This is a genomic window from Microbacterium sp. NIBRBAC000506063, from assembly GCF_017968845.1.
In the GTDB taxonomy this organism is placed as follows: Bacteria; Actinomycetota; Actinomycetes; order Actinomycetales; family Microbacteriaceae; genus Microbacterium.
On record NZ_CP072876.1, the window covers coordinates 451,371 to 508,493 of the forward strand.

The following is a 57,123-nucleotide window of genomic DNA, read 5'->3' on the forward strand; positions in this document are numbered from 1 at the left end:
GCCACCGGCGATCCCGCCGCCGACGCCATCATGGCTCTGGCCGGTCAGGAAGCCGCCCGCAGCGCCGTCGCCGCGCTCAGTGCCTCCCCGGAGCCGATCATCGCCGCCACCGGCGGTGTCTTCCGCGCCGGCGGCACCCTGGAGGCGCAGTTCCGGAGCACCGTGGCCATGCTGCGCCCGGATGCGGAGGTCCGCTCCCCTGCGGGCACTCCGCTGGACGGCGCCCTGCTCCTCGCCCGGCGCGTCGCCGCCGGCGAGGGACACACGCATGTGCCCTTCATCTGGGTGAATCGGTGAACCCCGACATCGCCGAGGAGCTCGCCCGTGTCCTCGGCCCCGATCACGTGCACGCCTCCGCGCTCGAGCGCCACGCACGCGCCCACGACGCCTCGCACTACCTGCTCGTCCCGCAGCTCGCCGTGGATGCGGACGACAGGGATGCCGTGGCGCAGACCCTCGCGCTGGCCACCGCCCACGGGGCGCCGGTCACCTTCCGATCCGGCGGCACGAGCCTCTCCGGTCAGGCAACAGGTGCCGGCATCCTCTTGGACACACGCCGCGGGTTCCGCGGCATCCACGTGCTCGACGACGGCGAACGCCTGCGGGTGGAGCCGGGAGTGACCCTGCGCGCGGCCAACGCGCACCTCGCCCGCCACGGTCGCGCCCTGGGCCCGGATCCTGCGAGCGAGGTCGCCTGCACGGTCGGTGGGGTGATCGCGAACAACTCCTCCGGCATGGCCGCGGGACAGAGCGTAACAGCTACCGGACGCTGGAGTCGCTCGTGGCGGTGCTGCCGTCCGGCACGGTCATCGACAGCGCGGATCCCGATGCCCCTCCCGGCTGGCATGCGAAGAGCCGCAGCTCGTCGCCGAGCTCGAGCGCCTCCGCGACCTCATACGGGCGGATCCGGCGTCCGTGTCCGAGATCCGCGAGCGTTTCGCCATGAAGAACACGATGGGATACTCCCTCAACGCCTTCCTGGACTTCGACGAGCCCGTCGACATCCTCGTGCGGCTGCTCGTGGGCAGCGAGGGCACACTCGGCTTCGTCGCCGAGGCGACCTTCCGCACGGTGCCGGTGGATCCGCATGTCGCGACGGGACTGCTGGTCTTCTCCTCGGTCGCGGATGCCACGGCCGCGCTCCCTGCGCTCGTCGCGACGGATGCGGCGACGCTGGAACTCATGGACTCCACATCGCTGCGTGTCGCACGCAGGGCCCCGGACGCTCCGGCGGAGATCTCCGGCTTCCCTCTCCTCGAGCATGCGGCCCTGCTGATCGAGTACCGCGGTGCGGATGCCGTGGAGCTGCAGCGCCGCATCGACGCGGCGGCACCGGTCCTGGAAGAGCTGGAGCTGACCCGCGCGGCGGCGCTGAGCACCGACCCGCAGGCCCGCGCCGCGCTCTGGAAGGTGCGCAAAGGGCTCTATGCGACCGTCGCCGGAGCCCGCCCGAGCGGCACGACCGCGCTGCTGGAGGACATCGTCGTGCCGGTGGCCGCCCTGGCCGACACCTGCAAGGCCCTCTCGGCGCTGCTCGCCGAGTTCGCGTACGCCGACAGCGTGATCTTCGGTCACGCCAAGGACGGCAACCTCCACTTCATGCTCACCGACGACTTCTCGAGGCCGGAGGCGGTCGCACGGCTCGAGGCCTTCACCGAAGGGCTCGTGGATCTCGTCCTCGCCCGCGGAGGCAACCTCAAGGCCGAGCACGGCACGGGCAGGGCGATGGCGCCCTTCGTCGCCCGGCAGTACAGCGCCGGGCTCGTCACGGTCATGCAGCGCGTCAAGGCGGCCTTCGACCCGGCAGGCGTCCTCAACCCGGGGTCGTGCTCACCGAGGATGCGACAGCGCATCTGCGCGATCTCAAGCCCGTCGTCACCGTCGAGGAGGAGGTCGACCGCTGCGTGGAGTGCGGCTACTGCGAGCCGGTCTGTCCCAGCCGGGATCTCACGCTCACACCGCGGCAGCGCATCGTCGTGCGTCGGGCCAGAGCGGCCGCCGAGGCATCCGGTGATCATGCTCTCGCCCGGGAGCTCGACGAGGCCTACGAGTACGACGGGGTTCAGACCTGCGCCGTCGACGGCATGTGTCAGAGCGCCTGCCCTGTGGGCATCAACACGGGCGATCTCATCAAGCGCCTGCGCCGTGAGGGGCGCGGTCGCCTCGAGCAGGCGGGCTGGAAGGCGGCCGCCGGTCACTGGGATGCCGTCACCGGCGTCGCCCGTACCGCGCTGGATGTCGTCGGCGCCCTTCCGGAGCCGCTCGTGTCGCTGCCCAACCGCGCGGCGCGCGCGGTTCTGGGCGAGGACGATATTCCTCTGTACACGAGTGATCTCCCGCCGGCGGACGACGGCGCAGCCGCGTCACACCCCCGGATGCCGGGGCACCCGCCGAGGCCGTCCTGCTGCCCAGCTGCCAGGGCGCGATGTTCGCACCCGGAGAACCGGAGGGCCCGGCGTCCAGGCCTCCTTCGCCGCCCTCTGCGATGCGGCGGGGATCGGCTTGCGGGTGCCCGCAGACGTCGACGGGCTCTGCTGCGGCACCCCGTGGTCGTCGAAAGGATACGGCGAGGGCTTCGCCGCGATGGGCGAGCGCGTGCTGACCTCGCTCTGGGCGGCGACGGACGAGGGCGCCTCCCCGTGGTGGTCGATGCCGCCTCGTGCACGGAGGGCGTGCTGCGCATCCTGCATGCGGCGGCCGAGACCGGGGATCCGCGCCGCTTCGAGGTGGTCGACGCGGTCGCCTTCACCGCCGAGAGGGTGCTGCCCGCGCTGGCACCGCTCGATGCGGGGTCTCGTCTGCCCTCCCTCACGCTGCATCCGACGTGCTCATCCGCGGCGCTCGGCATCGACCGGCATCTGCTGACCCTCGGCGAGGCCATCGCGCACGAGGTCACCGTGCCCGTGGACTGGGGCTGCTGCGGTTTCGCCGGCGATCGCGGGATGCTGCATCCGGAGCTCACCGCATCGGCGACCGCCGCAGAGGCTGCGGAGGTGAGGCGGCTGGACGCTGCCGAGCATGCCTCGTGCAACCGCGCCTGCGAGATCGGCATGACGCGCGCGACGGGCAGGACCTACCGCCATGTCCTCGAGCTCCTCGCGGAGCGCCACCGCGCCCTCGGCGCCGGCCGGTGAGCGGCCGGCGCCGGTCTCCCGGGAGATCTCGGCCCGCTGCGGCCACCGTTGTGCGCAGAGACCGACAACCGAGCATTCCGAAGGATAATCAGCCAAGACAACGCTTCAGTCACCATAATGGGGCATGACTGATGCGCGCATCCTGGTCGTCGACGACGAGCCGAACATCCGTGACCTGCTGTCGACGGGGCTGAGCTTCGCCGGATTCCAGGTCAAGACGGTCGCCAACGGCGCCGCCACCATCTCGGCGGTGCTCGAGGAGGAGCCCGACCTCATCATCCTCGATGTGATGCTGCCCGACATGAACGGCTTCAGCGTCACTAAGAGGCTGCGATCGGCGGGCTTCACCGCCCCGATCCTCTTCCTCACCGCCAAAGACGACACCGCCGACAAGATCGAGGGTCTCAACGCCGGCGGCGACGACTATGTGACCAAGCCCTTCGCGCTCGACGAGATCGTGGCGCGTGTGCAGGCGATCCTGCGCCGTACGATGCAGGCCGACGAGGAGTCGGTGATCCGCGCGGGCGAACTGTCGATGGATCAGGACACGCACGACGTCCAGGTCGGCGACGTGTCGATCGAGCTCAGCCCCACCGAGTTCAAGCTGCTGCGCTACCTCATGCTCAACCCCAATCGTGTGCTCTCGAAGGCGCAGATCCTCGATCACGTGTGGGAGTACGACTTCAACGGCGACGCGGGCATCGTCGAGAGCTACATCTCCTACCTCCGCCGCAAGATCGACCCGCACACCGAGGACTCGCTCATCCAGACCAAGCGCGGCTTCGGCTACATGCTCAAGGTCGGCAAATCGGTCTGACCGGTCTGCACGCCGACGAGAGAACTGACGGGGGCCGCATGGTGCACGAGCCCGACGCGGTCACCACCTGGTGGCGCAGGATCAGCCTGCGCGCCAAGGTCACCGGCGTCACGGTCGCCGTGCTCGCCCTCGGTCTCGTGGCGGCGGCCTGGGCACGGTGCCGATCCTGCGCAACGCGCTCATCGGGAACATCGAGGCCCAGCTGCCGTCGCTGGTGACAACCGACCTCGCCGACCGCTTCTTCACGCTCGAGTCCGACGGCGAGGGCGGGATCACCTTCACCGAGCGATCGTCAACGACCCGGCCGAGCGACTACTTTGTCGCGTTCTACGACGCCGACGGGCACCAGCAGGCACAGGCCGGCGGACCTGCCGGAATGCCGGCGCCGCACTTCCCGGAGACGTTCACCTTCAGTCAGGCGACCGCCGCCGAAGGCAGAGTCCTCACCCTCGAGGGCGAAGACGGGGCACTCTTCCGCGGCGCCGCCTCCGTGCGCGAGGCTCCCGGGCCCAGTACGTGCAGTACGTGCAGTACGTCGCCGTGCCGCTGGACGAGGCCGACCGGATCATCGCCCTCTACTTCGGCGTCTTCACGACCGTCGCGCTCATCACCATCCTCATCGCGGCGCTGCTGACCCGAGGACTCGTGACCCTGACCTTCCGCAGACTCACCCACGTCGAGACGACGGCCATGGCGATCGCCTCGGGCGACCTCAGCCAGCGCATGACCGACCTCGAGCCCAGCACCGAGGTGGGACGCCTGAACCTTGCGATCAACACGATGCTCGATCGGATCGACGACGCGATCGGCCAGCGGGATCGCACCGTGTCGCACATGCGCCGTTTCATCGGCGACGCGAGCCACGAGCTGCGTACTCCCTGGTGAGCGTGCGCGGCTACGCGGAGCTGTACCGCATGGGCGCGATCCGCGGCGACGAGGACACCGCCCGGGCGATGGAGCGCATCGAGAAGGAGGCGATCCGCATGGGCGTGCTGGTCGAGGACCTGCTCGCCCTGGCACGCCTCGACGAGCAGCGGGAGCTCAAGATCTCCCCGTCGACCTCCGACCGATCGCCCGCGATGCGGCGCTCGACGTGCGGGCGGCGGCGCCGGGGCGCGTGGTGACCGTCGTGGACACGACGTCGGATGCCGCGACATCCCTCCGCTCGCCCACACCGCCGATCTTCCATCCGCCCGCACCGCCGGCCAGGCCGCCGCGCACCGGCTGGCTGCGTCGCCGCTCGCGCGCCGCCTCTGCCGAGTCGGTCCCCGAGGCCCCGACCATCGACTTCTCCCGGGCCCGGAGGCGCCGGCGACGACACCCCGGTCGTGCTCGGCGAGGAGAACAAGGTGCGGCAGGTCGTGACCAATCTGCTCGGCAACGCCCGCCGCTTCTCCCCGAGAGCAGTCCGATCGAGATCATCATCGGCACGGACCGCGCCCAGGCCGTCGGCACCATCGCCATCGTCGACCATGGGGAGGGAATCCCTCCGCAGGTGCGCGATCAGATCTTCGAACGTTTCTGGCGTGCCGACACCTCGCGGGCGCGCGAGACGGGCGGCTCCGGCCTGGGACTGGCGATCGTGGCGTCGATCGTGGCGGCGCTGGAGGGCTCGGTCAGCGTCGAGGAGACCCCGGCGGCGGCGCGACGTTCATCGTCTCGCTTCCGCTCGCGACGGTTCCCGGCACGCCCGAGCACCTCATGGCCGAGACGCAGCCGCTCGATCGGCTCGATCTCTGAGCACGACGTCCTCTTCTGCACATCCGGACGGATGCCGAGAGTTGTCCGCCCGGCGCTCTGCGGCCTCCGGTGACGATGATCGGACCATAGCCTCGGAACTCCATCGAGAGGAGCTCCCATGACCGTCTTCACCGTCGACACCGATGCCGTCCTGGTCGCCACACAGGCCACCCGGGCCACCGCCGATCGCCTTCAGGTCGAGTCGGCCGCCATGATGTCGCAACTGCTCCAACTGCAGTCCGCCTGGACGGGGTCGGCCTCGGCCTCGTTCCAGGCCTGCGCCGAGCAGTGGCGCACCGCGCAGGCACAGGTCGAGCAGGCGCTGTCGTCGATCAGCCTGGCCCTGGGCAATGCCGCCGCGCAGTACGCCGAGGCCGAGCAGTTCTCGGCGAATCTGTTCCGCTGAGCATGCCTTACAGCGCTCGTGCCGCGCACGAGCGCAACCCGGTCGTTGAGCGAGAGCGGCGCTGCCGATCGAGCGTCGTACTGAGCAAGTGAAGCGCGTCGAAGTGACGAAACGCCCTGGCGCGAATGCGATCGACATCCTGCCTCGCTCAGCGGCCCGAGAACGAAGAGCGAGGACGCGGAAGGGCCCCGGCACGAATTGCCGGGGCCCTTCTCCATGCAGGCGTAGGTTTCGACTCGCTCCGCTACGCGGTGCTCGCTCAACCTTGATACGCCCAGGGCTCAACGCCGCGCTGCGGCATTGAGCCCTGCCGTATCAAAAGTCCATGCCGCCCGTCGGGTCGGCCGGAACGGCCGGAGCCTTCTCGGGCTTGTCGGCGACGACGGCCTCGGTGGTGAGGAAGAGGCCGGCGATCGATGCCGCGTTCTGCAGCGCCGAGCGGGTCACCTTCACCGGGTCGTTGATGCCGGCGGCCAGCATGTCGACGTACTCGCCCGTAGCAGCGTTGAGGCCCTGGCCCGCGGGAGCTCGGCGACCTTGTTCGCCACGACGCCCGGCTCGAGGCCGGCGTTGTTGGCGATCTGCTTCAGCGGCGCCTCGATGGCGACGCGGACGATGTTCGCACCGGTGGCCTCGTCACCCTCGAGCGCGAGCGACTCGAAGGCCTTGGCGCCGGCCTGGATGAGAGCGACACCACCACCGGGGACGATGCCCTCCTCGACGGCGGCCTTCGCGTTGCGGACGGCGTCCTCGATGCGGTGCTTGCGCTCCTTGAGCTCGACCTCGGTGGCCGCCCCGCCTTGATGACGGCGACGCCGCCGGCGAGCTTGGCGAGGCGCTCCTGGAGCTTCTCGCGGTCGTAGTCGCTGTCGGTGTTCTCGATCTCGCGGCGGATCTGGGTCACGCGGCCCTCGATCTGCGCAGCCTCACCGGCACCCTCGACGATGGTCGTCTCGTCCTTGGTGATGATGACCTTGCGGGCGCGGCCCAGAAGGTCGAGCGTGGCGTTCTCGAGCTTGAGCCCGACCTCTTCGGTGATGACCTGGCCGCCGGTGAGGATCGCGATGTCCTGCAGCTGGGCCTTGCGACGGTCGCCGAAGCCGGGAGCCTTGACGGCGACCGACTTGAAGATGCCGCGGATCTTGTTCAGCACGAGGGTCGCGAGAGCCTCGCCCTCGACGTCCTCGGCGATGATCAGCAGCTCCTTGCCGTCCTGGATCACCTTGTCGACGATGGGCAGAAGGTCCTTGATGTTCGAGATCTTCTGGTTCGCGATGAGGATGTACGGGTCTTCGAACACGGCCTCCTGGCGGTCGGGGTCCGTGACGAAGTAGGGGTTGATGTAGCCCTTGTCGAAGCGCATGCCCTCGGTGAGCTCGAGCTCGGTGCCGAAGGTCTGCGACTCCTCGACGGTGACGACGCCCTCCTTGCCCACCTTGTCGATCGCCTCGGCGATCAGCGCGCCGATCTCGAGGTCGCCGGCCGAGATGGACGCGGTGGCGGCGATCTCCTCCTTGGTCTCGACCTCCTTGGCGTCCGACAGCAGCTGCTCGGTGATGGCCGCGACGGCCTTCTCGATGCCGCGCTTGAGCGAGATGGGGTCGGCGCCGGCTGCGACGTTGCGCAGGCCCTCGCGAACGAGCGCCTGAGCGAGGACGGTCGCGGTGGTGGTTCCGTCACCGGCGACGTCGTCGGTCTTCTTGGCGACCTCCTTGACGAGCTCCGCACCGATCTTCTCGTACGGATCTTCGAGCTCGATCTCCTTGGCGATCGACACACCGTCGTTCGTGATCGTGGGGGCGCCCCACTTCTTCTCCAGAACAACGTTGCGACCACGCGGGCCGAGGGTCACCTTGACGGCGTCGGCGAGGATGTTGAGGCCGCGCTCGAGGCCGCGGCGGGCCTCCTCATCGAAAGCGATGATCTTTGCCATGAGTTTTGTCGTCCCTCCTGGACGTAGACGTTGGGGTTTAGCACTCAGTGACACCGAGTGCTAATAGCATTCTGGCACTCGACCCTGCCGAGTGCAAGCCGTCGACCTCCGCCGAAACGTCGCTACCCTCGGACGTCTCCTCCGGCTCCGGCTGCTCGCCCGATCGGTCGAGCCCGATCACGATCGTGAGCTGGCGGCCTTCCGGATCGTCGGGGTTCGCGTAGTGGTCGCTCTGGGCGAGCTCGGCGCCGCCGATGACGCCCGCGAGGCCGAGCGCGGCCTCTTCGTCGTCATCGTTCACGTAGTAGATCGTGGTCGTCGAGAAGTCGGTCGTGCCGCTCGGCCCGGCGAAGACGTCCGCGCCGCTCCAGCCCGCGTTGACGATGTCGTCGCGCATCCGCGCATCGATGCCCTCCTCGGGCGTCCCATTGAGGATGAGCACCGTGAAGCTCGTGTCGACGACACCGAGGTCGTCCGGCTCGGGAACGGTGGTCTGCACGGCATCCGGGAACGGCGTGATGCGTCCGGTGACCACGAAGACCGCGAACGTACCGACGACGACGAGGATCGCCGCGGCGACGGCGGCCCAGAGCAGGGCCACCCATCCGCTCAAGCGCGGCTCCTCGGCGCGGTGCGCGCCGACGCGGCCCGTCGTTCGCGGGACGTCGTCGAAGCGATCACGAGGAGATGTTGACACCCCTCGATGCTACAAGCCCTATCTTGCGGTTCGCTCCGCGCGTTCAGCCCCGCGCGCATCGCGGATGCGACGGAGTCGCTGTACCAGGAGCGGATCGTGCACGAGCGCGGCCTCGGTGTCGACCAGGCGCCCCAGCAGCTGGTAGTAGCGGGCCGGGGCGAGTCCGAGATCGGTGCGGATCGCCTCCTCTTTGGCGCCGCCGTGGCGGGGCCACCCCGCCTCGAGCGCGAGGATCGCGCGATCACGGTCGGAGAGCGGTGCGGGCATGCATCCAGCGTAGGCGGCTCTGCGGCATCCGATCGAAGGGCGCGCCAGAGGCTCCGGAAGAGGGGAGAATGGAGGAGAACACAGGAGGCGACATGGCATACGAGGTCGACAAGAGCGACGACGAGTGGCGCACGGAGCTCGGCGAGGAGAAGTACGCGGTGCTGCGGGAGGCCGCCACGGAGCGGCCGTGGACCGGCGAGCTGCTCGACGAGGAGCGCGCGGGTCTGTACACCTGCGGCGGATGCGGGGCGGAGCTGTTCCGCAGCGGAACGAAGTTCGACTCCGGATGCGGGTGGCCGAGCTTCTACGAATCGGTCCGCCCCGAAGCGGTGGAGCTGCTCGAGGACACCTCGCTCGGCATGGTCCGCACCGAGGTGCGATGCGCGTCCTGCGGGTCTCACCTGGGGCACGTGTTCCCCGACGGCTTCGGCACCCCCACCGGTGACCGCTACTGCATGAACTCGGTCGCGCTGTCGTTCACGCCCGACGAATGAGCGCACTCGAGGCCGCACGGGGCGGCGCTCCTGGTCGAAGGTGACCGCGGACGCCCCCACACACGAGGAACTGGCCGAGCTCGTCGCCGCAGCCGGCCGGGTCGCCGACCACTCCTCCCTGCGCCCGTGGCGACTCATCGAGATGCGCGGCGCCGACCGCGAGCGCCTCGGCAAGGCGATCGCGAAGGCGCAGGGCGACCGGCGTCCGTCCACCAAGCCTCTGCGTGCACCTCTTCTGGTCGCCGTCGTCGTCAGCTACCGCAAGAGCGGGAAGGTCCCGCACTGGGAGCAGGAGGCCGTCGCCTCCGGCGTCGCCCACACGCTGAGCCTCCTCCTGGACGAAGCCGGCTGGGGCGTCATCTGGCGCACCGGCGGCTATACGCGTGCGAAGAAGGTCGCCAAGGCCCACGGCCTGCAGAAGAACGAAGCGCTCCTGGGCTGGCTGTACGTGGGCGGGAAGCCCGCGGGAAAGAGCGCCGGGCGGCGCAAGCCGATCGACGTCGATGCGGTGCTGACGCGCATGCCACAGAAGAAGAGGCGTTGAGCCTCAGCGCCGACGCCATAGGAGCGCGACGAGGACGGATGCCGTCGCCAGTGCGACCATCACGGCGATCTGCCACGGCGCGGGCCCTGCCGCCCTGGCCAGAGCAGATCGATCGCCACCGAGGTGACAAGCTGTCCGAGCACCACGCCCAGCCCCATCAGCAGCACCCCCGTGCGCGCGACGACGATCACGCTGAGCAGGATGTATCCGGCACCGAGCGGGCCGCCGAGGTAGAGCCACCAGTCGTCCGGAAGGGGCGCGGGCGGACCCTGCACCGCCGCGCTGACGAGGGCGGCGACGACGAGCACCGCCGTGCCGATGAGGAAGCTCACGAAGGTCGCGGTCAACGGTGCCTCGATGCGCTGGCCCAGCCTTCCGTTCACGGCCTGCTGCAGCGCGATGCCCGCGCCCACAAGGAAGGGCAGCACGAGCATCCACAGCGGCGCGGAGGCGAGGACCTCCCCCGAGAGCGAGACGGCGACCGCGGCGAGCGCGAGGACGCCCCCGGCGATGCGTCCGCGGGTCACGGCGACGACGCCGGCGGGTCCGACGCCGAGGCGATCGAGCACGAGCCCGTGCACCGCCTGCCCGGCGACGACACCGACCGTGAACAGCGAGACACCCAGAAGCGCGACCGTCAGCCCCTGGGTGGAGACGGTGAAGGCGCCGCACGCGCCGCCGATGAGCATCCACCAGGGGATGCTGCGCGATCGGATGCCGCGCCACACCCGCCCGAACGCGGCGCGCTCCTGCCGCAGGAGGAGGACGACGACCGCCAGCAGGACGAGCCCGACCGTGAAGGAGATCAGGCCGGCGTAGATGCCGTCGTCGACGGCGACGCCGAGGAGCCCGTTGATCCGCGCCTGGATCGCGGTCATCATGCCGATCGATCCGGCCCCGAGGAGCGCGACCCACAGCGGCATCGTGTGCGGGTGACTCCGGGGCATTCCTCAGACGCTACCCGACCTTCCGGTGATCGGATGCCGCGGCATCCGACACCCGCCGTGCGCGCGGATCCATGGAGCCGACTGCGGGATTCGAACCCGCGACCGCCTGTTTACAAGACAGGTGCTCTACCAGCTGAGCTAAGTCGGCGAACGCCCCCAGTGTATCCGGGAAGCGGGCTCTCTCCTGACGACTCAGTCGTCGGACGAGGGCGATGCAGAGGGCGAGGGCGACGGCGACGAGGTCGGCGTGGGCGACTCCGTCGGCGCCGGGGTGGCGTAGTAGGCGTCGCTGGCGACCGTCAGCACGAACTGCGAGAACTCGGCCGGGCTGTTGGGCGCTCCGACGTACACCTGGCCGTTGACGACGACCATGGGCGCGGCGGCCAGGACGAGGTCATCGGTACCCGGCAGCGGACCCTCCAGGGCGCGCTGCGTGGCCTCTCTGGCCCAGGTCACGAAGTGGCTGTCCTCGATGCACGTGCGCACGATCTTGGGGCTGTCGACGCCGACGGCGACGGCGAGGTCGGCGAGTTCGGTGTTGTCGAGCCCGTCGGAGTCCATGTCGGGCTGGTTCACGAGGAGCTCGTGGTTGTAGGCGTAGAACTGGGCCGGCGAGTGCGTGGCCACGCAGGCGGATGCTCCGGCGGCGCGCTGCGAGTACTTGGTGCCGTTCGAGCTCGCCGTCAGCAGCGCGACCGGGTGGTAGGTGACCGAGACCGCGCCCTCGGAGATCCAACCGGAGAGCTGACGGGCGTTGGCACGCTCGAACTCGCCCGCCCGGGCGAGAGGTAGTCGACGTAGATGTGGATGTCGACGGCGCCCTCTGCGAGGGTGAGCTCCGCCGCCTCTGCGTCTTCGCCGGCGGTCGTCGGTGTCGGGCTCGGAGTGGGCGACGGGCTCGCCTCGACGAGCTCGGGTTCGGCCTCGGTTGCCAGACCGGTCACGGACGTGACCATGATGCCGTCCGCCGACAGACCCGTCGGATAGCGCGTGGTCTCCTCGGTCGTCGTGTCGATGGCGGCGTAGACCCCGTAACCGATCGCACCGAGGACGGCGACGACGACCAGACCGAGGAGCGTGCGCCTGAGCACACGCGCTCTGGCCTGCTTGGCCTGCACCTGCTGCGCCTTCTCACGCACCGCCTCGCGAGTGCTGGAGGCGGTGGGGACGTCCGGCGTTTCCTCGCTCGACATCGTTCCTCTTGAAAGTCCTGTGGGGTCGGGTTCCCCTCGGTCGCCGGGCAGCGACCCAAGATTCGATATTAACCGTGCAGCCTGAGAAATACCCCGGTGCAGTCGAGCATGGCATACTGAACCTGACCCAATGACGGGTCGCGGTGGGTCGCCCCACCGTTTCCATCACTACGGATCGTCCGGCACGTACCTGCCGGTGAAGGAGAAGAACATGGCATCTGTCACGTTTGATGACGCCACCCGCCTCTACCCCGGCGGCACCCGCCCCGCGGTCGACAAGCTGAATCTCGAGGTCGCCGACGGCGAGTTCCTCGTTCTTGTCGGTCCTTCCGGCTGCGGAAAGTCCACCTCGCTGCGCATGCTCGCCGGCCTCGAAGAGGTCAACGACGGCCGCATCCTCATCGGCGACCGCGACGTCACCGACGTCCCGCCGAAGGACCGCGACATCGCGATGGTGTTCCAGAACTACGCCCTCTACCCGCACATGACGGTGGCGGAGAACATGGGCTTCGCCCTGAAGATCGCCGGTGTCGGCAAGGAGGAGCGCGCGGCGCGCGTCCTCGAGGCCGCCAAGCTCCTCGATCTCGAGGAGTACCTCACCCGCAAGCCGAAGGCCCTCTCCGGCGGTCAGCGCCAGCGTGTCGCAATGGGCCGCGCGATCGTCCGCCAGCCGCAGGTGTTCCTCATGGACGAGCCGCTGTCGAACCTCGACGCGAAGCTGCGCGTGCAGACGCGTACGCAGATCGCCTCGCTGCAGCGTCGTCTGGGCGTCACGACCGTGTACGTCACCCACGACCAGACCGAGGCCCTCACGATGGGCGACCGCATCGCGGTCCTCAAGGACGGCCTCCTGCAGCAGGTCGGCACGCCGCGCGACCTGTACGAGCGGCCGAACAACGTCTTCGTGGCCGGCTTCATCGGCTCGCCCGCGATGAACCTGTTCCCGTCCGACCTCGCCGAGGGCGGCGTGATGTTCGGCAGCGAGGTCGTGCCGCTGGATCGCGACACCGTCGGGCGTGCGCACGGCAGCCAGGTCACCGTTGGTGTCCGCCCCGAGGACATCGAGGTCGGGCCCGCCGATGGCAAGGGGCTCCGCGTCACCGTCGACCTCGTCGAGGAGCTCGGCGCCGACGGTTACCTGTACGGTCACACTGAGATCGGCGGCAAGCGCGCCGACATCGTCGCGCGCGTCGACGGCCGCAGCCACCCGAACGCCGGCGAGACCGTCACCCTCGCCGCGAAGCCGGGCCACGTGCACGCCTTCGACCTCGAGACGGGCGACCGCCTCAACGACGCCCCCGTCATCTCGGGCTGAATCACGACGAAGCGGCGCGGCTGATCCTCACGATCGTCCGCGCCGCTTCGGCGTTTCCCCTGCCTTTCCCCCCGTTCATCTCGAGGAGTGACCATGGCCGACGCGCTGCGCATCACGGCGAGTGCCGTCGATCCCGGGCTCCTCGCCCTGCCGTGGTCGACGCCGCTGGCGAAGTGGCCCTCGGAGAACATCGTCTCCCTACCGAAGGGCCTCTCCCGTCATCTCGTGCGCTTCGCCGATCTGTCGGGGAAGGTCGTCGCCGTCAAGGAGACCACTGCCGAGATGGCTCAACGCGAGTACGACATGCTCGGCAATCTCGCGCGCCTCGATGTCCCCTGCGTCGATCGTGTGGCGGTGATCGCCGGGAGGTCGGATGCCGACGGCACACCCCTCCCGGCCGCATTGGTGACCTCGCATCTGCGCTTCTCCATGCCCTACCGCGCCCTGTTCACCCGGGTGCTGCGACCCGACACCGCCACGCGTCTGGTCGATGCTCTCGCCGTGCTGCTGGTGCGGCTGCACAACGTCGGCTTCTACTGGGGCGACGTCTCGCTGTCGAACACGCTGTTCCGACGTGACGCGGGCGCCTTCGCCGCATACCTCGTCGACGCCGAGACCGGCGAGTTGCACGAGCAGGGCCTGACGCCCGGGCAGCGGGCCTACGATCTGGATCTGGCGCGCACCAACATCGCCGGCGAGATCATGGACCTCGCCGCCGGCGGGCGCCTGGAGCACGGCGTCGACGCGATCGCGATCGCCGACGGCATCGTCTCCTCCTATCGTTCCCTGTGGGCGGCGCTGACCGCCGAAGAGTCGTTCGAGGCATCCGAGGCCTGGCGCATCACCGAGCGGGTCGAGCGTCTGAACGCCCTGGGCTTCGACATCGGCGAGATGTCGATGGAGGCGACGACCGACGGCACGCACGTGCGGATCCAGCCGAAGGTCGTGGACGCCGGGCACCACCAGCGCCGACTCATCCGCCTGACGGGTCTCGACGTCGAGGAGAACCAGGCACGGCGTCTGCTGAACGACCTGGACGAGTTCCGCGCCCGATCGACGAAGCCCTGGACCGACGAGGAGATGTTCGCGCACGAGTGGCTCACGCGCGTGTTCGAGCCGGTCGTCCGAGCCATCCCCTACGAGCTGCGGGCGAAGCTCGAGCCCGCGGAGGTGTACCACCAGGTGCTCGAGCACCGCTGGTACCTCTCGCAGTCCGAAGGGCGCGCGGTGCCCCTCGCCGAGGTGCTGACCAGCTACATCAACGACGTGCTGCGCCATCGCCGCGACGAGGCGACCATCATGGGTCCGCCGACCGAGACGATGAGCCTGCCGGTGATCACCGGTGCCGTGCCGACCGCCTCCCCCGAGACGGCCGCGATCGACTGGCGCGATCTGGTCTAGTCCCTCCGCCCAGCTGAAGATCGCAGCGATAGGCGGTCGCTGAGCTTGTCGAAGGGCCCGCCGGCACCATCCCCGGGCGCTTCGACAGGCTCAGCGACCGGGGACCTATCGGCCGAACCTCCTAGTACCCGACAGTGAAGCGCTGCCGGGAGTGCTGCGGGTTCTCGATCTCGTCGAGGAAGGCGACGCCGAGATCGGCGCCGGAGATGAACGACTCCCCGCGGCATCCGTCACGATGACGTCGCCGCCGACCCGGTAGGAGCCGGTGCGCTCGCCCGGGTTCCAGACGCCGAAGCCGCCGGCCGGGTGCACGAAGAACCAGTCCTTGCCGCTCGTGTCGGCCCGGAGATCCTCCAGGATGCCGATGGCCTCCAGCGCCTCGGCCTTGAACTCCTCGGGGAACCCCGCATCCACGACACGCGGACCGCCCGGGGCGACGAGGCTGCCGCCGGCTCCGCCGACGACGCCGAGACGCACACCCTCCGGAAGCGTGCGGAACAGTTCGGCGGTGGCCGAGCGCACCTTCCCGGCCATGTCGTCACGCGGCGAGATCGCCTGGATCACGACATCGACCTCGCCGATCTGCGACAGCAGCGTCGGGACGTCGAGGATCGTGCCCTCTGCGTAGACGACGCCCTCCTTCCGCTCGGCGGGCGCCTTGCGGGCGACCGAGACAACCTGGTGACCGCGGCGGACGGCCTCCGCGGCGATGTGCGAGCCGGCGTAGCCGGTTCCTCCGATGACGGCGATGCGTGACATTCTGGTCCTTTCGTGACGTTCTCCGGTACCAGCGCGGCCACGCGCGATTTCATTCCCGCGGCAACTGCTCGGCGCGCAGCGTCGCCACCTGATACAGGGCGACGGATGTCGCGATGCCGGCGTTCAGCGATTCGGTCGCCGCGGAGATCGGGATCGACACGATCTGGTCGCAGGTCTCGGTGACCAGACGCGAGAGCCCCTTGCCCTCGGAACCCACGACGATCACGAGCGGGCGATCGGCCAGCTCCAGCGCCGGCAGATCGACATCGCCGCCACCGTCGAGGCCGAGCACGAAGACGCCCTGCTTCTTGAACTCCTTCAGCTGCGTGGTGAGGTTCGACGCGAGGGCGACCGGGATGCGCGCAGCGGCTCCGGCGCTCGTCTTCCACGCGGCGGAGTTGACGCCCGCCGAGCGGCGCTGCGGCAGGATGACGCCGTGCCCGCCGAAGGCGGCGGTCGAACGGATGATCGCGCCGAGGTTGCGGGGTCGGTGACGCCGTCGAGCGCGACGAACAGCGGCAGCTCGCCGCGATCGATCACCTTCTCGAGCAGATCCTGCGGGTGCGCGTACTCGTAGGGCGGAACCTTGAGCGCGACGCCCTGGTGCACGCCGTCGAACCCGGCCATGCGGTCCAACTCGGGGCGGGTGACCTCCATCACCGGGATCTCGCGGTGAGTCGCGATCGACAGCATCTCCTTGACGCGATCGTCCATCTCCACGCGCTGGGCGATGTAGAGGGCGGTCGCGGGATCTTCGCGCGCAGCGCCTCGAGCACGCTGTTGCGACCGGTCACGTTCTCGGTGTCGTCGCCGGACTTCGCCTTGGGCGCACGCCCGGAACCTCCGCCCCGCGACGAGCCGCTGGACTTGCCCTTGCCGCCCGCGGCGGCATACCGCTCCTGGGCGGCCTTGCGCTTGCCCGCGGGGTGCCAGGCGCGGTCCTCCGCTTTCGGCGTGGGGCCGCGCCCCTCGAGAGAACGCTTGTTCTTGCCGCCCGTGCCCTTGGTGGGGCCCTTCTTGTTGCCCTTGCTCGCGCCGGGCGCCCTGGCTTAGCCATCACTCAAACTCCAATGTGTTCCGTCTGCGGAATCTTCCAGCACGATCCCGCGGCGGCGATCGCGTCGCGGATGCGATCGGCACCCGCCCAATCCTTGTCTGCCCGCGCCTGTGCGCGCTGGGCGATCATCTCCTGCACCAGTGCGTCGAGCGCGGATGCCGCCGCCCGCCGCCTCCGGCACTCCACTGCGCCGACATCGGGTTGATCCCCAGCAGCTCCGTCATCGACACCACCGCGCGCAGTGCTTCCGCCACCGCATCCGCGTCTCCACGATCGAGCGCCGCGTTACCGGCCCGCACGGTCTCATGCAGAACGGCCAACGCCTGCGGCACGCCGAGGTCGTCGTCCAGCGCCGTCGCGAACGCCTCGGGAAGGTCCTGTCCGGCAAGGCCGTCGCCCACCGCGCGCATCGCACGCTCCTGGAAGGAACGGATGCGGTCCAGCGCCGCCTCCGCCTCATCGAAGCTCGCGGGCGACAGGTCGAGGCTGGAGCGGTAATGCGCCGCGGCGAGCGCGTAGCGGACGACGAGCGGCTCGCGGTCCGCCAGCACGTCGGCGGCGAGGAGGTAGTTGCCCAGCGACTTCGACATCTTCTGGCCCTCGACGTTCACGAGGCCGTTGTGCACCCAGTACTGCGCGAAGCCGTCGCCGGCTGCGGTGGACTGCGCCAGTTCGTTCTCGTGGTGCGGGAAGCGCAGGTCGAGGCCGCCTCCGTGGATGTCGAAGGCAGCGCCCAGATAGCGCTTCGCCATCGCCGAGCACTCGATGTGCCAGCCGGGACGCCCGGGCCCCCAGGGCGAGTTCCACACGGCATCCGCCGGCTCGTCGGCCTTGGCGCCCTTCCAGAGCGCGAAGTCCTGCGGGTTGCGCTTGCCGCGCGGATCGGCGTCGGTGGCCGGCTCCATCGCGCCGACGCTCTGCCGGGTGAGCGTGCCGTACTCGGGCCACGAGCGCACGTTGAAGTACACGTCACCGGAGTCGTCGTCCGCCACGTAGGCGTGCCCACGCTCGACGAGCGTCTCGATCAGCTCGTGCATCTGCGGGACGGAGGCGGTCGCCCGCGGCTCATACGTCGGCGGAAGGATGCCGACAGCGGAATACGCCGCGGTGAACTCCTGCTCCGTGCGGTACGCGAGCGCCCACCAGGGCTCCTTGTCCGTGGCGTTCAGGAGCACCTTGTCGTCGATGTCGGTGACGTTGCGCACGAAGGTGACGCGTCCGAAACGATGCTCGAGCCAGCGCCGCAGCAGGTCGAAGCTGAGCGCCGCGCGGACGTGACCGATGTGCGGCCCCGACTGCACGGTGGGTCCGCACACGTACATCGTCACGTTCGAGGGGTCGAGCGGAACGAAGTCGCGCAGCGCCTGTGCGCGGGTGTCATGGAGCCGGATCGTCACTGCACCAGCCTACTCCGGGCTCCCTGCCCGAATCATGTGCCGGATCGCGGATGAGTCGTACCACCAGCAGGTGCTGCACCGCGACACACGGCGGCGGGCGCTGCCCCTCCGTCGCCGGGTGCAGGAGATGAGCGCATCGACGCCAGAATGGAGGGCGTGCGCTATGTGATCGCGGTCCTCCTCGCCGCCGTGCTGTTCGGGACCACCGGGACGAGTCAGGCTCTCGGCCCCGAAGGCACAACGCCCTTCTCGGTGGGCGCCGTGCGCCTGGCCATCGGCGGCACGGTGCTGGGCGTGCTCGCGTTCCTCCTCGCCGGGCGACGCCGACGGCGAACGGATGCCGCGCCACCCCGTCGCCGGCTCGATGCCCGCTCCGCGCTGCTCATGGCAGCCACGGGAGCGAGTCTGTGGGCCTACCAGCCGCTGTTCTTCTTCGGCACCGAGCGCAACGGCGTCGCGGTGGGCACGGTCGTCGCCCTCGGCTCCGCACCGATCATGGCGGGACTGCTGGAGTGGGCCGTGCGACGCCGCCGGCCCACGCTGGTCTGGATGGGGGCCACGGCTCTGGCCACCGCCGGCGTCGCGCTCCTCGCGCTCGGCGGCGGCGAGGCGACCGGGGCCGACCCGCTGGGGCTGCTCGGCTCCCTGGGCGCCGGCGGGACCTTCGCGATCATCGCGAACGCGCAGCGACGTCTTCTCGACGACGGCTGGGATCCGTTCACGGTCGTCGGCGCCATGGGCATCACCTCCGCGGTGCCCGCGCTCGTCTCCCTGCCGTTCCTGCACCTGGGCTGGGCGGCCTCCCCGCTCGGCGTGACCGTCGTCCTCTGGCTCGGCCTGGCCACGATCACCGCCGCCTACGCGATGTTCACCTGGGGGCTGAGCGGGCTCACCGCCGCGACGGCGGCGACGCTGACCCTGGCCGAACCCCTCACCGCGGCACTGCTGGGGTTCTCGTCCTCGGCGAGCAGCTCTCGGCGCTGGCGGTCGCGGGCCTCCTCGTGCTCGCGGGCGGCCTGACCCTGCTGGCCTGGGGTTCGCGGTCGGGCCGCGACCCGCGACCCTTCGCCGTGGAGGCGTGATGACATCTCCGCGACACATGGCCTGGCTAGCATCGTGACCATGACCACGGGTACGACGGCTCTCGAGTTCCGCGAAGACGATCTGAGCAGCGACGCGACCCGCGCGCTCATCGACGCCCACGTGCGGGGAATGCGCGAGGGCTCCCCGAGGAGAGCTGCCATGTGCTGGATCTCGACGGGCTCCGCGACGACAGCATCACCTTCTGGTCGGCGTGGCACGGGGACGAGCTCGCCGGGATCGGCGCCCTCAGGGATCTCGGCGACGGGCGCGGCGAGCTCAAGTCCATGCGCGTCGACGATCGCTTCCGCGGCACGGGCGTCGGACGCGCGCTGCTGCGCCACCTCATCGCGCAGGCGCAGGCGTGGGGTCTCACCTCGGTCTGGCTGGAGACGGGAGCGCAGGACGCCTTCCTCCCCGCCCGGCGCCTCTACGCGAGCGAAGGCTTCACGGACTGTCCCGCGTTCCCGCCGTACCGACCCGACCCGGCATCCGTCTTCATGACGCGCGCGCTCTGACACGCGCCGCCGGTCAGCCGCGGGCTGCAGCAGGGCCACCGCCGTCGCCGAGATCCCCTCGCCGCGACCGGCGAGCCCCAGACCATCGGTCGTCGTGGCCGACACCGACACGGGTGCGCCGCCCAGCGCCCGCGAGAGCACGCTCTGCGCCTCGACCCGACGCGGCGCGAAGCGCGGCCGGTTGCCCTGGAACTGCACCGAGACGTTCCCGATCGTGAAGCCGGCGGCGTCGACCAGGCTGCGCGTGTGGGCGAGGAAGACATCGGCGTGGGCCCCGGCGAACTCGGGTCGGTCCACGCCGAAGTGCTCGCCGATGTCGCCCAGCCCGGCCGCCGCCAGCAGCGCGTCGACGATCGCGTGGGCGACCGCGTCGCCGTCGGAGTGGCCGGACAGCGCCGGCTCCCCGGCCAGTCGAGGCCAGCGAGCCACAGGTGGCCCTCACCCCGAAGGCGTGCACGTCGGTCCCCAGGCCGACCCGCGGTGCGGGAGGAGCCGGATGCAGCAGACGCTGCGCGCGCTCCAGGTCGGCGGGCATGGTGATCTTGAAGGCCGAGGCAGATCCCGGGATGTGCCGCACCCGGAACCCCGCGGCGGCGAACAGCGCGGCATCGTCGGTGTACTCCGCACCGGATGCCGCAGCCTGCGCATAGGCGCGTTCGAGCAGCCCTCGGGGGAAGCCCTGCGGGGTCTGCGCCGCGACGAGCTCCGACCGGTCGACGGCCTCGGTGACGTCCGACCCGGCCACACGCTTGAGGGTGTCGACCACCGCGAGCGCGGGGATGACGCCCTCTGCGGCGGTCACGGCATCCGATACGGCATCGATCTGAGCCGACGGCGTGAGAGCGCGCGCCGCATCGTGCACGAGCACGGTCGTCACATCCGCCCAGAGCGCGGCGAGCCCGGCGGCGACGGACTGCTGACGGGTGGCGCCGCCAGTGACGACGCGCCCCAGTGCGGCGCGGTCCCCCGCGGCTTCGCGCAGCTCGGTCTCGGCCTCGCCCTCATATCCCGGAGGCGCGACGACGACGACCTGTGCCGGCGCCGCGGCGAACACCGCATCCAGCGCATGGCGCAGGACGGAGTGCTCGTCGATGCCGACGAAGGCTTTGGGCGCGCCCGCGGCCAGGCGCGTGCCGGAACCGGCGGCGACGACGATGATCGCCGTGCGGGGCAGAGGAAGGAGAGTCACGGACTCACGTTATCGCGCACGAGGGACGTTGCCGCGCTGGGAGAGAGGTTTCGACTCGGGTGCGCTACGCGCATCCTCGCTCAACCTTGAGCCGGCGCGCATCAACGCTGCTGCGCAGCGAGGGAGGAGGTTTCGACTCGCGCGCCCTGCGGGCGTGCTCGCTCAACCTTGACCCTCGCCGCATCAACGCTGCTGCGCAGCATTGATCCGTCGCGCGTCAAGAAGCGAGAACCTCATCGAGGAGGGCGGCGGCCTTCTCCTCGTCGACCTTCTCGGCCAGAGCCAGCTCCGACGTGAGGATCTGGCGGGCCTTGGCGAGCATCCGCTTCTCCCCGGCCGACAGGCCGCGGTCCTGATCGCGACGCCACAGGTCGCGGACGACCTCGCTGACCTTGATCACATCGCCCGAGGCGAGCTTCTCGAGGTTCGCCTTGTAGCGGCGGGACCAGTTCGTGGGCTCTTCGGTGAACGGTGCGCGCAGCACCTCGAAGACCTGGTCGAGACCCTCCTTGCCGATGACGTCACGCACGCCGACGAGGTCGACGTTCTCGGCGGGGACCTCGATGACGAGATCTCCCTGGGTGACGTTCAGCTTGAGGTATTTCTTGGTCTCGCCCTTGATGACTCGATCCTTGACCTCGATGATCGTCGCGGCTCCGTGGTGGGGGTAAACGACCGTCTCGCCAACCTCAAAAAGCATAAAATCGTGTCCTTTCGGCAACCTCTAGGATACCACAGGCGAACTTGCGCTAAGGTTCGCGCCCGCGCTCCCGCACCCGGGATTCGGATGCCGCCGCGTACCCGTAGAATGGAGGCGGACATCCCGTCGGCACCCAGGAGGATCCGTGAAATCGCGCCTTGTCGCATCCGTTGCCCTCAGCGCTCTCGTTCTCGTCGGCGCTACGGGATGCACGTTCATCACGCCGCAGTCGACCACGCTCGTGTACTCGGCCTCCGACGGCGTGAACGTCCATGACGACGGCCCTGTCGACGTGCGCAACGCGATGATCATCACCAACGAAGACGGAACCGCCGGCAACTTCGTCGCGGTCCTCGTCAACAACGGCGACTCCGCGGAGCTCCTCTCGATCGAGGTCGACGGGCTCGCCCCTCTGCGCGTGAACGTGCCGGCGGGTGAGCGCATCAGCTTCGGCGGCAACACCGACCCGCTGCCGATCGACGGCTTCTCCGCGGTCCCGGGCAGCACCGTGACGGTGTACTTCCAGTCCGGCGCCGAGTCGGCCTTCCCGACCGAGATCCCCGTGCTCGACGGCACGCTCGAGTACTACAGCGACCTCGCTCCCTGATCTTCTGCTCCTCCATGACGAACGCCCCCGCTTCCTGCGGGGGCGTTCGTCGTCTGCGGTTCAGTTCTCGTCGAAGCGATACCCCAGCCCACGCACGGTGATGAGCACCTTGGGCTCGCTGGGGTTCTCCTCGATGCGGGAGCGGATGCGCTTGATGTGCACATCGAGGGTCTTGGTGTCGCCGAAGTAGTCGCTCCCCCACACGCGGTCGATGAGCTGTCCGCGTGTGAGCACGCGTCCGGCGTTGCGCATGAGCATCTCCAGGAGCTCGAACTCCTTCAGCGGCATGTTGATGGGCGTGCCCGCGACCGTGACCGTATGCCGGTCGATGTCCAGGACGACCCGCCCGCCGTCGAGCACCCGGTCGTCGAGGTCCTCGTCCTCGGGCACCGCACGGCGCAGCACGGCCCGCATCCGGGCGAGCAGCTCGCGCGAGGAGTAGGGCTTGGTGATGTAGTCGTCGGCGCCGAGCTCGAGCCCCACGACGATGTCCACCTCGGAGTCCTTGGCCGTGAGCATGATGATCGGCACCGTCGAGCTCGACCGGATCTGCCGGCAGACCTCGGTCCCGCTCATTCCGGGAAGCATGAGGTCCAGCAGCACGACGTCCGCGCCGCGGTCGCGGAAGGCGGCGAGGGCGGTCGGGCCGTCCTCGGCGATCTCGACGTCGTAGCCCTCCCGCCGCAGCAGATAGGCGAGCGGATCGGCGAGGTCGGGTTCATCCTCGACGAGAAGGATGCGGGTCATTCGTGTACTCCCTTGCGCGCACGGACGCCGGCGGTGTTCTTGGCCGCCTTGGCAGTCTTTTCGGTGCGCCTCTTCTTCTTTTTCTTCTTCTTGCCCGGTTCGTCCAGGACAGGGGCGTCGATCCGCGGGAGGCGGATCGTGAATGTCGAGCCGTGCCCGGGCCTCGACCACAGCCGCACCTCCCCGCCGTGACGCTGAGTCGCGTGCTTGACGATCGAGAGGCCAAGGCCGGTGCCGCCGGTGCGCCGCGAACGCGCTTCGTCGGCACGATAGAAGCGCTCGAAGATGCGCTCCCGATCCGCCTCGGCGATGCCGATCCCCTGGTCGGAGACAGAGATCTCCACGACGTCGTCGACGACCTTCGCGGCCACGGCGACGCGCGCTCCGCGCGGGGAGTAGGCGATCGCGTTCGCGATGAGGTTGCTGACCGCCTCCACGAGGATCTGCGTCTCGCCGGTGACCCAGACCGCGCGATCCCCGCCGCGGACGAGATCGACGCCCGCCGAGTCCGCCTCGACCTGATGCGCCTCGACGGATGCCGCGACGACCTCGTCGATCGCGACCGCCTCGAACTCGGCGACGCCGACCGCCGCCTGCAGGCGCGAAAGGCTGAGGATCCGTCCGGTCAGACGCCCGAGTCGCCCGGCCTCAGCCGACAGCCGCGCGGCGAACTTGCGCACCTGCTCGGGATCGTCGGCGGCGGACTCGATCGCCTCGGCCAGCAGACTGACCGCTCCGACGGGGGTCTTGAGCTCGTGGCTGGTGTTGGCCACGAAATCGGTGCGCATCTGCTCGAGCCTCTCCTGCTCGGTGACATCGCGGATCACCAGCAGCATGAGTCGCGCGCTCAGCGCGCTCGCCCGGGCAGTGACCAGACGCGGGTCCAGGCTCAACCCTCCGCGAGTGATCCTGAGCGTATCGGTCCGCGGGGTCTCGCTGAGACGAGCTGAGCGGATGAGCTGGCGAAGCTCGGGGTTGTCGAGGACGGCATCCGGGGACACTCCGTATCGTTCAGCGGCGGCCGAGGTCGCCAGTACGAGATTGGATGCGTCGACGACGCAGGCCGCATCCTCCATGCTCCCGAGGACGGCGGTGATGCCGGGCGGGATCGCGGCGGACTGCTCCTCCTCGGCCTGTGCACGCATGCGGTAGGACCAATAGGTGATCAGTGACATCCCGGCGCCGACGAGCACTCCTAGCGCGAGCGAGAGGAGCGCGATCTGCGTCGTGTCCATGCCTACAGCGTAGGGCGAGTTCGCCGGACTCCAGACCCGTTTCCCGCGGTTGCCAAAGCACGAGGTCTACTATTCACGTACCGGGCACCAGCCGTTAACCTTCGGCGATGACAATCTCCGAAGAGCCCGGCGCGGACCATCCGGGCCCCCGCGCGCGGACACCCGCCTGACACGCAGAAAGGTTGCGCTCGCACATGCGCGAAGTCTTCCACCAGTCCCTCGAGCAGCTCCAGAGCCAGCTCGTCGAGATCGCCGACCTCGTCACCATCGCCATCGACAAGGCGACCCGCGCCTTCGCGGAGAGCGACGTCTCGCTCGCCGAGGAAGTCATCAGCGACGACACCAAGATCGATGAGCTCGCCGTGCTCCTGGACGAGCAGGCCATCGAGATCCTCGCCCGGCAGCAGCCGGTCGCCCGCGACCTGCGCATCGTCGTCTTCGCCCTTCGGGTGAGCGCTTCCCTCGAGCGCATGGGCGACATGGCCGAACACATCGCCCAGCTCGCCCGGCTGCGTTTTCCGGAGCGCGCGATTCCCAAGGGGCTCAAGGGCACCTTCGTGCGGATGGGTGAGCTGGACGTCGAGATCGCCCGCCGACTCAGCGACCTGCTGCGCACCCAGGATCTGCGCATCGCCGACGAGATCCGCAACGCGGACGACGATGTCGACGAGCTGCACGCGAAGGTCTTCGAGAAGCTCCTCAGCGACAAGTGGCGCGGCGAGGCCGAGCAGACGGTCGATGCGACGCTCGCGAGCCGCTATCACGAGCGCTTCGCCGACCACGCCGTGGCCGTCGCGAAGAAGGTCGTCTACCTCGCCACGGGCGACTGGACGGCCGACACCGACACGATCGACCTGGCGATCGGGCTGACCGAAGAGAGCTGACTCACACGCAACGACGAAAGGACGGCGGATGCCAGCTGCATCCGCCGTCCTTTTCGCGTGTCGGCTCTCAGTGCTTGCCCTGCGCGGCGACCGCGGCGGCACCGGCGGCGGCGGCCTCGGGGTCGAGGTAGCGGCCGGGACCGGTGGGGGCGTTGTTCTCGTCGAGCTCGTAGACCAGCGGGATGCCGGTGGGGATGTTCAACTCGGCGATCGCCTCGTCGCTGATGCCCTCGAGGTGCTTGACGAGCCCGCGCAGCGAGTTGCCGTGCGCGGTGACGAGCACCGTCTTGCCCGCGACGAGATCGGGGACGATCGCCTCCTCCCAGTAGGGCAGCAGGCGGTCGATGACGAGCTTGAGCGACTCGGTGCGGGGCACCTCGCCGTCGATGCCGTCGTAGCGAGGGTCGCCGACCTGGCTGAACTCGCTGTCGTCGTCGAGCGGAGGCGGCGGCACGTCGAAGGAGCGGCGCCACAGCTGGAACTGCTCGGGGCCGAACTCCTCCAGGGTCTGGGCCTTGTCCTTGCCCTGCAGCGCGCCGTAGTGGCGCTCGTTGAGCCGCCAGGAGCGCACCACGGGGATCCACAGGCGGTCGGCGGCGGACAGGGCGATGTTCGCCGTCTGTATCGCACGGCTCAGAAGCGAGGTGTGCAGCACATCGGGCAGGAGCTCGGCCTCGGCGAGCAGCTCGCCGCCGCGACGGGCCTCGGCCTTGCCCTGCTCGGTCAGCCGGACATCGACCCAGCCGGTGAAGAGGTTGAGCTCGTTCCACTCGCTCTGGCCGTGGCGGAGGAGGATGAGGGTGCGGGTTGTCATGGCTTCAGCTTAGCGAGAGCCGTCGGATGCCAGCGGGCGACGTGACAGCCGGGTCAGGCGCGGGACGTTCGCGGTGGCACCGGCATCCGAGGGCACGATGACCTGCTGCGCCGCGGCGATGCGGGTCTCCCCCGCGTGCACGACGAGGTCGCCCTCGGGCGCACGACGCGACAGGATCGCCAGCGCGATCGGCCCGTCCTCGTAGTGGCGCGCCGCGGTCGTGATGTGCCCGACCTCGCTGTCGCCGGCGAAGACCGGCGCCCCCCGCTCGGGGAGGATGTCGACGCTGCCGTCCAGATGCAGCGCGACCAGGCGCCGCGGGGGATGCCCGAGGTTGTGCACCTTGGCGACGGTCTCCTGCCCGCGGTAGCAGCCCTTGCTCAGGTGCACGGCACTGCGGATCCAGTCGCTCTCGTGCGGCAGGGAACGCTCGTCGACCTCGCCGGCCCAGCGCGGCCGCCAGGCGACGACGCGCAGCGCTTCGGCGGCCAGAGTGCCCGCCGCATCGATCGCGGCGAGTCCCTGGAGGCCTGCCGCATCCACCAGAGCCACCCGCCAGGTGTAGTCGTCGGCCGGATGCTCCGCGACGACCGAGTACTGATGCCCGCCCGGCTGCACGCGCTGCCAGGGATCGGCCCACACCACCGGAACTCCGGCGGGAGAGATGGCGGATGCCGACCCCGCCTGTTCGGCCTCGCCTCCGGCGAAGAAGCCTACCGCGGTGAGGTCGGGGCGCACCGTCACGGTCACACGCGAGCGGAACACCATGCGCGAGAGCCACGCGGCGAGCGCCTCGGCATCCGCGGCATCCGTGATCAGCCAGGTCGATGCGCCGTCCTCGAAGACCCCCGCGGCATGCTCGACGCGCCCCTGCGGGTCGAGGATCAGCAGCTCGGTGCTGTCGCCGGGTATGAGGGAGGCCACGGCCTGCGAGGTGATCGAGTCGAGCCAGCCCCGTCGATCCTCCCCCGCCACCTCGATCACGGCACGGTCTCCCAGCGGCGCGACAGCGGTGCCCGCGACGAGGCCGCGCTGCTCGCGCATCGGGTCGCCGAAGTGCGAGACGACTCCGGCGTCGCTGACGGCGCCGGGACGATCGGCGAATGCGGTCATGCGTGCTCCTGTGTCTAGACGCGTGCGAGCCGCGCCGAGGCGTGAGAGCGCAGCTCCGCTCCGAGTGCGGCGATGTCCCACGCCCAGAGCAGGTGGCCGTCGACGAGGCCGTACATCCGGGTCGCCGCGCCGTAGTGCTTGGCGCCGGCGGCGCGCACGATCGCATCGGTGGCGATATCGATCCGAGGGCCCTTCGCCTCGCCCAGATACAGCTCGAGCATCCCGTCGGAGTGGGCCAGGGCGACCTCGATCGGGAAACCGCCGCTGTCGGAGCGCAGCTCCTCGACATCGGATGCGGTGCGCTCGGGCTCCTGCGCCATCGGCGGCAGGAGGGCGGGACCGGGCTGGGCGGGCGTGGCCGGACGCGCCACGCGCCAGTACCCGGTCTCGGCGACGAGCGGAACGGATGCCGCCCCCTCGCCGTCTGCGATCCATGCCGTCGCCTGGTAATTGAGCGAGGGGCCGCCGTCATGGCTGAAGCTGACCCGATGGGTGAACTCGCCCTCGAAGTTGTGGTCGCCGGCCCGATAGTCGATGACGCCGGTCCCCTCCCACACGCCGATCAGCCACGCCAGTGGCGCGAGATCCGCGGGAAGATCGGTCGGCAGCTCGATCACGAGGCTCCGGTCAGCGCTGGCCGCGGAACAGGTTCAGCAGCACAACGCCCGAGACGAAGGCGATCGCGAGGCCCGAGAGCACGAGCAGTCCTGTGAAGAAGAGTTCGAGCGCGATGAGGTCCATGCCGTCCACTCTAGCGCGTCAGGCGGGCAGGAGCGCGGCCAGGCCGAAGCCCGCCGAGATCAGCCCCATCACCAGCAGTGCGCCGAGGATGCTCGCGGAGACCCGGAAGATGAAGCCGATCGCGGTGCCGTACCAGAGCTGCACCGCGAAGGAGAGGACCACGATCCCGGCGAAGCCGAGCACGAGCCACGGAGCACGGTCGAGCTCCTCGACCAGGACGCCGATGAGCACCGAGACGAGCAGCGCCAGAACCCACACCGAGACGACGCCGATGAAGGCGTTTCGGGGCGCAGACACACGCTCGGACATGGCTCCTATTGTGACCCATCGCACGGCGTCGCGGCATCCGGCGCACTCCGGCGTGGCGGATCGCTCGCTATTATTGTGCGCACGGCCGCCGTCACCGCACGGCCACCGTGCAGGGTGACCCACCTCACCCGGAAGGATTCCTGTGGCACAACTGCTGGTCTTGACCTCTGCTCCCGGCGAGCCGGTCCTGCCCGCCCTGGAACTGCTCGGCCATCGGGTCCGCCAGATCCCTGCAGAGCCCGCGCAGCTGGTGAGCGCTCCGGAATCGGATGTCGTCCTCGTCGACGCGCGCACCGACCTCGCCGGCGCGAAATCGCTGTGCAAGTTGCTGCACACGACCGGTCAGACCTCCCCGCTCCTTCTCGTGGTCACCGAAGGCGGCATGAGCGCGGTCTCGGGCGACTGGGACATCGACGACGTCGTGCTCGCCACGGCCGGACCCGCCGAGGCGGACGCCCGCATCCGACTCGCCCTCGCCCGCAGCGCCGACGACACGCCGGTCACCCGCGTCCAGACCTCCGGCCTGGTGATCGACGACCAGTCCTACTCGGCGAAGATCCACGGCCGCTCGCTGGATCTGACCTACAAGGAGTTCCAGCTCCTGCACTTCCTGGCCACGCACCCCTCGCGCGTCTTCACCCGCGAGCAGCTGCTGAGCGAGGTGTGGGGCTACGACTACTTCGGCGGCACGCGCACCGTCGACGTGCACGTCCGGCGTCTGCGCGCCAAGCTCGGCGATCAGGAGCAGATCATCGGCACCGTGCGCAACGTGGGGTACAGATTCAACGTCCACGAGGACGACGAGGCCGTGGGCGCGACCGCGTCATAGCGGAACCAGTTCACGCACTCGTCACCCTCCGGTGCCAAGATGAATGCCATGAATGATCAGCTCGCAGCCGACGCCGGTCTCGGCGATGCCGAAGACGACGACTTCGACGAGGTGTTCGAAGCCCCGGATGCGGAGCTGCCCGACCATCGCTATCTCGACCGCGAGCTGAGCTGGCTCGCGTTCAACCAGCGGGTGCTCGAACTCGCCGAGGACCCGAACCTTCCGGAGCTGGAGCGCGCGAACTTCCTGGCGATCTTCGCCAGCAACCTCGACGAGTTCTTCATGGTGCGCGTGGCCGGCCTCAAGCGCCGCATCGTGACCGGTCTTGCCGTGCCGACCAATGTCGGCCGGGCACCGACCGATGTGCTCGCCGACATCTCCCGGCACGCCTATGAGCTCCAGCTGCGCCATGCGCGGGCGTGGAGCGACCTCGTGCGCCCGGCACTGTCGGATGCCGGCATCGAGATCGTCGACTGGGACGACCTCACCGACGCCGAGCGCGACGGACTCTCCGAGTACTTCGCCGACCACCTCTTCCCGGTGCTCATGCCGCTCGCGGTCGACCCCGCGCATCCCTTCCCCTACATCTCCGGCCTCTCGCTGAATCTCGCCATCCGCATCCGCAACGCCCGCACGGGCCGGCAGGACTTCGCGCGCCTCAAGGTGCCGCCGATGCTCCCCCGTTTCGTGGAGGTGCCCGGCTCCGGCGAGATCAGCCGGTATCTGAGGCTCGAGGAGCTCATCGCCAACCACCTCGACCACCTCTTCCCCGGAATGGAGGTGCTCGACCACCACGCCTTCCGCCTGACACGCAACGAGGACGTCGAGATCGAGGAGGACGAGAGCGAGAACCTCATCCAGGCGCTGGAGGCGGAGCTGCTGCGCCGCCGCTTCGGCCCGCCGATCCGCCTGGAGATCACCGATGACATGGACGACGTGACCCTCGACCTGCTGATCACCGAGCTCGACATCAGCGACCAGGAGGTCTATCGGCTGCCCGGGCCCCTCGATCTGCGCGGGCTCTTCTCGCTCACCGACGAGCGCCGCCCCGACCTGCGGTACGCGCCCCATGTGCCCACGACGGCACTCGCCTTCCAGCCCAAGGAGACCAGCGGGCGGGCCGACATCTTCGCGGCGATCCGCAAATCGGACGTGCTCGTGCACCACCCTACGAGTCCTTCGCGACGAGCGTGCAGGCCTTCCTGGAGCAGGCCGCGCGCGACCCGAAGGTCCTGGCGATCAAGCAGACCCTGTACCGCACCTCGGGCGACAGCCCCATCGTGCAGGCGCTCATCGACGCCGCCGAGGCGGGCAAGCAGGTGCTCGCCCTCGTCGAGGTGAAGGCACGGTTCGACGAGGCGAACAACATCGTCTGGGCGCGCAAGCTCGAGAAGGCCGGTGTGCACGTCGTCTACGGGCTCGTGGGGCTGAAGACCCACTGCAAGCTGGCCCTCGTCATCCGCGAGGAGGACGGGAGGCTGCGCCACTACTCCCACGTCGGCACCGGCAACTACAACCCCAAGACCAGCCGCATCTACGAGGACTTCGGCCTGTTCACGACCGACGCCCAGGTCGGCAAGGATCTCACGCGCCTGTTCAACGAGCTGTCCGGCTACGCGATCGAGAAGAAGTTCAAGCGACTGCTCGTGGCCCCACTGCACCTGCGGAAGGGCCTGGTGCGCCTCATCAACACGGAGGCCAAGAATGCGAGGGCGGGCAAGCCCGCGCACATCCGCATCAAGGTCAACTCCATGGTCGACGAGGAGATCATCGACGCGCTCTACCGCGCCAGCGCCGCGGGGGTCAAGGTCGACATCTGGGTGCGCGGGATCTGCAGCCTCCGCGCCGACCTGCCCGGGGTGAGCGACAACATAACGGTGCGCTCGATCCTCGGCCGCTATCTCGAGCACTCGCGCATCTTCGCCTTCGCGGGCGACGGGGACCCGCAGGTCTACATCGGCAGCGCCGACATGATGCACCGGAACCTCGACCGCCGCATCGAGGCGCTCGTGCGAGTCACCTCCCCCGAGCATGTGGACGACCTCCTCACCCTGTTCGACCTGGCCATGGACGACCAGACGAGCTCCTGGCATCTGGGCGCCGAGGGCGTGTGGACCAGGCACTCGATCGACGCCGCGGGCGACCCGCTGCGCGACCTGCAGGACGAGACCATGAACAACGTCCGACGCCGCAAGCGGAGCCGGACGGCACGATGAGCGATTCCGCGGTGTACGCGGCGGGGGCCGTGGTCTGGCGTCGGGTCGAGGGGAAGCTGCGCATCCTCCTCATCCATCGAACGAAGTACCGCGACGTCACCTTCCCGAAGGGCAAGGTCGACCCGGGCGAGATGCTCGCCCAGACGGCTGCACGCGAGGTCGAGGAGGAGACCGGCATCCGCGTCCACCTGGGCGTTCCCGTCGGGGTCTCCCACTACTCCATGCGCCCGAAGCGCCAGAAAATCGTGCACTACTGGGCCGCGGAGGCCACCGAGGACGCCATCCGCGCCTCCTCCTTCGTGCCCAACGGCGAGATCGCGGCGCTGGAGTGGGTGAGCCTGAAGAAGGCACGGTCGCAGTTGAGCTACCCGGTCGACGTCGAGATCCTCGACGAGTTCGTCGCCCGCGTCGACCACGGCGCCCTGGACTCGGTCCCCCTCATCGTGCTCCGGCACGCACGCGCCGTGCCGCGCAGCGGGTGGAAGGGAGCGGATGCCGCCCGGCCGCTGACCCCGCAGGGCCGCCACCAGGCGAAGGCGATCGCCGGCGTGCTCGAGGCCTTCGGCGTCCGCAAGATCGTCACGAGCGACGCCCTGCGCTGCACCGCGACAGTGAAGCCCCTCGCCAAGGCGCTCGGCGTCAAACTCTCTCCGACGGCCTTGATCAGCCAGGACGCATGGGAGGCGGGCGAGGCCGATGTGCGCAAGGTCGTCGGAAAGCGGGTGCGCGTGCGCAAGCCCGCCGTGATCTGCAGCCACCGCCCCCTGCTGCAGGAACTGCTCACCGAGATCGCTCTGGCCACCGGCACGATCCGCGGCTCCTACCTCGGCGATGCGGCCGATCTGGAGCCTGCCGGGTTCTCCGTCGTGCATCTGTCGGCCACCAACCCGGGTTCCGGGATCATCGCGATCGAGACCCACGAACCCAAGATCTGACCGACGGTTCCGGGACGTCGCTCTCCGTTCTCCTGCCGTTCACCTGCACGGCGACCACATGTCACCGACCGCTCCTAACGTCGCTGTGAGCCCTGCACCGGGCCCTCATCCCGATCGAAACGGATTCACAGTGAAGATCTCCCGCATCGCCCGCGTCGCCGCCATCGGCGCCGTCGCCTCCCTCGCCCTCGCCGGCTGTGCCGCGAACGAAGGTGACGCAGCCGTGGTTCCCTCCGAGGAGCCCAACGAGACCACGCTCTCGGGCACGATCAGCGCCACCGGCGCCTCCTCTCAGACAGCTGCCCAGGAGGCCTGGCAGGCCGGCTTCCAGCTCACCCACACCGGCGCGACGGTCAACTACGAGCCCACCGGCTCGGGCACCGGCCGCACCAACTTCCAGGAAGGCGCCAGCAACTTCATCGGCTCCGACCGCGCCTTCAACGACGATGAGATCGCCGCCGGTGGATTCGGCGCGTGCCTGACCGACGACATCGTCGAGGTTCCGCTGTACATCTCGCCGGTCGCCGTCGCCTTCAACCTCGACGGCATCGAGAGCCTCAACCTCGACGCCGAGACCATCGCGAACATCTTCGCGGGCAACATCGCGACGTGGAACGACCCGGCCATCGCCGAGGACAACGCCGACGTCGACCTGCCGGACACCGCCATCACCCCGGTCCACCGCTCCGACCCCTCGGGCACACAGGAGACCTTCACCACCTACCTGAAGTCGGCCGCCGGTGACGTCTGGGAGCACGACCCCAGCGACGAGTGGCCGCTCTCGGGCGGCGAGGCCGCACAGGGCACCTCAGGCGTCAAGCAGGTCATCGACGCCGGTGTCGGCACGATCGGCTTCCTCGACGCCTCCCAGGCCGGCGGCTTCGGCCAGGTGCACATCGAGGTCCAGGGCGAGTTCGTCGCCTACTCGGCCGAGGCGGCATCCGCCCTCGTCGAGGGGTCGCCGCTGCGCGAGGGCCGCGGCGCCGGTGACCTCGTCTTCGACGTCGACCCGGCCGCCGCTCCCGCCGGCGCCTACCCGATCGCCCTGGTGAGCTACCTCATCGCCTGCGAGCAGTACGAGGACGCGAACACCGCCGCGATCGTGAAGGAGTATTTCGCGTTCATGGCCAGCGCGGAGGGTCAGGCCGCCGCCGCCGCGAACGCCGGCAACGCCCCGATCTCGGAGGGCCTGCGCGAGAAGGCGCTCGCTGCGATCGATCTGATCCAGGTCGGCTGACGACGCACCGCCTCGGCGGACACACATCGTGCCCCGCCCTGCCTCCGGGGGTCCCTCCCGGCGGTGCAGGGCGGGGCACGTTCGTGCCCGAGTCGTTCACCTGCTGTTCACCTGCGCGGATCATTCTCGTTAACCGTCCCGCCTACCTTCTGGGTGTGGCCCGCTTCGGGCCGGTCCCCATTCCCGATCGAAACGGATCCTCTGTGCAGGTCACTCGCGTCGCCCGCATCCTCGCCGCCGGTGCCGTCTGCTCGCTCCTCCTGGCCGGCTGCGCCCTGAACGAGCGTCCCGGCGATGCGCCGCCGGCGGCATCCGTCCTCTCCGGCACGATCAGCGCCACCGGCGCCTCCTCGCAGGTCGCCGCGCAGGAGGCGTGGATGGCCGGATTCCAGACCGCGAACGTGCGCGTCACAGTCAACTACGAGCCGACGGGCTCGGGTACCGGCCGCGCGAACTTCCAGGCCGGAGCGAGCAGCTTCGTCGGCTCCGACCGCGCCTTCACCGACGACGAGATCGCCGCCGGAGGCTTCCGCGCCTGCATCGGCGATGAGCTTGTCGAGGTCCCCCTCTACATCTCTCCCGTCGTGGTCGCCTTCCACCTCGACGGCATCGACACGCTCGACCTCGCTCCGGACACGCTCGCGAGCATCTTCGCCGGCCGCATCACCCGCTGGAACGATGCCGCCATCGCAGCCGACAACCCCGAGGTCGCGCTGCCCGACCTGGCGATCAGCCCCGTGCATCGCTCCGACCCCTCCGGGACGCAGGAGACGTTCACCCGCTACCTGGCCCTGACCGCGCCGGATGCCTGGACGCACGGCATCACGGACAAGTGGCCGATCACCGGGGGCGAGTCGGCCCAGGGCATCGCCGGTGTCAAGCAGGTCATCACCGCCGGCCGCGGCACGATCGGCTTCCTCGACGCCTCTCAGGCAAGCGGATTCGGTCAGGCACGACTGCTGGTCGCAGGAGAGTTCGTCGCCTTCTCCGCCGAAGCCGCCGCCGCACTCGTGGAGAACTCGCCGCTGCGCGAGGGCCGCGCCGCGGGCGACCTCGTGTTCGACGTGGACCCGGCATCCGCTCCTGCAGGCTCCTACCCGATCGCCCTCGTGAGCTATCTCATCGGATGCCAGCAGTACGCCGATGCCGGCACCGCAGCGCTCGTCAAGAGCTACATGACCCACATGGCCAGCCCCGAGGGGCAGGCCGCCGCGGCGGCCAACGCCGGCAACACCCCCATCTCGGAGGGCCTTCGCGAGAAGGTGCTCGCCGCCATCGACCTGATCCGGGTCGGGACCGAGGAGCCATGAGCATGAACGAGACTACGGCGCAGGCCATCGTGGAGCCACCCGCACCGATCCGAGCGAAGCAGCGTCTGGGCGACCGTGTCTTCAGCGGCACCGCACTGGGCGCTGGATTGATCATCCTGCTGGTCCTGGCCGGAGTCGCGGTCTTCCTGATCATTCAGAGCATGCCGGCCTTCCAGGCCGACACCTCCAACAACCACATTCTGCGCGGCGAGTCCTTCTGGCCGTATGTATGGCCCCTCGTCTTCGGCACCTTGTGGGCATCGATCATCGCGCTCGTGGTCGCCACGCCGATCGCCCTGGGCATCGCCCTGTTCATCTCGCACTACGCACCGCGCCGACTCGCCTCGGCCCTCGGCTATGTGGTGGATCTGCTGGCCGCCGTCCCCTCCGTCGTCTACGGGCTGTGGGGTGGTCTGGTGCTGGCACCCATGCTCCAGCCCGTCTACGCGTGGCTGAACGAGAATCTCGGCTGGATCCCGTTCTTCGCCGGGGTCGTCTCCCCCACCGGTCGCACGATCCTCACCGCCGCCCTGGTGCTGTCGGTGATGATCATTCCGATCATGACCGCGATCAGCCGCGAGGTGTTCCTGCAGACACCGACCCTCCATGAGGAGGCGGCGCTCGCCCTCGGCGCCACCCGCTGGGAGATGGTGCGCATGGCGGTGCTCCCCTTCGCCCGCGGCGGCATGGTCTCGGCGGCGATGCTCGCTCTCGGTCGCGCTCTGGGCGAGACGATGGCCGTGACGATGGTGCTCTCGCCGTCCGCCGTGGTGAGCTTCCTCCTGCTGACCTCCACGAACCCGACGCCGATCCCCGCGAACATCGCCCTGGCCTTCCCCGAGGCGCACGGCGAGGGCGTGAACACCCTCATCGCGACGGGATTGATCCTGTTCATCGTTACCTTCGCCGTCAATGCGCTCGCGCGCTGGATCGTCGCGCGGCGCGCCGAGTTCTCGGGAGCGAACTGACATGACCACCACCGCACCCGCTCCGGACGCGAGCACGGCCTCGAGGGTCCTCCCGTCCACCACCGCAGGACTCACCGCCGGTCGCCTTCCCAAGTGGGGGCCCTGGGCGCTGTTGGGCGCGTCGATGCTCACCTCGATCATCGTCTTCGGTGTCGCCTCGATCGGGCGTGACCTCGTCGACTTCAACATCGGCGGCGCGCTCTTCGTCGGGATCCTCATCTACATGGTGCTGATCACGGTCGTCTCGGCGATCGCCGAAAGCCGCCGCAAGGCGGTGGACCGCCTGATGACCGCGCTCGTCTCCACAGCGTTCCTCATCGCGCTGCTGCCGCTGATCTCGCTGCTGTGGACCGTGACGATCAACGGCATCACCCGCTTCGATCCGGAGTTCTTCACGCACTCGATGCGCAACGTCGTCGGCGCCGGGGCGGAATCGCGCACGCCATGTGGGGCACGCTCCTGATCACCCTCACCGCGACGGTGATCGCCGTGCCGATCGGCCTCATGACCTCGATCTACCTCGTCGAGTACGGTCGCGGCAGACTCGCCCGCGCGATCACGTTCTTCGTGGACGTCATGACGGGGATCCCGTCGATCGTGGCCGGTCTGTTCATCTACTCGGTCTTCGCCCTGATCATCCGTCCCGGCATCTCGATGGGCTTCATGGGCGCGCTCGCGCTGACCGTGCTCATGATCCCGGTGGTCGTGCGCGGCAGCGAAGAACTCCTCCGAATAGTGCCGAACGAGCTGCGCGAGGCCTCCTATGCCCTGGGCGTGCCGAAGTGGCTGACGATCCTCAAGGTGGTCATCCCCACCTCGATCGCCGGCATCACCACGACCGTCATGCTCGCCATCGCCCGTGTCATCGGCGAGACGGCGCCCCTGCTGCTGACGGCCGGCTACACGATGAGCCTGAACACGAACCTGTTCGCCAACCAGATGATGACCCTGCCGGTGTTCGTCTACAACCAGTTCATGAACCCGGGAACCAACACCGAAGCCGCGCTCGAGCGCGCCTGGGCGGGGCGCTGACCCTCATCCTGATCGTCATGGTGCTCAACCTCGTCGCCCGGCTCGTGGCGAAGTTCTTCGCCCCAAGACATCCGGCCGCTGAGCCTGAACCCCACCCGAAGGAAAACGCAATGTCCAAGAGCATTGAAGTCAACGACCTCAACGTCTACTACGGCGACTTCCTCGCCGTCGAAGGCGTGTCCCTGGAGATCCAGCCGCGCAGCGTCACCGCGTTCATCGGACCCTCCGGATGCGGCAAGTCGACCTTCCTGCGCACCCTCAACCGCATGCACGAGGTGATCCCGGGCGCCCGCGTCCAGGGTGAGGTGCTGCTGGACGGCAAGGATCTCTACGCCCCGGCGTCGATCCGGTGCTCGTCCGCCGCCAGGTGGGCATGGTGTTCCAGCGCCCCAACCCCTTCCCCACGATGTCGATCCGCGACAACGTGCTCGCGGGGGTCAAGCTCAACAACACCCGGATCTCGAAGTCGGATGCCGACGACCTCGTCGAGCGGGCGCTCGGTGGAGCCAACCTCTGGAACGAGGTCAAGGATCGCCTCGACCGTCCCGGTTCGGGCCTCTCGGGCGGTCAGCAGCAGCGCCTGTGCATCGCCCGGGCGATCGCCGTCGAGCCCGAGGTCATCCTCATGGACGAGCCATGCTCGGCGCTGGACCCCATCTCGACCTATGCGATCGAAGAGCTCATCGGCGAGCTCAAGAACGAGTTCACGGTCGTCATCGTCACGCACAACATGCAGCAGGCCTCGCGCGTGTCCGATCGGACGGCCTTCTTCAACATCGCCGGCACCGGCAAGCCCGGCAAGCTCATCGAATACGACGACACGACGACGATCTTCACGACTCCGGCCGTGCAGGCCACCGAGGACTACGTCTCCGGCCGCTTCGGGTAGTCGCCGAAAGAGCCCTCCGGCCGCCGCTCGAAAGCGAGGCGGCCGGAGGGCTCTTTCGTTCAGGGTCAGAACCCGAAGAGCGAGCCGTCCAGGATGTCGTCCGCAGCGGGAGCCTCGACCGATACCGGCTCACCCCATGCGCTCATGCTCATCGTCACGGTGCCGCCGACGCTCTCGGACACGATGCGGCGCGGCAGATCGTCCAGGCCTACGTAGAACTCGTACTCGACGGTCTCGCCCAGGCCGGCTTCCTCCGCCGCATCCATGTCGACGCCTTCCAGCTCCATCATGCTCTCGGTGTCGAGAACCAGGGTGTAGACGTAGGTCTCGACGCCGTCGATCGTCACCGTCTCATCCGCCACGGAGAAGTCCCTGAGCGCCTCGGCATAGGCGTCGAACGATCCGTACTGCTCGAGGAAGCCGTCCGCGAGATCCGTGAAGCCCTCTCCCGACTCGGTGGCGTTGGCGGGGTCGATCTCGATGAACTTGCCCGCCGTCAGCTCGCCCATGCCCAGGTAGACGAGGCCGTCGACGAAGCGCATCTCCATCTCGCCCAGCCCGGGCATCTCCATGGTCATGCCCATCAGTAAGTCCTCGGCGTTGTCGCTGAAGACCATCTCGCCCTTCGCCTGGACGTCCTCACCCTCGATCTGCATCGAGGTCTCGAACTGCGCGCTCCCGGCGGCCAGCTGGGCGGCGGCGATGCGCTCCGCGAAGTCCTCGGCGCTCAGCAGTGCGGAGCCATCCGGCTCGGCCTCTGCCGCGGGCGAGCTCTGAGGCGTGCTCTCGACGGTGGGCGCGGGTGAGGAACAGGCGGCGAGCCCGAAGACGGCGGTGACGGCGAACGCCGCGATCGCAAGGGATTTCCTGGTGATTGAGGTCATCCGACCATCATAGATTCGCCGTGGAACGTGAGAACGCCACGGATGTCGCTGCCCCCTACCCCGGCACGATGACGGATGCAGCAGGCCTGTCAGTCGCGCGGCGACAGCAGGTAGGCGTTCAGCTCCGCGGTCAGTGCCGCATCGACGGGCACCTCTGCGCCATCGATCGCGGTGATCGGGGCGGCCAGACGGACGCTGGAGACCAGCCACGCGGCATCCGCCCTCTGCAGGTCGGAGACCGGGATCAGCGCATAGCCGGCCTCCTCGCCCGCGCGGCAAGGTGCTCGTACACGCTGAGCTGCGTCGTGCCGTGGAGGATCCCGCCCGTCGGAGCGGGCGTGACGAAGCGCCCGTCGATCCGCAGGATGAGCGAGGCGGTCGGCGCCTCGAGGACGAAGCCATCGCTGGTGACGAAGATCGCGTCGTCCGCGCCGCGGCGATGTGCCTCGCGGAGCGCGGCCATGTTCACCGCGTACGAGAGCGTCTTGGCGCCCAGCAGGAGCCAGGGCGCGCGCTCGGCGGCACCGCTGTCCAGGCCGCGGTCGAGGGTCACGACCCGTACGCCGTCGACACGTGCAGCGGAGAAATCGGATGCCGGAGCCGCCGTCACCCAGGCCGTCGGCGTCGGCCCCTTCTCCACGCCCCGGCTGAGGATGAGCTTGATCACTGCCTCGCCGGGCGGGCAGTCGGCCGCGGCGAGAGCGATCGCCTGCCGCCACTGCTCCGGCTGGGGTGCCGGCAGATCGCACAGCCGCGCGGAGTGCGCGAGGCGCTCGAGGTGCGGCGTCACCTCCTGGGCGTGTCCGTCGATCACGCCGATCGACTCGAAGACGCCGTCACCGCGCTGGGTGCTGAGCTCTCCGACGCTGAGCGCCGGGGCTGTCGCATCCACCCGGGCGAAGCTTCCGGTGAAGTCCGTGTCTGCGGCATCCGCCGGTGCCGGGTCTATCATCAGCGCGAATCGCCAGGTCATGGTTCGAGCTTAGAGGGAGCAGGGAATACCCGGCGCCGGCACGCGTTACACTAGTTCGGCCGGGCCGCAGTAACCCCGGGCTCCAACTTCTGCCGCTACGAGCGGCCTTCCGCCGAGAGGCGTTCTGCGGCCCGGCTTTTCCTTTGCCCGCAGCAGCTCAGCTCAACTCAGCGCGTCGCGACGCCAGAGGGCCGCTGCGGCGGCGAGATCCTCCGCGTAGACCGACAGGCGCAGGGCACGCCGGGTGAAGGCGCTCGCACGCTCGGGCTCCGTGGCCTCGTAGTCGTCCGCCGCGTGCGTCGCGCCGGCGGCCTGCACCCGGCAGAATGCCGCCGCGCGCTCGAGGGCGACCGCGAAGTCGCCGCGGAAGACCCCGCGCAGGATCGTGTCAATGAGCGTGACGAGCTCGGCAGGGCTCGCCGGGGTCGGCGCCCCCGCGATGACCTCGTCCGCCGATCGCAGCTCGGCACGTCCGCGCTCGTAGAGGAGCGCCGCCGTCTGCGGATCGGAGTGGATCGCCAGCTGGATCAGGTGCAGACGCCAGAGCGCACCCGGCAGGGAGCGTGCCGGCGCGTGCGACCAGAGCTCGGCGATCTCGTCGATCCCGTGCTCGGCGGTGAATGCGACGAGCCGGGCGGCGCTATCGCCCGTCTCGTCGGCACGAGCGCGGGCGAGGAGAGCGGATGCCGTCGCATGCGCGACCCGCGACGCCTCCACCGCGTCGTGCGCCCCGACGATGTTGTCGAAGGCGCTGGAGGGCCGGCGAACCGGACGGCGATGGAGAGCGGACACCGAACCAGGGTACGCGCATTCAGAATGCAGCGGCCCCGGAGGAGCGGTGTCGGAGCCACTGCGTAGTCTCCTCCTACTGGCTCGGAGAGGATCACGTGTGGTGGATCAAGAGGTGCCCCGGGGAATTCCGACATCCCGACCCACCGGTTAAAAGCCGGTTGCTCTGCCTCTGAGCTACGGGGGCAGACGCCCACGCAGAAGACGTGCGGCACCTGTGGAGAGTCTAAACCACTCGCAGATCTCAACCGAAAGCGTTCACGGCCGGACGGGTTGCAGGAGACCTGTCGTGAGTGCAATCGCGAGGCGTCGCGCCGCTACCACCGACGCAATCGCGAGCGCCATGTGCAAGTGATCCGTGAACGCACGCTGGCTCAGCGCAAGATAAACCTGCAGCTGATCGCCGAGTACCTGCGGACTCATCCCTGTGTCGACTGCGGTATCAGCGACATCCGAGTCCTGGACTTCGATCACCGCCCGACACTGTCAAACGCGGCGGTGTCCCGGTCCTCGCCAAGAACGGGTACAGCACGACCGTCGTCCTGGGAGAGATCGCCAAGTGCGACGTGCGCTGCCGAAACTGCCACGCCATCGTGACTTACGAGCGGATGGGCGACAACTGGCGCTCGGACGCGATCGAGAACTCGTCGACGGATCGGCTCGAGTGAGGTGTCGCCCACCGGTAGCCGAGGGACGGGTCAGCGGCTGCAGCGGGACTGCATGTGCCTGAGCGTCAGGCCCGGCGGTACTCGGCCGTGATCGGGCAGTCGAAGGGATCCCGGGCGGCGAGGCCGACCTCGTTCAGGTACTCCATGACGATCAGGTAGCTGCGCCCCAGGGACGTCTCCGTGTAGGGGATGTCGTTGCTGGCGCAGAAGTCGCGCACGATCTCGCGGGTCTTGGCGAGGTGCGGACGGGCCATGCTCGGGAACAGGTGGTGCTCGATCTGGTAGTTGAGACCGCCCATGAGCCAGGTGGCCCACCAGCCGCCGCGGATGTTGCGGGAGGTGCGCACCTGCTTGGTGAAGAAGTCGAGCCTCTCACCGGGCGCGATCACCGCCATGCCCTTGTGGTTCGGGGCGAACGAGGCGCCCATGTAGACGCCGAAGACCGCCAGCTGCACGCCCATGAACGCGAACGCCATCCCCAGCGGCAGCAGGAGGAAGACCGGCACGATCACGGCGGCGAGTCGCAGCACGATCAGACCCAGCTCGAGCCAGCGACCCTTGACGGGCTCGCGGCTGAGGAGGTACTTGATGCTGATGACGTGGAGGTTGAGGCCCTCGAGCATGAGCAGGGGAAGAACAGCCATCCCTGCTTGCGGGTGATCAGGCGGACGAGGCCGCGCGACTTGGCGGCGTCCTCGTCGAGGAAGGAGATCGTGTCGACCTCGATGTCGGGGTCCTTCCCCACCTGGTTGGGGTTCGCGTGGTGACGGCTGTGCTTGCTGTTCCACCAGGAGTAGCTCATCCCGACGACGCCCGAACCGAGCACCCGGGCCAGCCGATCGTTCGCCGGTCCGGTCGCGAGGATCTGGCGGTGCGCGGCCTCGTGGGCCAGGAAGGCGGCCTGCGTGAACAGGATGCCGAGTGCTCCGGCGATCAGGAGCTGGAACCAGCTGTCGCCGAGGAGGATGAAGCCGGCGATCGCTCCGCCGAAGGCGAGCGCGAGACCTGCGCCGACCAGAGCGTAGAAGAGCGGCTCGCGGCGCAGAAGCCCGGTCTCGCGGACGACCTGGGAGACCTGGGTGTACGCGCGGGCGACGTGCGGGAAGTCCTCGCGGCGGGCGTAGGTCTGCCGAACCGGGCCGAGACGGCTCTCCGGGTGGGTCGTTGCCTGGGACATGATCAGCACCTTCTCTCGCTCCCAGTCAGCTGAAGGCGACTGGAGTGAAGCCAAAGGCGGATGCCGATCGCAATCCCCACGCTACTCCTGGTCACATGCCGTCGCGCGTATGCACGCCGCATCCGCAGGCGACCCACAGCACCGGGGACGACGAACGGGCGACGTGGTGAAGACACCACGCCGCCCGTTCGGAGCAGAGATCTACAGGGCGCGGATGTTCGCGGCCTGCGGGCCCTTCTGTCCGGGCTCGGAGTCGAACTCGACGCGCTGGTTCTCTTCCAGGTTGCGGTGTCCGCTGCCGGCGATCGCGCTGAAGTGCGCGAACACGTCGGCGGAGCCGTCGTCGGGAGCGATGAACCCATAGCCCTTGTCGGAGTTGAACCATTTGACGATGCCAGTGGCCATGACGTCTTTCCTTCGTTGTCTGGGACCACGGCTGTGATCCGTGAAACCGCGGCGACGGCGTCGCCACGGAGCGGGCCTGCGCCCTGCCGTGCTGCCGGAACGGACAGCGCGGGCGGGCGCAGACGTGGTGAGGGAGTCCGCGAGCTGCGCTCGGGCGGCCTCCAGGGAGGCGGAGCGGCCGATGAGCGCGCCCCGCGGCCCGTAGGCGCGGAAGCCGTCGTCGTCGGCGAGCACATGACCGGCGTACTCGCCGGCGGATGTCGCCACGTGGACGTCGTGATCGGCCTGCTGCCACCGGAGCGGTGCGCTCGGCGCGAACTCGGAAGAGTGAAAAGTGAAAGAGATGAGAAACCAGTTCGTGAGCTTCGAGGAGGCCGCCGTCATCGGCGGGTCACGCGAAGGAGAGAGTGTGAGGGACTCGACGTCTGATGCCAGGAGCGTCGATGCGCTCGCAGACGGAAGTCGTGGAAGGAGGATCGGAGATGATCCTGTTGCTGCAGATATGCAGAACCACTCTACCTTATCAGCAGCTCACCCCGTGAGTTCGGCGAGAGCGCGAACGGTGCGCAGGTTGCGCGCGGTCCCGGCCACGCCGAGTGCACGGTCGAGCACGGCCTTGGTGAGTTTCGTGGCGTGCACACCGCCCTCCGGATATTCGATCCACAGGTCGTGACCGACCAGCGCCAGCCTCTCCCCCGGCACGAGGCGTGCGGTCAGCGCGTCGATCGCCCCTTCCGCCGGAGCCCCCTCGAGGAACATCGCGTGCACGAGGCGCTCCTCGCCGTCCTGGAACGGATGCCGCGCCAGGCTCTCCACCAGCTCCTCATGGGTTCGCGCGATCACCGGGGTGTCCACGTCGAACTCCTCGGCGATGAGCGCCCGCACCTCGGCGCGGGCGGCATCCAGATCGTCCGGCGTCGTGCAGACGATGTTGCCGCTGGCGATGTACGTCTCTATCCCGGTCAGCGCCGTGCGCTCGGTTAGGAGCGCACGCAGTCGCGCCATCGGAACCTTGTTGTTTCCCCCGACGTTGACGGCGCGCAGGAGCAGGACGCTGCGGGTCATGCTCAGCCCTCGATCAGATCCGCTCCGCCGTGCGCGAGCTCGGCGAGCGCCGCCCGGCTCGCTCCCTCGTCGACACCGGCCACGAGCGAGGTGAGCACGCGCACCCGCACGCCGTGGGCCAGCGCGTCCAGCGCCGTCGCACGCACGCAGTGGTCGGTGGCGATCCCGACGACGTCGGCCGTCAGCACCCCGTGCGACGAGAGCAGCTCGCCGACGGTGCCGCCGGCATCCGACACCCCCTCGAACATCGAGTAGGCGGGCTTGCCCTGTCCTTTGCGGACGTGGTGGGTGATGGCGTCGGTCGCCAGCAGGGGTCGTACTCGGCACCCTCGGTGCCCGCGACGCAGTGCACCGGCCAGGAGTCGACGTAGTCCGGCTCCTCGGCGAAATGCCCGCCGTTGTCGCTGTCGGCATCGTGCCAGTCGCGCGAGGCGATGATCAGGTCGTAGTCGCCGGCGCGCTCGGCCAGATAGGCGGTGATGCCCTCGGCGACGGCGTCGCCGCCCGCGACCGCGAGAGCGCCGCCCTCGGTGAAGTCGTTCTGCACATCGACGATCAGAAGCGCGGTAGCCATGCTTCGAGGGTACGCCGGAATCAGAGGGACCGGTGAGGAATCGGAGCCGCCTGTGGGAATCGAACCCACGACCTTTTCATTACGAGTGAAACGCTCTGCCGACTGAGCTAAGGCGGCGTGCACGCGAACGTGGCACGAGAAACGATATTACCCTGTCGGAGCGGATGCCGCGAACCGGTGGCCGTGCGCCCTTCGCCCCGTCGAGAGGCTCAGGGACCGCAGGCTCCGTGAGCGGTGGGCGGGGTCACTCGCAGCGCAGGCCGTCCTCGGGGACGAGGTCGTCGACGAAGAAGGCCTCGACGGCGTCGTCGACGCAGAAGTTGCCCTTGTTGTAGCCGGTGTGCCCCTCGCCAACGCGTGTGATGAGCACGCCCGCGTCGAGTTGCTCGGCCAGCGCCACCGACCACTCGTAGGGCGTGGCCGGGTCGTTCGTCGTGCCGATCACGAGGATGGGGTCGGTGCCGGGGCGTGGATCGCCTCGCGGGTCCCGGTCGGCGGATGCGGCCACACCTCGCACACCGAAGGACCCTCCCAGTAGGGGCGATCGTCGGCGCGAGCTCGCGGATCTTCGCCATCGCCGCGGCCTCGGCGGCCGGATCGTTCTCCTCCGGGTAGTCGACGCAGTTGTAGGCGCGGAAGGCCTCGGTGGAGTTGTCGAGGTAGTAGCCGTCTTCGCGGCCGTTGTAGAAGTCGGCCAGGATGAACGCCATCGACGGGTCGCCCGCCAGTGCGTCCTCGAGCGCCATCGTCAGATAGATCCAGTTGTCCTGCGAGTACAAGGCGGCGATGATGCCGGTCATCAGGGAGTCCGCACCGAGCATCCGGCCGTCGCCGTTCTCCAGCGGACGCACGTCGACGCTCGCCAGCAGCGCGCCGAGGTCCGTCATGGCCTCGTCGACCGTGCCGGAGAAGGGGCAGCCTGAGCCGCCGAGGCAATCCGCCATGTACGCCCGCAGGGCCGACTCGAAGCCGACCGCCTGCGTCGTGCCGACGTCGATGCCCGGGATCGAGGGGTCGATCGCACCGTCGAGCACGAGACGGCCGACCCGATCGGGGTGCAGCTTCGCGTAGGTCGCGCCGAGGAAGGTGCCGTAGGAGTAGCCGAGGTAGTTGAGCTTCTCATCGCCCAGGACGCCGCGCAGCAGGTCCATGTCGTGCGCGGAGTTGACTGTGGTGATGTGCGGCAGGATGCCGGCGCTGTTCGCCTCGCAGGCCTCGGCGAATCCGCGGTTGGCCTCGGTCAGCTCGGCCTCCCATTCGTCCGAGCCGCGTGCGCCCTCGGGATGTCGTAGAGGTACCGGTCCATCTCCGCCGGGTCGAGGCAGGATACCGCCGTCGAGGATCCCACACCGCGCGGATCGAAGCCGATGATGTCGTAGTTGTCGATGAGCGCATCGCCGACGGCGAAGGCGAGCGAGTCGTACACGAGGTCGAAGCCGCTACCGCCGGGCCCTCCCGGGTTCAGCAGCAGCGAGCCGAGCGGCGCACCGGCGGAGGCGTGCCGCACGACCGCGAGCTCGATCTCACCGGCATCGGGGTTCGCCCAGTCCAGCGGCGCGGTGACGGTCGTGCAGTCGAAGCCTCCGCCGCAGTCGCGCCACGCGAGTTCCTGCTCGTAGAAGCGGAGAAGGTCGGCGGCGATGCCGTCGGTGACCGGCGCGTGCGTGCGATCGGGCAGCGGACGCTCGGTGGTCTCGGGGATCGCGGCGTACAGGCAGCCGGAGAGGGCGACGGAGGCCGCGACGGCCCCGGCCACGGCCGCGATCGCACGGCGCAGTTTTCGAGCGTTCACAGTTTCCTTCCGCTGGCGACGGTCACCAGCAGGCTCTCCAGAGCCAGCGTCGGTGCCACGTTGCGTTCGAGGGACTCGCGGGTATGCGCGAGATCGTCCAGGACGACCAGCGTACGCGGGGTCGACCAGGATTCCGCGACCGCCTCGAGGCCGTCGCGGAGCTCACGATTGATCAGGTCGTCGTCGCGCCCGAACTGCAGCATCACGACGTCGCGGAACAACGACTGAAGATCGGTCAGCACTCTGTCGATGCCATCGCGGAGGCTCCGTGTCGCACGCCGCTTCTGATCCTCTTCGAGTGCGGAGACCTGCGCGCGCACCGCGGGCGGCACGGCCTTCCCCTCGGCGACGCCCACGGCCCGCAGCAGAGCCGTGCGCTCCGCATCATCGCGCTCGGCGGTCAGCGCCTTGGCGTCGTCGGTCGCCGCCTGCACGATGCGTCCGGCGACCTCGACCGCATCGCCGACGCCGCGCACCCCGAGCACCGCGCGGAGCATCTCGTCGCGACGGTCGCGTGCCGCGGCATCGGTCGCCAGTCGCTGCGCCATGCCGATGTGCCGCTGAGCGTGCCGTGCGGCGCGCTCGGCGGTCTCGTCGTCGATCCCGGTGCGGCGCGCGATGAGTTCCGCGACGTCCGACACCTCAGGCTCGCGCAGGCGCAGCGTGCGCACCCGCGAGCGGATCGTGGGCAGCAAGTCGGCCTCGCTCGGCGCGCACAGCACCCACACCGTGCGCTCCGGCGGCTCTTCCAGCGCCTTCAGCAGCACGTTGGAGGTGCGCTCGACCATGCGGTCGGCGTCTTCGATCACGATGACCCGGTACCGGCCGGCCGACGGTGCGAAGTAGGAGCGCTCGACCAGCGCGCGCGCTTCGGCGATCGAGATGATGACCTTCTCGGTGCGCAGCACCGTCACATCCGGATGCGTGCCGACGAGCACCTGGCGCATGGTCGCCTCGTCGTCGGGCCCTGCGGCGACGAGGGACGCCGCGAAGGCGTAGGCGAGCGTCGAGCGACCGGATCCGGGCGGGCCCGTGATGAGCCAGGCATGTGAGAGGGAGTCGGGGTCGGACGCGGCGCTCCGCAACGTCTGGACGGCGTCGTCCTGCCCCAGACGTCCGTCCAGGGGAACGGAGCGGTGGCGGCGACAGACATGCACTCAGCCTAACCCGCACCCCCGACCCCGACGCTCAGAGACGGGCGACCAGCAGGTAGGTGAGATACGCGCCGTAGAGGGCGACCAGGAGAAGGCCCTCGCGGCGACCGATGCGGCGCCCGGTGAGCATGAGCACGCCCGTGAAGAAGGTCGCCATGATCATCACCGGGATGTCGACGAGGATGAGCGCCGGATCCAGCACGATCGGGGCGGCCAGCACGGTGATCCCCAGGATCAGGGTCAGGTTGTAGGTGCTCGATCCGACGAGGTTGCCGATGGCGATGTCCCGCTCGCCGCGGAAGGTGGAGAGGATCGCCGTGGCGAGCTCGGGCGCCGAGGTGCCGATGGCGATGATCGTCAGTCCGATGAAACCCTCGGATATGCCCAGGGTGCGCGCGATCTCGGTCGAGCCGTCCACGAGCCAGTCGGCACCGAGGATGATGACGCCGAGTCCCGCCATGAGCACGAGCACGGTGCCGAGCGTCGCCCAGCGGCTCCTGCTGAACGACCGCGGCCCGAAGGAGTCGGCGAACTCCTCGGCGATGTAGGTCGTCTCCCGGCGCGCCGTGCGCACGAGCGCGACGGTGTACCCGATCGCGATGCCCACGAGAACCGCGCCCTCGACGCGGCTGAACTCGCCGTCGATCGCGAAGAGGAGCACGATCATCGCCACCACGCCCATGACCGGCAGGTCCAGTCGCAGCGTCTGCATCGACAGGGGAACGGCCCGCAGGGCGGCGGTCAGCCCCAGGATCAGTAGCAGGTTGACGATGTTGGTCCCTGCGATGTTGCCGACCGCGAGCGAACCGGCGCCGGTGGTGGCCGCTCCGATGCCGACCGCCAGTTCAGGAGCGCTCGTGCCGATCGAGACGACCGTGAGCCCGACGAGGATCGGCGGCACGCCGAGCTTCGCCGCCAGCCGCGACCCCGAGCGGACGATCAGCTCGGCACCCACGACCAGCAGCACGAGACCCGCGATCACCGCCACCCATGCCACAGGGCGAGACTACCGGTCGCGGCGGGCGAGGCATCCGTTCGCGGGACATCGCCTGCGCGAAAGACGTTCGCGCTGCTCCTTCCTGCGCAGCACTCGCTCGCGCTACTCGAACCCGGTCACGCTACACAGTTTTCTGGCACGGCGACAGGATCGAGTAGCGCGAGCGTTCCAGGGATCAGGAAGAAGCAGCGCGAGCGGATGCCGCAGAGAGCGGGTGCCGATCAGAGAAGGGTCGCGACGCGCTCACGGATCGCGGCGGCGAGCTCGGCCGCGGGCCGGGTCGCGTCGACCACGAGGAAGCGATCGGGCTCGGCAGAGGCCAGGGCGAGGAAGGCGTCGCGTACGCGCTCGTGGAACTCCTGCTGCTCGGCCTCGAGGCGGTCGAAAGGATTGTCGCCCGGTCCCTGAGCCTGTCGAAGGGCGAGGCGGGCGCGCGCGGTCTGCGGATCGAGATCGAGGAGGATCGTCAGATCCGGCAGCGCGCCCTCGGTCGCCCAGAGCGAGAGCCCACGGATCTCGGCGGCATCGAGCACGCGCCCTGCACCCTGATAGGCGACCGACGAGTCCAGGTAGCGGTCCTGGATCACGACGTCGCCGCGCCCCAGCGCCGGTCTCACGACGGTCGCGATGTGATGCGCCCGGTCGGCCGCATAGAGGAGCGCCTCGGCGCGCGGGGCGACGTCGCCGCGGTGGTGCAGGACGATGTCGCGGATGAGCCGGCCGACCTCGCTGCCGCCCGGTTCGCGGGTGCGCACGACGGCGTGTCCGGCACCCGTGAGCCACGTCTCCAGGAGTTCGGCCTGGGTCGTCTTGCCCGAGCCGTCTCCGCCTTCGAGCGTGATCCAGACCCCGCGGCCGTCGGTCACGAGGTCGTCTTCTTCTTCGCGGCGTTCGCAGCGCGGGTGGCCGCGGCCTTCTTCGCCGCGGCGGAGCGGGCGGCGGCCTTCTCCGCATCCGTCTTCGTCGGTGCCTTCTTCGCGGGCGCCTTCTTGGTCGCGGTCTTCTTCGCTCCGCGCTTGGGCGCCGGGCCCTTGGCACGCTTGTCCGCGAGCATCTGCACGGCGATCTCGAAGGTGATGTCTTCCGGCTTCTGTCCGCGCGGGATCGTCACATTCGTCTCGCCGTCGGTCACGTACGGCCCGAAGCGTCCGTCGCGCACCCGGATCGGCTTGCCGCTGACCGGATCGGCGTCGAACTCGGCGAGCGCGCTGGAGGCACGTCGGGAGCCGGCACCGTACTTCGGCTGGGCGTAGATCTCCAGCGCCTGCTCGAGCGTGACGTCGAAGATCTGCTGCTCGCTCTCCAGCGACCGCGAGTCGGCGCCCTTCTTCAGGTAGGGGCCGTACCGGCCGTTCTGCGCCGTGATGACCTCGCCCGACTCGGGGTCGGTGCCCACCTCACGGGGCAGACTCAGCAGTCGCACTGCGGTGTCGAGATCGATCGTGTCGACCGACATCGAGCGGAAGAGCGAGCCTGTGCGGGGCTTGGGCGCGTCCTTCTTGGCGGTCTTCTTCTTCGGCGCCTCGACGACCTCACCGGTGGCCTCGTCGACGACGGGCTCCTCCTCCGGCAGGTTCTCCTGCACATAGGGGCCGTAACGGCCGTCCTTGACGACGATGGCGAGTCCGGTCTCGGGATGCTCCCCCAGCACGCGGTCGCCGGCCACAGGGGCGTCGATGAGCTCCTGCGCCTTCTCGGCCGTCAGCTCGTCGGGCGCGAGATCCTCGGGGACGTTGACGATGCGGGGCTTGGCCTCGGGGTTCGCGGGGTCGGCGACCTCGAGGTAGGGGCCGTACTTGCCGAAGCGCAGCGTGGCGTTGTCGGTGATCCGGGTCGAGTTCAGGGCGCGCGCATCGATCTCGCCGACGTTGTCGACGACCTGACGGAGGCCGACGCGGTCGTCGGCGCCGAAGTAGAACTTCCTCAGCCACTCGACGCGCTTCTGCTCGCCGCGGGCAATCGCATCGAGATCGTCTTCGAGCGCCGCGGTGAAGTCGTAGTCGACGAGGTCGGCGAAGTGCTCCTCGAGCAGCCGGATGACGCTGAACGCCATCCACGTCGGCACGAGGGCCTGCCCGCGTTTGATGGCGTAGCCGCGGGCGAGCACGGTGTCGATGATGCTCGCGAAGGTCGAGGGGCGGCCGATCCCGCGCTCCTCGAGCGCCTTGACGAGAGAGGCCTCGGTGTAGCGCGGCTTGGGCGTCGTGCGGTGGCCCTTGGCCTCGGCATCCGATACGGTCAGCTCGTCGCCGACGGCGACGGCCGGCAGCGACTGGTCGCCCTGGGCGTCCGCGTCGCCGCGCTTCTCGTCGCGCCCCTCCTCATAGGCCTCGAGGAAGCCCTTGAAGGTGTAGACGGTTCCGGATGCCGTGAACTCGGCGTTGCGGCCGTCGGCGTCGACGGCGAGGGTGACCGTCGTCGTCTCGTACTGGGCGTCGGACATCTGGCTGGCGACGGTGCGCTTCCAGATGAGGTCGTAGAGACGGCGCTCATCGCTGTCGAGCTCGCTCGCGACCGAGGAGGGCGTGCGGAAGGTGTCGCCCGAGGGGCGGATCGCCTCGTGCGCCTCCTGGGCGTTCTTGCTCTTGGACTTGTAGATGCGCGGGTTCAGCGGCACGGCCTTGTCGCCGTAGAGGGCGACCGCCTGGCTCCGGGCCGCCTGCACCGCCTGGGCGGAGAGGGCGACGGAGTCGGTGCGCATATAGGTGATGTAACCCTTCTCGTAGAGGCGCTGGGCGACGCTCATCGCCTGCTTCGCGCTCATCGAGAGCTTGCGTCCGGCCTCCTGCTGCAGCGTGGAGGTCGTGAAGGGGGCATAGGGGCGGCGCGTGCCGGGCTTGGCCTCGACCTTGGTGACGGTTCCGGCGCGGGCGGCGTCGACGGCCCGGGCGAGCGCGAGGGCTTCGCCCTCGCGGAGGACGACGACGGCCTTCTTGAGCTCTCCGTTGTCGTCGAAGTCGGTGCCGCGGGCGAGCTGTCCGCCGTCGACGCGCACGAGGCGCACGGAGAACCCTCCGACCTCTGAGCCTGTCGAAGGGCCCGTCGCGGCGGCGCGCGCCTCCACGTCCCAGTACTCGGCGGAGACGAACGCCATGCGTTCGCGCTCCCGGTCGACGATCATGCGGGTGGCGGCGGACTGCACGCGGCCGGCCGACAGGCCCGTCTTGACCTTGTACCAGAGCACGGGCGAGACGTCCCAGCCGTACAGGCGGTCGAGGATGCGGCGGGTCTCCTGCGCGTCGACGAGGTCGAGGTCGAGCTCGCGGGTGTTTCCGACGGCGGCCTGGATGGCGTCTTTGGTGATCTCGTGGAAGACCATGCGCTTGACGGGCACCTTGGGCTTGAGGGTCTCCAGCAGATGCCAGGCGATCGCCTCGCCCTCGCGGTCTTCATCGGTGGCGAGCAGGACCTCGTCGGCGGTCTTCAGCGCACGCTTCAGTTCGGCGACGGTCTTCGTCTTGCGGTCGGAGACCACATAGTAGGGGTCGAAGTCGTTCTCGATGTCGATCGAGTACTTGCCGTAGGCCTTCTTGTCGTCGGCGGGGATGTCACGCTTGTCGGCGAGGTCACGGATGTGCCCGACGGAGCTGAGCACGTGGTAACCGTCGCCGAGATAGCCCTGGATCGACCGCATCTTCGTCGGAGACTCGACGATGACGAGCTTCTTGCCTTCTGCCAAGGGTGCGTCCTTTCTTCGAAGCACACCATACACACCGCAAGCCGAAAGAAGACGGAGCGGTGGCGATGATCTTGCCGTCGGGATCACTCGGGTGGCCCAGCGCGGGCACGTGCGACGGCACTGAGACCAGCGTACGCCGCTCTGACCTCCACGGTCGCCACGGGGCCGTGCAGCTCGCAGGAGGTCAGCCGCCCGCCAGCGGCGTCGGCGACCTGCGCGGCGACCGCGCAGGCGGGGTCATCGGATGCCACGGCACCCGTGACGATGTCGGATGCGGCGAGCGCGGCCGCGTCGGCGGCCGCCGCCGTCCGCTGCCCCGTCACCGCCGCGCCGCCGACGGCGGCCAGTCCGACGCAGAGGGTCGCGGTGACGGCGACCAGGCCGGCGGCGAGGATGCTCCCGGCCATCACCAGCCTCCGTCCAGCGCGCAGCCGCGCGCACGCAGAGGCAACTGAACGAGCCTGCCGACGCCGAGGTCCACCCGTCCGGTGACGCAGACGAGCCCGTGCTGTCGTGCGGCGGACAGCTGCGCGCCCGCGACGGAGGCGGAGACCGTCTCGCGCACCCGGGCGTCGGATTCGCCGCGACCGAGCAGGCGCGCCGCATCCGACACCGCGTCCTGCAGCGCCACCTGCGTCGAGGCGGCACTGAGCGCACCGACCCCGAGCAGGAGGGTGAGCACGACGACGGGCAGGGCGACGGCGAACTCGGCGGCGACCGATCCTGCCTCGTCGCGTGCACTCATGCGACCGTGAGCGCGCGCCGGACGAGATCGGTGAGGATGCCGCGCACCTCGTCCGAGCGCATGATGACGACGAGCAGGCCCGCGAAGGCGACCGCGGCCATCGTCGCGATCGCATACTCCGCGGTCGCCGCGCCGGTCTCGTCGGCGAAGAGCGCTGCCGCGCGACGGCGGGTGAGGGTGGGGAGGGTGTTCATGGTGTTCCTTTCTTTCTTCCTTCGGGGGTCAGGGGGCGAGCATGAGCGGGGTCGTGGAGAGCACGCTGAGGATGAGCGGGGCGACCCCGAGCAGGAGGAAGGCCGGAAGCGTGCAGGCTCCCAGCGGCAGGAGGAGCCGCGCGGACAGGGCCGCGGCCCGCATCCGGCCGTCGATGCGTGCGCGATGACGCTCCTGGGCGGCCGCCGCCCGGAGGAGCTCTCCTGCGGGCACACCGGCGGCGTGCGAGAGGGCGAGCACCTCGTCGGTGCGCGCGGCCTCGCCGGGGCCGGCGGTCTCGGAGACGAGACGCCGCGCGCGATCGATGGACGCGCCGCCGGAGAGGGCGACAGCCAGCAGCTCGGCGTGGAGCCCGGGTGTGCCCGGTGCGGGCCGCGCCTTGCGCAGGAGCGCCCGCGTCCAGCGGCGCGCGACGAACACGAGGGCGAGCCCGGCCGCGACGCACAGCGCTCCCGGCAGCGTCGTGAAGACCACCCGGAGCGTGTCGAAGCCCAGGGCGAGCCCGAGGAGGAGTCCGGCGGCGGGCAGCCACAGCATGAGCTTGGCGGTGCCGGCGGGCTCGGCGAGCGCCACGCGGACGTCGTCGGATGCGGCGGCGGCATCCTGCAGCGTCTCGGCGAGCGCCCGCAGCACCTCGGCCAGCGGGGCTCCGACCGTCGTCGCGACCTCCCAGGCCGCCGCCACATCGCGCCAGGCCTCGCCCTCGGCGGCGATCGCCGCGAGGAGGTCGTCGCCCGCGTCGACGCGCGCGGTGATGCGGGAAGCGGTGGGCTCGCCCGACTCGGCCAGATGCCGCCAGGCCGTCTGCGGAGCGGCTCCCGCCTGCAGGAGCACCGCGAGGGTGCGTACCACGACGGCCGCCGCGGCGGCATCCGAGGGCTCTGGACCCCGCGACCTCACCATTGCGACACCTCTTCGATCGTCAGGCGCTCGGCGTCGAGCGCGAAGCGCCCGACCCGCGCGATGCGCCGGGTGCCGTCTGTGCCGCGCTGCAGATGGATGACGAAGGTGAAGGCGCTCACGACCTGACGGGCGAGCGCCGGGGCGTCCATCCCGGCGAGGGCGCCGAGCGCCTCCATGCGCGCGGGCACGTCGGCCAGGCTCGAGGCGTGGAGCGTGCCCGCTCCGCCGTCATGGCCGGTGTTGAGCGCGGTCAGCAGATCGCGCACCTCCTCGCCGCGGCACTCGCCCACGACGAGCCGGTCGGGCCGCATCCGCAACGATTCGCGGACGAGCCGGGCGAGGGCGATGCCACCGGCGCCCTCCAGGTTCTGCTGCCTGGCCTCCAACGAGACATGGTGCGGATGCCGCGGGCGCAGCTCGGCGACATCCTCGATCGTGACGATCCGCTCCGCCGCCGGCACATGCGCCAGCAGTGCCGCCAGGAGCGTGGTCTTGCCGGTTCCCGTGCCGCCGGTGATGAGGAGATTCGCCCGTTCGCGCACCTGCTTCTCCAGCCACCTCTGCTGACCGGCGTCGAAGCAGCCGAGAGCGGCGAGCGCGTCGAGGTCGGCGGCGCGCACCCGCGGCACGCGGATCGAGATCGCCGTGCCCTCGGTCGCGACCGGCGCGAGGACGACGTGCACCCGGATGCCGGAGGCCAGTCGCACGTCGACGCAGGGCGTCTGGTCATCGACGTGGCGACCGCCCAGGCCGATGAGGGCGACGGCGAGATCGCGCACCTCGCGTTCGGCCGCGCGCCATCCGGCGACGGGCTGGGCGCCCTCACCGCGATCGACGAAGAGCCCGGAGGCGCCGTTGACGAAGATGTCGGTGACCGTCTCGTCGGCGATGTACGTCGCCAGCGCACCGAAGGCGCCGTCGACCACGAGGGGTTCGCGCTCGTTCGCCTCCGCGGCACCGGGCACGCGGCGGGGCTGGATGACGAACGGCGAAGGCATGCCCCGACGCTAGGGATCGCCGCGCGGAGGCGGGAACCTGCGGCATCCGAATCCTCGAGACCGGTTGAGAACTCGCCCGATCGAGGACCTGTGCAGAAGACGTGAATGGGCGGCATCTCACGGGGGAATGAGATGCCGCCCACGCCGCGCTGCACCGGAGAACCGGGAGCGGGCAGGGTACGAAAGAATTCGACCGGGAACGACTGTACGCGACGAAGAAGCCGAGACAAAAGCGGGGCACTACCGACTTTCGGCAGTACTGCACGGGCCCCGGAGGTAATACAGTCTCCGCAACGCCTGCGCGAGCCCGCTATCATCGCACTCGCGTGCCGAAGTCCACCGCAAAGGAGCGCGTCCGACATCATGAGCAGCCAGATCGATCACCTTCTCGAAGAAGGCCGCAAGTTCCCGCCCGCCGCCGAGTTCGCCGCGAACGCGATCGCCCGACCGGAGCTCTACGAACGCGCCGAGGCCGACCGCGAGGCCTTCTGGGCCGAGCAGTCCCGAGACCTCCTGCACTGGCACACACCCTTCACCCGGGTGCTGGACTGGTCGAACCCGCCGTTCGCGAAGTGGTTCGACGACGGCGAGCTCAACGTCGCCTACAACTGCCTCGACCGGCACGTCGAAGCCGGCAACGGCGACCGCGTGGCGATCCTCTGGGAGGGCGAGCCCGGTGACCAGCGCCGCATCACCTACGCCGAGCTGACCGACGAGGTCAAGCGCACCGCCAATGTGCTCACCGATCTCGGCATCGGCCAAGGCGACCGCGTCGCCATCTATCTGCCGATGATCCCCGAGGCCATCGTGTCGATGCTCGCCGTCGCCCGCCTCGGAGCCATCCACTCCGTCGTCTTCGGCGGCTTCAGCGCCGACAGCCTCCGCTCGCGCATCGACGACGCCGGCGCCAAGGTCGTCATCACCGCCGACGGCGGCTACCGCAAGGGCCGCGTCTCGCCGCTCAAGACCGCCGTCGACCAGGCGCTCGACGACCGCGGCCATGACACGCAGCAGACCGTCGAGCATGTGCTCGTCGTCCGCCGCGGCGAGAACGAGGTCGAGTGGACCGAGGGGCGCGATATCTGGTGGCACGACGTCGTGCCCGCGGCATCCGCCGACCATGACGCGGAGGCGTTCCCGGCCGAGAACCCGCTGTTCATCCTCTACACCTCCGGCACGACGGGCAAGCCCAAGGGCATCCTGCACACCTCCGGCGGCTACCTCACCCAGGTCGCCTACACGCACCGCAACGTCTTCGACCTGCACCCCGAGAGCGACGTGTTCTGGTGCACGGCGGATGTCGGCTGGATCACCGGTCACAGCTACGTCGCCTACGGCCCCTCGCAGGCGGCGCCACTCAGGTGCTCTACGAAGGCACGCCCGACAGCCCGCACCCCGGCCGCTGGTGGGAGATCATCGAGAAGTACGGCGTCTCGATCTTCTACACCGCCCCGACCGCCATCCGCTCCTTCATGAAGAGCGGCCGGGCGATCCCGCGGAAGCATGATCTGTCGTCGATCCGCCTGCTCGGCTCGGTCGGGGAACCCATCAACCCCGAGGCGTGGATGTGGTACCGCGAGGTCATCGGCGCCGGCACCGCCCCATCGTCGACACCTGGTGGCAGACCGAGACCGGCGCGATCATGGTCTCGCCGCTGCCCGGCATCACCGCCGCGAAGCCCGGATCGGCCCAGGTACCGCTGCCCGGCATCTCGATCGATGTGGTCGACGACGACGGCGCGCACGTCGGCAACGGCAACGGCGGGCTCCTGGTCATCACCGAGCCGTGGCCCTCGATGCTCCGCGGCATCTGGGGCGATCCCGAGCGGTTCAAGGAGACCTACTGGGACAAGTTCGCCGCCCAGGGCTACTACTTCGCCGGCGACGGCGCCCGTCTCGACGACGACGGCGACCTGTGGCTGCTCGGCCGCGTCGACGACGTCATGAACGTCTCGGGCCACCGCCTCTCCACAGCCGAGATCGAGTCCGCCCTCGTCGCGCACGAGGCCACGGCGGAGGCCGCGGTCGTCGGCGCCTCCGACGAGACGACCGGCCAGGCCGTCGTGGCGTTCGTCATCATCAAGGAGAGCTACCTCGCCGAGCACTCCCCCGAAGGGCTCGCCGACCAGCTGCGCCTCTGGGTCGGACAGCAGATCGGGGCGATCGCCCGCCCGCGCGACGTCTACATCGTCGGGGAACTGCCCAAGACGCGCTCCGGCAAGATCATGCGGCGCCTGCTCCGCGACGTCGCCGAGGGCCGCGAGGTCGGCGACACGACGACCCTGGCCGACACGGCCGTCATGAGCGTGATCTCGGCGCAGGTGAGATGAGACGCCCCGCCCCGGTCGTCGAAGTCGGATGCCGGGGGCTGTGCGACCGCGACCCGTCCGCGCGCCCTCCCGGCGACGACGCAGATCCCTCCCACCCTTCCCGCCGGTCTCAGTTGTTGCGGGTGCGGACCGCATCCGCTCACACTTTCTGAGACAAGCGGATCCGGCGGTCTCAGTTGTTGCGGGTCGCGTCTTGCATCTTCCGCATCTTCTGAGACCGGCAAGCGGTCAGGGAAGCAGAGCGGCTACTCCGCGAGGAGGAAGCTGACCTCGACCTCGACGGGCGAGTCGAGGGGAAGCGAGGCGACGCCGACGGCGGCACGG

Annotated in this window: 46 protein-coding genes, 3 tRNA genes and 18 pseudogenes (2 of these 67 running past the window's edge); 28 read left to right on the plus strand and 39 right to left on the minus strand. The window is 69.5% G+C overall.

All coding sequences use genetic code 11. The features are described 5' to 3' along the window. From KAE78_RS02530 to KAE78_RS02580, 11 genes and pseudogenes are all read left to right on the plus strand, one after another. Positions 1-297 carry the 3' end of an N-acetylglucosamine kinase gene (locus KAE78_RS02530; protein WP_223171627.1) on the plus strand. 354 nt of this gene lie to the left of the window's left edge, so 297 of the gene's 651 nt are visible here — the last part of the coding sequence; its start codon lies off the left edge, out of view; its stop codon occupies positions 295-297. Between the two features lie 146 nt (positions 298-443). Continuing rightward, positions 444-689 (plus strand): annotated as a pseudogene (locus KAE78_RS02535) (FAD-binding oxidoreductase); the annotation flags it as partial. 265 nt (positions 690-954) lie between these two features. After that, a pseudogene (locus KAE78_RS02540) lies at positions 955-1,764 on the plus strand (FAD-binding oxidoreductase); the annotation flags it as partial. Positions 1,765-1,904: 140 nt separating this feature from the next. Next, positions 1,905-2,057, plus strand: a pseudogene (locus KAE78_RS02545) (hypothetical protein); the annotation flags it as partial. A gap of 702 nt (positions 2,058-2,759) precedes the next feature. Further along, a complete protein-coding gene (locus KAE78_RS02550; protein ID WP_223172529.1) occupies positions 2,760-3,134 on the plus strand; it encodes a hypothetical protein in 375 nt (124 codons plus the stop codon). A gap of 124 nt (positions 3,135-3,258) precedes the next feature. Further along, on the plus strand, positions 3,259-3,951 hold the full coding sequence (locus tag KAE78_RS02555) for a response regulator transcription factor (RefSeq protein WP_223171629.1): 693 nt from the start codon (positions 3,259-3,261) through the stop codon (positions 3,949-3,951). A gap of 38 nt (positions 3,952-3,989) precedes the next feature. Further along, the gene (locus KAE78_RS02560; protein ID WP_223171631.1) at positions 3,990-4,169 is read left to right on the plus strand and encodes a hypothetical protein; all 180 of its coding nucleotides are present in this window, start codon (positions 3,990-3,992) and stop codon (positions 4,167-4,169) included. 298 nt (positions 4,170-4,467) lie between these two features. Continuing rightward, the gene (locus KAE78_RS02565; RefSeq protein WP_223171633.1) at positions 4,468-4,836 is read left to right on the plus strand and encodes a HAMP domain-containing protein; all 369 of its coding nucleotides are present in this window, start codon (positions 4,468-4,470) and stop codon (positions 4,834-4,836) included. Further along, positions 4,833-5,075: a histidine kinase dimerization/phospho-acceptor domain-containing protein gene (locus tag KAE78_RS02570; RefSeq protein WP_223171635.1), complete on the plus strand. Its 243-nt coding sequence runs from the start codon at positions 4,833-4,835 to the stop codon at positions 5,073-5,075. Before KAE78_RS02565 ends, KAE78_RS02570 begins: the two co-directional genes overlap by 4 nt. Beyond that, positions 5,045-5,764 (plus strand): sensor histidine kinase, encoded by a 720-nt coding sequence (locus KAE78_RS02575; protein ID WP_317451833.1) that lies wholly within the window; start codon positions 5,045-5,047, stop codon positions 5,762-5,764. The genes KAE78_RS02570 and KAE78_RS02575 overlap by 31 nt, the downstream gene beginning before the upstream one ends. Positions 5,765-5,809: 45 nt before the next feature. Continuing rightward, positions 5,810-6,097: a WXG100 family type VII secretion target gene (locus tag KAE78_RS02580; protein ID WP_223171637.1), complete on the plus strand. Its 288-nt coding sequence runs from the start codon at positions 5,810-5,812 to the stop codon at positions 6,095-6,097. Between the two features lie 315 nt (positions 6,098-6,412). On the opposite strand, the pseudogene groL reads toward KAE78_RS02580, so the two are convergent. The 3 genes and pseudogenes from groL to KAE78_RS02595 form a co-directional block, all read right to left on the minus strand. Next, positions 6,413-8,030, minus strand: a pseudogene (gene groL / locus KAE78_RS02585) (chaperonin GroEL). Positions 8,031-8,067: 37 nt separating this feature from the next. Beyond that, positions 8,068-8,643, minus strand: coding sequence for a LytR C-terminal domain-containing protein (locus KAE78_RS02590; protein ID WP_223171639.1), 576 nt, complete (start codon positions 8,641-8,643; stop codon positions 8,068-8,070). Between the two features lie 102 nt (positions 8,644-8,745). Then, positions 8,746-8,994 (minus strand): DUF3263 domain-containing protein, encoded by a 249-nt coding sequence (locus KAE78_RS02595; protein ID WP_223171641.1) that lies wholly within the window; start codon positions 8,992-8,994, stop codon positions 8,746-8,748. A 92-nt stretch (positions 8,995-9,086) separates the two neighbouring features. Between KAE78_RS02595 and msrB the strand changes: the two genes are divergently transcribed. Continuing rightward, entirely contained in the window at positions 9,087-9,488 is a 402-nt protein-coding gene (msrB, locus tag KAE78_RS02600; protein ID WP_223171643.1) for a peptide-methionine (R)-S-oxide reductase MsrB, read from the plus strand. Between the two features lie 40 nt (positions 9,489-9,528). Further along, the gene (locus tag KAE78_RS02605) at positions 9,529-10,032 is read left to right on the plus strand and encodes a nitroreductase family protein (protein WP_223171647.1); all 504 of its coding nucleotides are present in this window, start codon (positions 9,529-9,531) and stop codon (positions 10,030-10,032) included. Positions 10,033-10,091: 59 nt separating this feature from the next. Here KAE78_RS02605 and KAE78_RS02610 read toward each other — a convergent pair whose 3' ends face one another. The 4 genes from KAE78_RS02610 to KAE78_RS18250 form a co-directional block, all read right to left on the minus strand. Continuing rightward, entirely contained in the window at positions 10,092-10,979 is an 888-nt protein-coding gene (locus KAE78_RS02610; RefSeq protein ID WP_223171648.1) for a DMT family transporter, read from the minus strand. Positions 10,980-11,051: 72 nt separating this feature from the next. Beyond that, a tRNA-Thr gene (locus tag KAE78_RS02615) sits at positions 11,052-11,127 on the minus strand. 44 nt (positions 11,128-11,171) lie between these two features. Next, positions 11,172-11,606: a hypothetical protein gene (locus tag KAE78_RS18245; RefSeq protein ID WP_317451834.1), complete on the minus strand. Its 435-nt coding sequence runs from the start codon at positions 11,604-11,606 to the stop codon at positions 11,172-11,174. A 56-nt stretch (positions 11,607-11,662) separates the two neighbouring features. Beyond that, on the minus strand, positions 11,663-12,172 hold the full coding sequence (locus KAE78_RS18250) for a hypothetical protein (RefSeq protein ID WP_317451835.1): 510 nt from the start codon (positions 12,170-12,172) through the stop codon (positions 11,663-11,665). A 211-nt stretch (positions 12,173-12,383) separates the two neighbouring features. Here KAE78_RS18250 and KAE78_RS02625 point away from each other — a divergent pair, with 211 nt between their 5' ends. Continuing rightward, the gene (locus tag KAE78_RS02625; protein WP_223171649.1) at positions 12,384-13,487 is read left to right on the plus strand and encodes an ABC transporter ATP-binding protein; all 1,104 of its coding nucleotides are present in this window, start codon (positions 12,384-12,386) and stop codon (positions 13,485-13,487) included. Positions 13,488-13,580: 93 nt separating this feature from the next. After that, positions 13,581-14,888: a DUF4032 domain-containing protein gene (locus KAE78_RS02630; protein WP_223171650.1), complete on the plus strand. Its 1,308-nt coding sequence runs from the start codon at positions 13,581-13,583 to the stop codon at positions 14,886-14,888. Positions 14,889-15,009: 121 nt separating this feature from the next. Here KAE78_RS02630 and KAE78_RS02635 read toward each other — a convergent pair. From KAE78_RS02635 to cysS, 3 pseudogenes are all read right to left on the minus strand, one after another. Next, positions 15,010-15,647 (minus strand): annotated as a pseudogene (locus KAE78_RS02635) (NAD(P)-dependent oxidoreductase). Positions 15,648-15,696: 49 nt separating this feature from the next. Next, positions 15,697-16,704, minus strand: a pseudogene (rlmB, locus tag KAE78_RS02640) (23S rRNA (guanosine(2251)-2'-O)-methyltransferase RlmB). Beyond that, positions 16,697-18,101 (minus strand): annotated as a pseudogene (gene cysS / locus KAE78_RS02645) (cysteine--tRNA ligase). Before cysS ends, rlmB begins: the two co-directional pseudogenes overlap by 8 nt. A gap of 147 nt (positions 18,102-18,248) precedes the next feature. Between cysS and KAE78_RS02650 the strand changes: the two are divergent. Together KAE78_RS02650 and KAE78_RS02655 are read left to right on the plus strand one after the other, a co-directional pair. After that, positions 18,249-19,121, plus strand: coding sequence for a DMT family transporter (locus tag KAE78_RS02650; RefSeq protein WP_223171651.1), 873 nt, complete (start codon positions 18,249-18,251; stop codon positions 19,119-19,121). Between the two features lie 224 nt (positions 19,122-19,345). Next, complete coding sequence (locus tag KAE78_RS02655; RefSeq protein ID WP_223172376.1) at positions 19,346-19,699, plus strand: GNAT family N-acetyltransferase; 354 nt, start codon at positions 19,346-19,348, stop codon at positions 19,697-19,699. Positions 19,700-19,723: 24 nt separating this feature from the next. Here the strand turns inward: KAE78_RS02655 and ispD are convergent. Continuing rightward, a pseudogene (ispD, locus tag KAE78_RS02660) lies at positions 19,724-20,888 on the minus strand (2-C-methyl-D-erythritol 4-phosphate cytidylyltransferase); the annotation flags it as partial. A 217-nt stretch (positions 20,889-21,105) separates the two neighbouring features. Next, positions 21,106-21,588 carry a CarD family transcriptional regulator gene (locus KAE78_RS02665; protein WP_223171652.1) on the minus strand — a complete coding sequence of 161 codons (483 nt, stop codon included), beginning with the start codon at positions 21,586-21,588 and terminating at the stop codon, positions 21,106-21,108. A gap of 145 nt (positions 21,589-21,733) precedes the next feature. On the opposite strand from KAE78_RS02665, the gene KAE78_RS02670 reads away from it, so the two are divergent. After that, a complete protein-coding gene (locus tag KAE78_RS02670) occupies positions 21,734-22,195 on the plus strand; it encodes a DNA modification methylase (protein ID WP_223171653.1) in 462 nt (153 codons plus the stop codon). Positions 22,196-22,255: 60 nt separating this feature from the next. On the opposite strand, the gene KAE78_RS02675 is transcribed toward KAE78_RS02670, so the two are convergent. Together KAE78_RS02675 and KAE78_RS02680 are read right to left on the minus strand one after the other, a co-directional pair. Then, positions 22,256-22,942, minus strand: a complete 687-nt coding sequence (locus KAE78_RS02675; protein ID WP_223171654.1) for a response regulator transcription factor — start codon at positions 22,940-22,942, stop codon at positions 22,256-22,258. Continuing rightward, complete coding sequence (locus KAE78_RS02680; protein ID WP_223171656.1) at positions 22,939-24,177, minus strand: sensor histidine kinase; 1,239 nt, start codon at positions 24,175-24,177, stop codon at positions 22,939-22,941. The genes KAE78_RS02675 and KAE78_RS02680 overlap by 4 nt, the downstream gene beginning before the upstream one ends. Before the next feature lie 194 nt (positions 24,178-24,371). Between KAE78_RS02680 and phoU the strand changes: the two genes are divergently transcribed. Next, the gene (phoU, locus tag KAE78_RS02685) at positions 24,372-25,061 is read left to right on the plus strand and encodes a phosphate signaling complex protein PhoU (RefSeq protein ID WP_223171657.1); all 690 of its coding nucleotides are present in this window, start codon (positions 24,372-24,374) and stop codon (positions 25,059-25,061) included. A gap of 67 nt (positions 25,062-25,128) precedes the next feature. On the opposite strand, the gene KAE78_RS02690 is transcribed toward phoU, so the two are convergent. The 4 genes from KAE78_RS02690 to KAE78_RS02705 form a co-directional block, all read right to left on the minus strand. Further along, a complete protein-coding gene (locus KAE78_RS02690) occupies positions 25,129-25,875 on the minus strand; it encodes a phosphoglyceromutase (protein ID WP_223171658.1) in 747 nt (248 codons plus the stop codon). Positions 25,876-25,884: 9 nt separating this feature from the next. After that, the gene (locus tag KAE78_RS02695; protein WP_223171660.1) at positions 25,885-26,988 is read right to left on the minus strand and encodes a YgfZ/GcvT domain-containing protein; all 1,104 of its coding nucleotides are present in this window, start codon (positions 26,986-26,988) and stop codon (positions 25,885-25,887) included. Positions 26,989-27,002: 14 nt separating this feature from the next. Continuing rightward, positions 27,003-27,605, minus strand: a complete 603-nt coding sequence (locus tag KAE78_RS02700) for an FABP family protein (RefSeq protein ID WP_223171666.1) — start codon at positions 27,603-27,605, stop codon at positions 27,003-27,005. A 142-nt stretch (positions 27,606-27,747) separates the two neighbouring features. Next, entirely contained in the window at positions 27,748-28,038 is a 291-nt protein-coding gene (locus tag KAE78_RS02705; RefSeq protein WP_223171673.1) for a hypothetical protein, read from the minus strand. A gap of 142 nt (positions 28,039-28,180) precedes the next feature. On the opposite strand from KAE78_RS02705, the gene KAE78_RS02710 reads away from it, so the two are divergent. The 8 genes and pseudogenes from KAE78_RS02710 to KAE78_RS02745 all read left to right on the plus strand — a co-directional run bounded on the left by KAE78_RS02710 (position 28,181) and on the right by KAE78_RS02745 (position 37,454). Beyond that, complete coding sequence (locus KAE78_RS02710) at positions 28,181-28,867, plus strand: winged-helix domain-containing protein (protein WP_223171675.1); 687 nt, start codon at positions 28,181-28,183, stop codon at positions 28,865-28,867. A gap of 48 nt (positions 28,868-28,915) precedes the next feature. After that, positions 28,916-31,083, plus strand: a pseudogene (locus tag KAE78_RS02715) (RNA degradosome polyphosphate kinase). Continuing rightward, the gene (locus KAE78_RS02720; RefSeq protein ID WP_223171677.1) at positions 31,080-32,018 is read left to right on the plus strand and encodes an NUDIX hydrolase; all 939 of its coding nucleotides are present in this window, start codon (positions 31,080-31,082) and stop codon (positions 32,016-32,018) included. Before KAE78_RS02715 ends, KAE78_RS02720 begins: the two are co-directional and overlap by 4 nt. Positions 32,019-32,148: 130 nt before the next feature. Further along, positions 32,149-33,255, plus strand: coding sequence for a phosphate ABC transporter substrate-binding protein PstS (locus KAE78_RS02725; RefSeq protein ID WP_223171679.1), 1,107 nt, complete (start codon positions 32,149-32,151; stop codon positions 33,253-33,255). Between the two features lie 203 nt (positions 33,256-33,458). Continuing rightward, the gene (locus KAE78_RS02730) at positions 33,459-34,565 is read left to right on the plus strand and encodes a phosphate ABC transporter substrate-binding protein PstS (protein ID WP_223171681.1); all 1,107 of its coding nucleotides are present in this window, start codon (positions 33,459-33,461) and stop codon (positions 34,563-34,565) included. A 2-nt stretch (positions 34,566-34,567) separates the two neighbouring features. Further along, complete coding sequence (pstC, locus tag KAE78_RS02735) at positions 34,568-35,533, plus strand: phosphate ABC transporter permease subunit PstC (protein ID WP_223172377.1); 966 nt, start codon at positions 34,568-34,570, stop codon at positions 35,531-35,533. Between the two features lies 1 nt (position 35,534). Further along, positions 35,535-36,633 (plus strand): annotated as a pseudogene (pstA, locus tag KAE78_RS02740) (phosphate ABC transporter permease PstA); the annotation flags it as partial. 108 nt (positions 36,634-36,741) lie between these two features. After that, positions 36,742-37,454 (plus strand): annotated as a pseudogene (locus tag KAE78_RS02745) (phosphate ABC transporter ATP-binding protein). A 65-nt stretch (positions 37,455-37,519) separates the two neighbouring features. On the opposite strand, the gene KAE78_RS02750 reads toward KAE78_RS02745, so the two are convergent. The 20 genes and pseudogenes from KAE78_RS02750 to KAE78_RS02850 form a co-directional block, all read right to left on the minus strand. Next, positions 37,520-38,338, minus strand: a complete 819-nt coding sequence (locus KAE78_RS02750) for a hypothetical protein (protein WP_223171683.1) — start codon at positions 38,336-38,338, stop codon at positions 37,520-37,522. 89 nt (positions 38,339-38,427) lie between these two features. Continuing rightward, positions 38,428-39,311 (minus strand): annotated as a pseudogene (locus KAE78_RS02755) (aminodeoxychorismate lyase). A gap of 162 nt (positions 39,312-39,473) precedes the next feature. Then, positions 39,474-40,103 (minus strand): DNA-directed RNA polymerase subunit beta, encoded by a 630-nt coding sequence (locus KAE78_RS02760; RefSeq protein WP_223171684.1) that lies wholly within the window; start codon positions 40,101-40,103, stop codon positions 39,474-39,476. 112 nt (positions 40,104-40,215) lie between these two features. Beyond that, a tRNA-Lys gene (locus KAE78_RS02765) sits at positions 40,216-40,288 on the minus strand. 70 nt (positions 40,289-40,358) lie between these two features. Beyond that, entirely contained in the window at positions 40,359-40,574 is a 216-nt protein-coding gene (locus KAE78_RS02770; protein ID WP_223171685.1) for a hypothetical protein, read from the minus strand. Between the two features lie 259 nt (positions 40,575-40,833). After that, positions 40,834-41,945 (minus strand): annotated as a pseudogene (locus KAE78_RS02775) (fatty acid desaturase family protein). A 201-nt stretch (positions 41,946-42,146) separates the two neighbouring features. Further along, on the minus strand, positions 42,147-42,350 hold the full coding sequence (locus KAE78_RS02780) for a cold-shock protein (RefSeq protein ID WP_223172378.1): 204 nt from the start codon (positions 42,348-42,350) through the stop codon (positions 42,147-42,149). Between the two features lie 531 nt (positions 42,351-42,881). Beyond that, on the minus strand, positions 42,882-43,415 hold the full coding sequence (locus tag KAE78_RS02785) for a DUF1697 domain-containing protein (RefSeq protein WP_223171687.1): 534 nt from the start codon (positions 43,413-43,415) through the stop codon (positions 42,882-42,884). 2 nt (positions 43,416-43,417) lie between these two features. Continuing rightward, a pseudogene (locus KAE78_RS17185) lies at positions 43,418-43,989 on the minus strand (isochorismatase family protein). Between the two features lie 44 nt (positions 43,990-44,033). Then, positions 44,034-44,106 (minus strand) — tRNA-Thr (locus KAE78_RS02795). Positions 44,107-44,233: 127 nt separating this feature from the next. Then, positions 44,234-45,781, minus strand: a pseudogene (locus KAE78_RS19210) (alpha/beta hydrolase). After that, a pseudogene (locus KAE78_RS02810) lies at positions 45,778-46,934 on the minus strand (DNA polymerase III subunit delta'). Before KAE78_RS02810 ends, KAE78_RS19210 begins: the two co-directional pseudogenes overlap by 4 nt. A 35-nt stretch (positions 46,935-46,969) precedes the next feature. Next, positions 46,970-47,923: a calcium/sodium antiporter gene (locus KAE78_RS02815; protein ID WP_223171690.1), complete on the minus strand. Its 954-nt coding sequence runs from the start codon at positions 47,921-47,923 to the stop codon at positions 46,970-46,972. A 230-nt stretch (positions 47,924-48,153) separates the two neighbouring features. Further along, positions 48,154-48,798: a dTMP kinase gene (gene tmk / locus KAE78_RS02820; protein ID WP_223171692.1), complete on the minus strand. Its 645-nt coding sequence runs from the start codon at positions 48,796-48,798 to the stop codon at positions 48,154-48,156. Beyond that, the gene (gene topA / locus KAE78_RS02825; RefSeq protein WP_223171693.1) at positions 48,795-51,611 is read right to left on the minus strand and encodes a type I DNA topoisomerase; all 2,817 of its coding nucleotides are present in this window, start codon (positions 51,609-51,611) and stop codon (positions 48,795-48,797) included. The genes tmk and topA overlap by 4 nt, the downstream gene beginning before the upstream one ends. 83 nt (positions 51,612-51,694) lie before the next feature. Further along, positions 51,695-52,018, minus strand: coding sequence for an Rv3654c family TadE-like protein (locus tag KAE78_RS02830; RefSeq protein ID WP_223171695.1), 324 nt, complete (start codon positions 52,016-52,018; stop codon positions 51,695-51,697). Further along, the gene (locus KAE78_RS02835) at positions 52,018-52,356 is read right to left on the minus strand and encodes a TadE family type IV pilus minor pilin (protein ID WP_223171697.1); all 339 of its coding nucleotides are present in this window, start codon (positions 52,354-52,356) and stop codon (positions 52,018-52,020) included. Before KAE78_RS02835 ends, KAE78_RS02830 begins: the two co-directional genes overlap by 1 nt. Further along, a complete protein-coding gene (locus tag KAE78_RS02840; RefSeq protein WP_223171699.1) occupies positions 52,353-52,550 on the minus strand; it encodes a DUF4244 domain-containing protein in 198 nt (65 codons plus the stop codon). The genes KAE78_RS02835 and KAE78_RS02840 overlap by 4 nt, the downstream gene beginning before the upstream one ends. A 28-nt stretch (positions 52,551-52,578) precedes the next feature. After that, entirely contained in the window at positions 52,579-53,472 is an 894-nt protein-coding gene (locus KAE78_RS02845) for a type II secretion system F family protein (RefSeq protein WP_223171701.1), read from the minus strand. Next, entirely contained in the window at positions 53,466-54,470 is a 1,005-nt protein-coding gene (locus KAE78_RS02850) for a TadA family conjugal transfer-associated ATPase (protein ID WP_223171703.1), read from the minus strand. Before KAE78_RS02850 ends, KAE78_RS02845 begins: the two co-directional genes overlap by 7 nt. Before the next feature lie 363 nt (positions 54,471-54,833). On the opposite strand from KAE78_RS02850, the pseudogene acs reads away from it, so the two are divergent. After that, positions 54,834-56,799, plus strand: a pseudogene (gene acs / locus KAE78_RS02855) (acetate--CoA ligase). 245 nt (positions 56,800-57,044) lie between these two features. Here the strand turns inward: acs and KAE78_RS02860 are convergent. Next, positions 57,045-57,123 (minus strand): annotated as a pseudogene (locus KAE78_RS02860) (RidA family protein); it runs 381 nt beyond the window's last position.

Bases quoted from the DNA above. Each gene is read 5' to 3' on its own strand.
- KAE78_RS02555 (WP_223171629.1), top strand. From the start codon at position 3,259: ATGACTGATGCGCGCATCCTGGTCGTCGACGACGAGCCGAACATCCGT.
- KAE78_RS02560 (WP_223171631.1), top strand. From the start codon at position 3,990: ATGGTGCACGAGCCCGACGCGGTCACCACCTGGTGGCGCAGGATCAGC.
- KAE78_RS02580 (WP_223171637.1), top strand. From the start codon at position 5,810: ATGACCGTCTTCACCGTCGACACCGATGCCGTCCTGGTCGCCACACAG.
- KAE78_RS02595 (WP_223171641.1), bottom strand. From the start codon at position 8,994: ATGCCCGCACCGCTCTCCGACCGTGATCGCGCGATCCTCGCGCTCGAG.
- msrB (WP_223171643.1), top strand. From the start codon at position 9,087: ATGGCATACGAGGTCGACAAGAGCGACGACGAGTGGCGCACGGAGCTC.
- KAE78_RS02610 (WP_223171648.1), bottom strand. From the start codon at position 10,979: ATGCCCCGGAGTCACCCGCACACGATGCCGCTGTGGGTCGCGCTCCTC.
- KAE78_RS18250 (WP_317451835.1), bottom strand. From the start codon at position 12,172: ATGTCGAGCGAGGAAACGCCGGACGTCCCCACCGCCTCCAGCACTCGC.
- KAE78_RS02625 (WP_223171649.1), top strand. From the start codon at position 12,384: ATGGCATCTGTCACGTTTGATGACGCCACCCGCCTCTACCCCGGCGGC.
- KAE78_RS02630 (WP_223171650.1), top strand. From the start codon at position 13,581: ATGGCCGACGCGCTGCGCATCACGGCGAGTGCCGTCGATCCCGGGCTC.
- KAE78_RS02650 (WP_223171651.1), top strand. From the start codon at position 18,249: ATGGAGGGCGTGCGCTATGTGATCGCGGTCCTCCTCGCCGCCGTGCTG.
- KAE78_RS02665 (WP_223171652.1), bottom strand. From the start codon at position 21,588: ATGCTTTTTGAGGTTGGCGAGACGGTCGTTTACCCCCACCACGGAGCC.
- KAE78_RS02675 (WP_223171654.1), bottom strand. From the start codon at position 22,942: ATGACCCGCATCCTTCTCGTCGAGGATGAACCCGACCTCGCCGATCCG.
- KAE78_RS02680 (WP_223171656.1), bottom strand. From the start codon at position 24,177: ATGGACACGACGCAGATCGCGCTCCTCTCGCTCGCGCTAGGAGTGCTC.
- phoU (WP_223171657.1), top strand. From the start codon at position 24,372: ATGCGCGAAGTCTTCCACCAGTCCCTCGAGCAGCTCCAGAGCCAGCTC.
- KAE78_RS02690 (WP_223171658.1), bottom strand. From the start codon at position 25,875: ATGACAACCCGCACCCTCATCCTCCTCCGCCACGGCCAGAGCGAGTGG.
- KAE78_RS02695 (WP_223171660.1), bottom strand. From the start codon at position 26,988: ATGACCGCATTCGCCGATCGTCCCGGCGCCGTCAGCGACGCCGGAGTC.
- KAE78_RS02705 (WP_223171673.1), bottom strand. From the start codon at position 28,038: ATGTCCGAGCGTGTGTCTGCGCCCCGAAACGCCTTCATCGGCGTCGTC.
- KAE78_RS02720 (WP_223171677.1), top strand. From the start codon at position 31,080: ATGAGCGATTCCGCGGTGTACGCGGCGGGGGCCGTGGTCTGGCGTCGG.
- pstC (WP_223172377.1), top strand. From the start codon at position 34,568: ATGAACGAGACTACGGCGCAGGCCATCGTGGAGCCACCCGCACCGATC.
- KAE78_RS02750 (WP_223171683.1), bottom strand. From the start codon at position 38,338: ATGACCTCAATCACCAGGAAATCCCTTGCGATCGCGGCGTTCGCCGTC.
- KAE78_RS02780 (WP_223172378.1), bottom strand. From the start codon at position 42,350: ATGGCCACTGGCATCGTCAAATGGTTCAACTCCGACAAGGGCTATGGG.
- KAE78_RS02785 (WP_223171687.1), bottom strand. From the start codon at position 43,415: ATGACCCGCAGCGTCCTGCTCCTGCGCGCCGTCAACGTCGGGGGAAAC.
- KAE78_RS02830 (WP_223171695.1), bottom strand. From the start codon at position 52,018: ATGGCCGGGAGCATCCTCGCCGCCGGCCTGGTCGCCGTCACCGCGACC.
- KAE78_RS02835 (WP_223171697.1), bottom strand. From the start codon at position 52,356: ATGAGTGCACGCGACGAGGCAGGATCGGTCGCCGCCGAGTTCGCCGTC.
- KAE78_RS02840 (WP_223171699.1), bottom strand. From the start codon at position 52,550: ATGAACACCCTCCCCACCCTCACCCGCCGTCGCGCGGCAGCGCTCTTC.
- KAE78_RS02845 (WP_223171701.1), bottom strand. From the start codon at position 53,472: ATGGTGAGGTCGCGGGGTCCAGAGCCCTCGGATGCCGCCGCGGCGGCC.
- KAE78_RS02850 (WP_223171703.1), bottom strand. From the start codon at position 54,470: ATGCCTTCGCCGTTCGTCATCCAGCCCCGCCGCGTGCCCGGTGCCGCG.